The 57671-nt window shown below is 64.0% G+C and carries 47 protein-coding genes, 1 other RNA gene, 2 pseudogenes and 1 riboswitch (1 of these 51 running past the window's edge); of the genes and pseudogenes, 29 read left to right on the forward strand and 21 right to left on the reverse strand.

Features of this window, described 5'->3' with window-relative positions; genetic code table 11:
* Both C5N93_RS26535 and C5N93_RS26540 read left to right on the forward strand, forming a co-directional pair.
* The coding region (locus tag C5N93_RS26535; protein ID WP_206093596.1) for an FAD-binding protein at positions 1-207 on the forward strand (207 nt) is incomplete at its 5' end.
* Between the two features lie 214 nt (positions 208-421).
* A complete protein-coding gene (locus C5N93_RS26540) occupies positions 422-2203 on the forward strand; it encodes an acyl-CoA dehydrogenase (RefSeq protein ID WP_242561622.1) in 1782 nt (593 codons plus the stop codon).
* Between the two features lie 160 nt (positions 2204-2363).
* Here the strand turns inward: C5N93_RS26540 and ssrS are convergent.
* The 3 genes from ssrS to C5N93_RS26555 form a co-directional block, all read right to left on the reverse strand.
* Positions 2364-2545, reverse strand: a non-coding RNA gene (gene ssrS / locus C5N93_RS26545) — 6S RNA.
* A 34-nt stretch (positions 2546-2579) separates the two neighbouring features.
* The gene (locus C5N93_RS26550; protein ID WP_047907312.1) at positions 2580-2891 is read right to left on the reverse strand and encodes a cell division protein ZapA; all 312 of its coding nucleotides are present in this window, start codon (positions 2889-2891) and stop codon (positions 2580-2582) included.
* Complete coding sequence (locus C5N93_RS26555) at positions 2888-3199, reverse strand: hypothetical protein (protein ID WP_044454750.1); 312 nt, start codon at positions 3197-3199, stop codon at positions 2888-2890. Before C5N93_RS26555 ends, C5N93_RS26550 begins: the two co-directional genes overlap by 4 nt.
* An 89-nt stretch (positions 3200-3288) precedes the next feature.
* Positions 3289-3540: riboswitch (cobalamin riboswitch) on the forward strand.
* Positions 3541-3724: 184 nt separating this feature from the next.
* On the opposite strand from C5N93_RS26555, the gene C5N93_RS26560 reads away from it, so the two are divergent.
* The 6 genes from C5N93_RS26560 to cobC all read left to right on the forward strand — a co-directional run bounded on the left by C5N93_RS26560 (position 3725) and on the right by cobC (position 10274).
* Complete coding sequence (locus C5N93_RS26560; RefSeq protein WP_242561623.1) at positions 3725-5671, forward strand: TonB-dependent receptor; 1947 nt, start codon at positions 3725-3727, stop codon at positions 5669-5671.
* Positions 5672-5725: 54 nt separating this feature from the next.
* On the forward strand, positions 5726-6721 hold the full coding sequence (locus tag C5N93_RS26565) for an iron ABC transporter permease (protein ID WP_069344298.1): 996 nt from the start codon (positions 5726-5728) through the stop codon (positions 6719-6721).
* Between the two features lie 98 nt (positions 6722-6819).
* Complete coding sequence (locus C5N93_RS26570; protein ID WP_242561878.1) at positions 6820-7587, forward strand: ABC transporter ATP-binding protein; 768 nt, start codon at positions 6820-6822, stop codon at positions 7585-7587.
* A gap of 151 nt (positions 7588-7738) precedes the next feature.
* On the forward strand, positions 7739-8821 hold the full coding sequence (gene cobT, locus C5N93_RS26575) for a nicotinate-nucleotide--dimethylbenzimidazole phosphoribosyltransferase (protein ID WP_242561624.1): 1083 nt from the start codon (positions 7739-7741) through the stop codon (positions 8819-8821).
* Positions 8818-9684 carry an adenosylcobinamide-GDP ribazoletransferase gene (locus tag C5N93_RS26580; RefSeq protein ID WP_242561625.1) on the forward strand — a complete coding sequence of 289 codons (867 nt, stop codon included), beginning with the start codon at positions 8818-8820 and terminating at the stop codon, positions 9682-9684. The genes cobT and C5N93_RS26580 overlap by 4 nt, the downstream gene beginning before the upstream one ends.
* The gene (gene cobC / locus C5N93_RS26585; protein ID WP_242561626.1) at positions 9675-10274 is read left to right on the forward strand and encodes an alpha-ribazole phosphatase family protein; all 600 of its coding nucleotides are present in this window, start codon (positions 9675-9677) and stop codon (positions 10272-10274) included. Before C5N93_RS26580 ends, cobC begins: the two co-directional genes overlap by 10 nt.
* A 50-nt stretch (positions 10275-10324) precedes the next feature.
* On the opposite strand, the gene C5N93_RS26590 is transcribed toward cobC, so the two are convergent.
* Positions 10325-11287, reverse strand: coding sequence for a cobalamin-binding protein (locus C5N93_RS26590; RefSeq protein ID WP_242561627.1), 963 nt, complete (start codon positions 11285-11287; stop codon positions 10325-10327).
* A 298-nt stretch (positions 11288-11585) separates the two neighbouring features.
* Here C5N93_RS26590 and C5N93_RS26595 point away from each other — a divergent pair, with 298 nt between their 5' ends.
* The gene (locus tag C5N93_RS26595) at positions 11586-11753 is read left to right on the forward strand and encodes a hypothetical protein (protein WP_170836307.1); all 168 of its coding nucleotides are present in this window, start codon (positions 11586-11588) and stop codon (positions 11751-11753) included.
* Between the two features lie 203 nt (positions 11754-11956).
* Here the strand turns inward: C5N93_RS26595 and C5N93_RS26600 are convergent, their stop codons facing one another.
* From C5N93_RS26600 to cobU, 4 genes are all read right to left on the reverse strand, one after another.
* Positions 11957-12184: a hypothetical protein gene (locus C5N93_RS26600; RefSeq protein ID WP_069344301.1), complete on the reverse strand. Its 228-nt coding sequence runs from the start codon at positions 12182-12184 to the stop codon at positions 11957-11959.
* Between the two features lie 343 nt (positions 12185-12527).
* Entirely contained in the window at positions 12528-13625 is a 1098-nt protein-coding gene (gene cobD / locus C5N93_RS26605; protein ID WP_242561628.1) for a threonine-phosphate decarboxylase CobD, read from the reverse strand.
* 5 nt (positions 13626-13630) lie between these two features.
* Positions 13631-14611 (reverse strand): adenosylcobinamide-phosphate synthase CbiB, encoded by a 981-nt coding sequence (gene cbiB, locus C5N93_RS26610; RefSeq protein ID WP_242561629.1) that lies wholly within the window; start codon positions 14609-14611, stop codon positions 13631-13633.
* An 82-nt stretch (positions 14612-14693) separates the two neighbouring features.
* Positions 14694-15260: a bifunctional adenosylcobinamide kinase/adenosylcobinamide-phosphate guanylyltransferase gene (cobU, locus tag C5N93_RS26615; protein WP_242561630.1), complete on the reverse strand. Its 567-nt coding sequence runs from the start codon at positions 15258-15260 to the stop codon at positions 14694-14696.
* A 127-nt stretch (positions 15261-15387) separates the two neighbouring features.
* Here cobU and C5N93_RS26620 point away from each other — a divergent pair, with 127 nt between their 5' ends.
* Positions 15388-16830, forward strand: a complete 1443-nt coding sequence (locus C5N93_RS26620; RefSeq protein WP_242561879.1) for a cobyric acid synthase — start codon at positions 15388-15390, stop codon at positions 16828-16830.
* A gap of 113 nt (positions 16831-16943) precedes the next feature.
* Positions 16944-17567, forward strand: a complete 624-nt coding sequence (locus C5N93_RS26625) for a ParA family protein (protein WP_242561631.1) — start codon at positions 16944-16946, stop codon at positions 17565-17567.
* A gap of 174 nt (positions 17568-17741) precedes the next feature.
* On the opposite strand, the gene panD is transcribed toward C5N93_RS26625, so the two are convergent.
* From panD to C5N93_RS26645, 4 genes and pseudogenes are all read right to left on the reverse strand, one after another.
* Complete coding sequence (gene panD / locus C5N93_RS26630) at positions 17742-18164, reverse strand: aspartate 1-decarboxylase (protein WP_069344315.1); 423 nt, start codon at positions 18162-18164, stop codon at positions 17742-17744.
* A 140-nt stretch (positions 18165-18304) separates the two neighbouring features.
* The gene (panC, locus tag C5N93_RS26635) at positions 18305-19141 is read right to left on the reverse strand and encodes a pantoate--beta-alanine ligase (protein ID WP_242561632.1); all 837 of its coding nucleotides are present in this window, start codon (positions 19139-19141) and stop codon (positions 18305-18307) included.
* Positions 19142-19148: 7 nt separating this feature from the next.
* Positions 19149-19952, reverse strand: a pseudogene (locus C5N93_RS26640) (ScpA family protein); the annotation flags it as partial.
* Between the two features lie 432 nt (positions 19953-20384).
* Entirely contained in the window at positions 20385-20567 is a 183-nt protein-coding gene (locus tag C5N93_RS26645) for a DUF3460 family protein (protein ID WP_069344307.1), read from the reverse strand.
* Between the two features lie 433 nt (positions 20568-21000).
* Here C5N93_RS26645 and C5N93_RS26650 point away from each other — a divergent pair, with 433 nt between their 5' ends.
* The 3 genes from C5N93_RS26650 (at position 21001) to bamE (ending at position 27651) form a co-directional block, all read left to right on the forward strand.
* Positions 21001-22710 (forward strand): autotransporter assembly complex family protein, encoded by a 1710-nt coding sequence (locus C5N93_RS26650; protein ID WP_242561633.1) that lies wholly within the window; start codon positions 21001-21003, stop codon positions 22708-22710.
* Entirely contained in the window at positions 22710-26984 is a 4275-nt protein-coding gene (locus tag C5N93_RS26655; RefSeq protein ID WP_242561634.1) for a translocation/assembly module TamB domain-containing protein, read from the forward strand. The genes C5N93_RS26650 and C5N93_RS26655 overlap by 1 nt, the downstream gene beginning before the upstream one ends.
* Before the next feature lie 130 nt (positions 26985-27114).
* Positions 27115-27651 carry an outer membrane protein assembly factor BamE gene (bamE, locus tag C5N93_RS26660; protein WP_083254214.1) on the forward strand — a complete coding sequence of 179 codons (537 nt, stop codon included), beginning with the start codon at positions 27115-27117 and terminating at the stop codon, positions 27649-27651.
* A gap of 19 nt (positions 27652-27670) precedes the next feature.
* Here the strand turns inward: bamE and C5N93_RS26665 are convergent, their stop codons facing one another.
* On the reverse strand, positions 27671-27925 hold the full coding sequence (locus tag C5N93_RS26665) for a DUF6356 family protein (RefSeq protein WP_242561635.1): 255 nt from the start codon (positions 27923-27925) through the stop codon (positions 27671-27673).
* Between the two features lie 117 nt (positions 27926-28042).
* Between C5N93_RS26665 and C5N93_RS26670 the strand changes: the two genes are divergently transcribed.
* Positions 28043-28504: an Lrp/AsnC family transcriptional regulator gene (locus C5N93_RS26670; RefSeq protein WP_069344309.1), complete on the forward strand. Its 462-nt coding sequence runs from the start codon at positions 28043-28045 to the stop codon at positions 28502-28504.
* Between the two features lie 69 nt (positions 28505-28573).
* Here the strand turns inward: C5N93_RS26670 and metG are convergent, their stop codons facing one another.
* Positions 28574-30679, reverse strand: coding sequence for a methionine--tRNA ligase (gene metG / locus C5N93_RS26675; protein WP_150722301.1), 2106 nt, complete (start codon positions 30677-30679; stop codon positions 28574-28576).
* Between the two features lie 375 nt (positions 30680-31054).
* A complete protein-coding gene (locus C5N93_RS26680; protein WP_150722300.1) occupies positions 31055-31717 on the reverse strand; it encodes an OmpA family protein in 663 nt (220 codons plus the stop codon).
* Between the two features lie 268 nt (positions 31718-31985).
* On the opposite strand from C5N93_RS26680, the pseudogene apbC reads away from it, so the two are divergent.
* The 10 genes and pseudogenes from apbC to C5N93_RS26730 all read left to right on the forward strand — a co-directional run.
* Positions 31986-33074 (forward strand): annotated as a pseudogene (gene apbC / locus C5N93_RS26685) (iron-sulfur cluster carrier protein ApbC); the annotation flags it as partial.
* A gap of 122 nt (positions 33075-33196) precedes the next feature.
* Positions 33197-33766 carry a dCTP deaminase gene (gene dcd / locus C5N93_RS26690; protein ID WP_039373928.1) on the forward strand — a complete coding sequence of 190 codons (570 nt, stop codon included), beginning with the start codon at positions 33197-33199 and terminating at the stop codon, positions 33764-33766.
* A gap of 106 nt (positions 33767-33872) precedes the next feature.
* On the forward strand, positions 33873-36158 hold the full coding sequence (locus C5N93_RS26695) for an arginine/lysine/ornithine decarboxylase (RefSeq protein ID WP_069342613.1): 2286 nt from the start codon (positions 33873-33875) through the stop codon (positions 36156-36158).
* A 368-nt stretch (positions 36159-36526) separates the two neighbouring features.
* Positions 36527-37753 (forward strand): sodium/glutamate symporter, encoded by a 1227-nt coding sequence (gltS, locus tag C5N93_RS26700; RefSeq protein WP_242561637.1) that lies wholly within the window; start codon positions 36527-36529, stop codon positions 37751-37753.
* A gap of 473 nt (positions 37754-38226) precedes the next feature.
* A complete protein-coding gene (locus C5N93_RS26705; RefSeq protein WP_242561638.1) occupies positions 38227-39807 on the forward strand; it encodes an AAA family ATPase in 1581 nt (526 codons plus the stop codon).
* Positions 39808-39817: 10 nt separating this feature from the next.
* Positions 39818-40363 carry a hypothetical protein gene (locus tag C5N93_RS26710; RefSeq protein WP_242561639.1) on the forward strand — a complete coding sequence of 182 codons (546 nt, stop codon included), beginning with the start codon at positions 39818-39820 and terminating at the stop codon, positions 40361-40363.
* Positions 40356-40574 (forward strand): DUF2997 domain-containing protein, encoded by a 219-nt coding sequence (locus tag C5N93_RS26715; protein WP_242561640.1) that lies wholly within the window; start codon positions 40356-40358, stop codon positions 40572-40574. The genes C5N93_RS26710 and C5N93_RS26715 overlap by 8 nt, the downstream gene beginning before the upstream one ends.
* 127 nt (positions 40575-40701) lie before the next feature.
* Positions 40702-41553, forward strand: coding sequence for a helix-hairpin-helix domain-containing protein (locus C5N93_RS26720; protein ID WP_242561641.1), 852 nt, complete (start codon positions 40702-40704; stop codon positions 41551-41553).
* Positions 41554-41674: 121 nt separating this feature from the next.
* Positions 41675-42496, forward strand: coding sequence for a helix-hairpin-helix domain-containing protein (locus C5N93_RS26725; RefSeq protein ID WP_242561642.1), 822 nt, complete (start codon positions 41675-41677; stop codon positions 42494-42496).
* Between the two features lie 5 nt (positions 42497-42501).
* Positions 42502-43098, forward strand: coding sequence for a 4Fe-4S single cluster domain-containing protein (locus C5N93_RS26730; protein WP_242561643.1), 597 nt, complete (start codon positions 42502-42504; stop codon positions 43096-43098).
* 194 nt (positions 43099-43292) lie between these two features.
* On the opposite strand, the gene argH is transcribed toward C5N93_RS26730, so the two are convergent.
* The 3 genes from argH to ppc all read right to left on the reverse strand — a co-directional run bounded on the left by argH (position 43293) and on the right by ppc (position 48947).
* Positions 43293-44690: an argininosuccinate lyase gene (gene argH, locus C5N93_RS26735; protein WP_150722295.1), complete on the reverse strand. Its 1398-nt coding sequence runs from the start codon at positions 44688-44690 to the stop codon at positions 43293-43295.
* A gap of 164 nt (positions 44691-44854) precedes the next feature.
* On the reverse strand, positions 44855-45622 hold the full coding sequence (gene aroQ / locus C5N93_RS26740) for a gamma subclass chorismate mutase AroQ (protein WP_242561644.1): 768 nt from the start codon (positions 45620-45622) through the stop codon (positions 44855-44857).
* Positions 45623-45887: 265 nt separating this feature from the next.
* Positions 45888-48947 carry a phosphoenolpyruvate carboxylase gene (ppc, locus tag C5N93_RS26745; RefSeq protein ID WP_242561645.1) on the reverse strand — a complete coding sequence of 1020 codons (3060 nt, stop codon included), beginning with the start codon at positions 48945-48947 and terminating at the stop codon, positions 45888-45890.
* 79 nt (positions 48948-49026) lie between these two features.
* On the opposite strand from ppc, the gene hemC reads away from it, so the two are divergent.
* Genes hemC through C5N93_RS26765 form a run of 4 tightly spaced genes read left to right on the forward strand, consistent with a single transcriptional unit; the run spans position 49027 to position 53368 of the window.
* The gene (gene hemC / locus C5N93_RS26750) at positions 49027-49995 is read left to right on the forward strand and encodes a hydroxymethylbilane synthase (protein WP_242561646.1); all 969 of its coding nucleotides are present in this window, start codon (positions 49027-49029) and stop codon (positions 49993-49995) included.
* Positions 49992-51035, forward strand: coding sequence for a uroporphyrinogen-III synthase (locus tag C5N93_RS26755; protein WP_242561647.1), 1044 nt, complete (start codon positions 49992-49994; stop codon positions 51033-51035). Before hemC ends, C5N93_RS26755 begins: the two co-directional genes overlap by 4 nt.
* Complete coding sequence (locus tag C5N93_RS26760; protein WP_242561648.1) at positions 51022-52185, forward strand: uroporphyrinogen-III C-methyltransferase; 1164 nt, start codon at positions 51022-51024, stop codon at positions 52183-52185. The genes C5N93_RS26755 and C5N93_RS26760 overlap by 14 nt, the downstream gene beginning before the upstream one ends.
* A 10-nt stretch (positions 52186-52195) precedes the next feature.
* A complete protein-coding gene (locus C5N93_RS26765; protein WP_150722289.1) occupies positions 52196-53368 on the forward strand; it encodes a heme biosynthesis HemY N-terminal domain-containing protein in 1173 nt (390 codons plus the stop codon).
* 591 nt (positions 53369-53959) lie between these two features.
* Here the strand turns inward: C5N93_RS26765 and C5N93_RS26770 are convergent.
* The 3 genes from C5N93_RS26770 to C5N93_RS26780 all read right to left on the reverse strand — a co-directional run.
* Complete coding sequence (locus C5N93_RS26770) at positions 53960-55174, reverse strand: hypothetical protein (protein ID WP_242561649.1); 1215 nt, start codon at positions 55172-55174, stop codon at positions 53960-53962.
* A 298-nt stretch (positions 55175-55472) separates the two neighbouring features.
* The gene (locus tag C5N93_RS26775) at positions 55473-56333 is read right to left on the reverse strand and encodes a hypothetical protein (protein ID WP_242561650.1); all 861 of its coding nucleotides are present in this window, start codon (positions 56331-56333) and stop codon (positions 55473-55475) included.
* A gap of 541 nt (positions 56334-56874) precedes the next feature.
* Positions 56875-57671, reverse strand: the 3' portion of a protein-coding gene (locus C5N93_RS26780) for an MDR family MFS transporter (RefSeq protein WP_242561651.1). Its footprint extends 715 nt past the window's final position; only the last 797 of its 1512 coding nucleotides appear in the window; its start codon lies off the right edge, out of view; its stop codon occupies positions 56875-56877.

Consider the following 57671-nt stretch of genomic DNA (forward strand, 5'->3'; position numbering starts at 1 on the left):
GTGGGTCAGACGGGCAAGATCGTGGCCCCGCAACTGTACGTGGCGGTGGGCATCTCGGGGGCGATTCAGCACCTGGCCGGGATGAAGGATTCGAAGGTGATCGTGGCGATCAACAAGGATCCGGAAGCGCCGATCTTCTCGGTGGCCGACTACGGTCTGGTGGGCGATCTGTTCACCGTCGTGCCGGAACTCACGGGCGCGCTGTAAGCGCTGCGCCGGTTAGCACGACATCGTTGTAAGGCAGTACGGCTGCGGGCCTCGCGCCCGCAGCTTGTTTCCGTCGATTCGTATGGGGATGCGGCCAGACGTCGTGAGAGTCGCGAGCGTCTTCATCCGAATCGGTCGAACAGCAAAAATAAAACAATAAGCATCTGGCATTCGCCACCATCCGAAGGCAATCGAAATCCCCAGGAGGAACGACATGAGTTATCAGGCCCCGATCAAGGACATGCAGTTCGTCATGAACGAACTCGCGGACCTGACGCGCATCGCTGCGTTGCCGGGTTATGAGGATGCCTCGCCCGACGTCGCACAGGCCGTGCTCGAAGAAGCGGCCCGCTTCAATCAGGAAGTGCTCGCGCCGCTGAACGTCATCGGCGACCAGCAACCGAGTACGTGGAAGGACGGTGTGGTCACCACTACGCCGGGATTCAAGGAAGCGTTCCGTCAGTTTTCCGAAGCGGGATGGCAGGGCGTGCTGCATCCGCAGGAGTTCGGCGGGCAGGGCTTGCCCAAACTCGTCGCTACGCCCTGCACGGAAATGCTCAACGCGGCGAACCTGTCGTTCGCGCTGTGCCCGCTGCTCACCGACGGCGCCGTCGAAGCGCTGCTCACCGCAGGCACCGACGCCCAACGTGCACTCTACGTCCCCAAGCTGCTCTCGGGCGAGTGGACTGGCACCATGAACCTCACGGAGCCGCAGGCCGGGTCGGATCTCGCGATGGTGCGCACCCGTGCGGAGCGCGAGGCCGACGGCACCTATCGCATTTTCGGCACGAAGATTTTCATCACGTTCGGCGAACACGACATGGCGGAGAACATCGTTCACCTCGTGCTCGCCCGCACGCCCGATGCGCCCCCAGGCGTCAAGGGCATTTCACTGTTCATCGTGCCGAAGTTCAATGTCGACGCCGAGGGTAAGCTCGGTGCGCGCAACGATGTGCATTGCGTGTCCATCGAACACAAGCTCGGCATCAAGGCGAGCCCCACGGCGGTGCTGCAATTTGGTGACAACGGTGGCGCGACGGGGTACCTCGTCGGCGAAGAGAACCGTGGCCTCGAATACATGTTCATCATGATGAACGCGGCGCGTTTCGCCGTCGGCATGCAAGGCGTGGCCGTCGCCGAGCGTTCGTATCAGCATGCCGTGGCGTATGCGCGTGACCGGCTGCAAAGCCGTCCGGTGGATGGCTCGTCGCGCGACGCGGTGTCGATCATTCATCACCCCGACGTCAAGCGCATGCTCATGACGATGCGTGCCCTGACGGAAGGGGCGCGCGCACTCGCGTACGTGGCGGCGGGTCAGGCCGACATCGCACATCACGCGGCCGATGCCGAGGCAGGCAAGCGCGCGCAGGCCGTCTACGAATTCCTCGTGCCGATCGTGAAGGGCTGGAGCACGGAGATGTCGCTGGAGGTGACGAGCCTCGGCGTACAGGTGCATGGCGGTATGGGCTTCATCGAAGAGACGGGCGCGGCTCAGTACTATCGCGATGCGCGTATTCTGCCGATCTACGAAGGCACGACGGCGATTCAGGCGAACGATCTGATCGGTCGCAAGACGCTGCGCGATCGTGGCGCCGTGGCCCGCGCGCTGTGTGAGCAGGTCGAGGCGACGGAGAATGAACTGCGCGCGGCGGGTGGTGTGGCCGCGCCGGTGGCCGAGCGTCTTGCCAAGGGACGCGAAGCGCTGGCCATCGTGGTGGACTACGTGCTGGCGAATACGCAGGACAACGCCAATGCGGTGTTCGCTGGCAGCGTGCCGTATCTGAAGCTCGCGGGCATTGTGCTCGGCGGCTGGCAGATGGGGCGTGCGTTGTTGGCGGCGCAGAAACTGCGCGATACCGATCCGTCGTTCTACGACGCCAAGATCGGCACTGCGCGTTTCTTCGCGGATCACATCCTCACGCAGGCTCCGGGCCTTGCGCAGTCGATCACCGAGGGGGCCGACTCGGCGCTGTCGCTTAACGAAGCGCAGTTCTGATCGCCTGACGGCAAATGAAAGCGACCTGCGGGTCGCTTTTTTTGTGCGGTACGTCGGCGCCAATACCCACTATCGGTCCGAGGCAAGCATCAAACCGGAACAAAACCGCCGGACGAAAAAAAACGGCACTGCGTGAATGTCATCACGCAGTGCCGTGCATTGGGTCCCCGCCTCAGCCGCTAAGCCGGCATCCTGAACCGTGAGGTTCAAGGTGGTCGCGGTTAGTAGCGCTTTGGGTTCATCAGACAGAGTGACGCTCACGCCAGCACTACAAACTTCCGCAACCTGCAACAGATCATTGGTTCAAGGAATCTATGACTTTCGCGAACCAGGCAGGGAAAACTAACCTTTCGGACCAGACAGTTACCGATGTCTTTCAGCTTTGATACTGATCGATGACGGCACTCAGTCGTTCGTCCATGGCTTGCATTCTACGCTGAATTTCTTCGGCAGGGAATGCTTGTCCAGCAGCAATGCTTTTTTCCAACGCAAGCAATTCGGATGCCAGGCTCAACGCTGCCATGACGGCAATGCGGTCGGTGCCGCGCACGCTGCTTTGCGCGCGGACCTTGCTCATTTCGGCATCCACGCGCGAGACGGAGGCGAGCAGGTCGGCCTCGTGTTCGGGCGGGCAGGCGAGGCGGTACGACTGTTCAAGAATATGAACTTCGAGCTGCTTGATCGTCATGCGTTTTCTCCACCGGGGGTGCCGAGCAGATCCATCTGACCCTCAGCGGGGTTTTGCGTGGGAAGCTTTTCGAGGATCGCGTTCAGGCGAACCTGGGCCTCGTCGATCTTGGCGGCAAGCTGATCGCGTTGCAAACGCAAGGCGTCGCGTTCGGTGCGCAATTGCTCGATGGCGGCGCGGGTTTCGTCGCATTCGGCGCGCGCACGGTCGAGTTCCGCGAGCAGCGCTTGATTGTGTTGGTGAAAACGTTGGCTGATCACAACCAACTGTTCCATTTTATCGGTGAGATTGTCGAGATCGGTGAGCATCGGGCTGCGTCCTCTTGATTGCCCTACATTCTAACGGAATCGGCGGCCAATGCCCGACGAACGAGCATTGACGCTCGTTCGATTGGCCCCTACACTTGCGGCACTTCGGTGCTCGCGCACGCCCCCCGGCATGCGCAGTTAAACGGGAAACAGGGAGCCGCGTCCCTACACGGGCTGGCTAACCTGTGCTGCCCCCGCAACGGTAAGTCATTCTTTCGACCCGAAAGGTTTCCGAAAACGCGCTTCGCCTCTATCGCCACTGTGTGCCATCTGCATGCGGGAAGGCCGGTCAGGCGCGACGATGACCAGCCCGGATACCGGCCCAAGTGAGTGGGGATTCCATCATGCCGCCCGGCGCAAGCCGCTGGTGGCATGTTGTCGTTTTCAAGTGCCGATGCCACCCGTCGTATTCGCATGTGTTCGCATGCCGATGTGTCACCGGCGCTCCCGATACGCCCCTTTCGTCGGCGACCTGCGGGGGAACGGGTCAAGGCAACAAGAAAACTACGGAAGTCACACCACACCATGCGCTCCCACGTTCGCGCAATGGCGCTGCACGCGCCTGCCTTTGCTTCGCGCTTCATACCGCCCGCCAGCCCGCTCGCTCACACGCGTGCTGCCTCGATCTTCTCGCCTCATCGCGTAGCGCTGGCCGCCGCCTTGCTGGCCGTCAGTGCCGCCGCACAGGCGCAATTGACCGATGCCACGCTCAACACGACCGTGGTGACGGCCTCGCGCACGGAGCAGAAGCTCGCGGATACGCTGGCGTCCACATCGGTCATCACGCGCGCGCAGATCGAAGCCAGTCAGGCGCAGGACCTGCCATCGTTGCTTCGCGGTCAGGCCGGTGTCGAGATCGTGCAGAACGGCGGCTTCGGCACTTCCGCGAGCCTCTTCATGCGCGGCGCTGCGTCGAATTCGTCGCTCGTGCTCATCGACGGCGTGCCCGTCAACTCCGCTACGACCGGTACGACCAACATCGCGCAGATTCCGGTGTCGCAGATCGATCACATCGAAATCGTGCGCGGCAACGTCTCGGCGCTGTACGGCTCGCAAGCCGTGGGGGGCGTGATCCAGATATTCACGCGCAAGGGCGGCGGCGGACCGCCGAAGGCTCACGCCGAAATCGGCTACGGGACGAACAACACCACGCAGGCCAATGCCGGTATCGCCGGGTCGTTCGATGACGGCAAGACGCGCTTCTCGCTCGACGTCTCGCGCTTTCACACGAATGGCATCTCGGCACAGGACCCGCGTTTCGCGCCCAAGGCCAATCCGAACCGCAACGGCGACGACAACACGAGCGTGACGGCCACGCTCTCGCGCAAGTTCGGCGATACGTGGGAAGTCGGCGCCCGTCTGTTTCAGAGCGACGGCAGCAGCAGCTACGACAGCGCATTCGGCAAGCCGACGGATCTGAACGATGTCGACGCCCGCGTGCGTCAGGTCTCGGCCTACGCGAAGGGCAACGTCACCGACAAGTGGAGCACGCGCTTCACCGTCACCCAGGGCGACGATTACAGCTACAACTATCTGAACGGCAACGGGAACGGTAACTTCCACACGTCGAGCAATCAGATCGACTGGGCCAACGAATACGTCTTCCTGCCGGATCAGAAGCTCATCGCCGGCTACTCGCGGCTGGAGCAGACGGTCGACAGCAACACGAACTACGACCGTAACAACCGCCATCTCGATTCGTTCTACGTCGGTTACGAGGGCGTGATCGCGCAGAAGCACGAGGTGCAGGCGACCGTGCGGCGCGACATGTATTCGGACTTCGGTGGCGCGAACAGCTACTGGGTCGGCTACGGTTACCGGTTGACCGACCAGTGGAAGCTGATGGCCAACGCGTCCGACGGGTTCCGCGCGCCGACCTTCAACGAGCTGTTCTATCCCGGCTTCGGCAATCCGAACCTGCAACCGGAGCGCTCGATTTCGAAAGAGGTCGCGGTGCAGTTCTTCGACGAGCGCTTTGGTCTGGCCAAACTCGCGCTGTTCCGCACCAACTACACGAACCTGATTCAGTCGCTGACCGTATTCCCATACACGGCGGCGAATGTGGCGAAGGCGCGCGTGGAAGGGCTCGAATTGACCTATCAGGGCAAGATTCAGTGGACGGGCACGGACGTGCGAGCGTCGTTCACGCGTCAGAACCCGACCGATCTGGACGCCGACAAGGTCCTCGCACGTCGCGCGAAGCAGTATGGCTCGTTCGGCGTGACGCAGACGCTTTTCAGCAAATTCAGCGTCGGCGGCGATGTCTTCTACAGCGGCGAGCGTTACGATACGGGAGGCCAGCATCTTGGTGCCTACACGCTCGTGAATCTTCAGGCGCGCTACAACATCGACAAATCCTTGTACGTTTCGGCGCATCTGGACAACGTCTTCAACAAGAACTACCAGACGGTCTATGGCTACAACACCCTCGGGCGTGCGATTTACGTCTCGCTCGGCTGGAAACAGTTCTGACCTGCGCATGACCGGTCGCGCATCCGACGGCGTCCTGGTGGCGCGCGCTGACGCATGACGTTACGTCGCGCCCTCACGATCTGGGCGGGGCTGGCCGGCATTGCGCTGGCCGTGCTCGTCGCGTCGCTCATGCTCGGGAGCGTGCCGGTTTCGTTGCGCGAGATCGGTGCGCTGGTGCTGGGACATGACGTGGGCCTCGCGGGCGACGTGATCTGGCGTCTGCGTTTGCCGCGTTCGCTGGCCGCGTTCGCCTGCGGTGGCCTGCTCGCCGTCGCCGGTACCCTCATGCAAACGTTATTGCGCAATCCGCTGGCCGATCCGTACGTGCTGGGCATCTCCGGCGGCGCAGGCGTCGCAGCACTGGCCGCGCTGGCGCTCACGCTGCCGTTTTTCTGGGTGCAGACGAGCGCCTTCGCGGGAGCGCTGGCGGCCATCGTCATTGTGATGGGCCTGTCGCACCGTAGCTTCCTGCGTCCGGGCGATCGGGACAGCAGCACCAAACTGCTGCTCACCGGCGTGATGATGGCGGCCGGCTTTGGCGCCATCGCCACACTGATTCTCACGCTCGCGCCCGATGCCAGCCTGCGGGGCATGCTGTTCTGGCTGACGGGCGACCTGAACGGCGTCGATCGCGCTTCGCTGCCCCTGTCCACACTCGCCGTGACACTGCTCATCGTGTGCCCGGTCGCGCATCGTCTGAATGTGCTGCTGCGCGGCGAAGCCGTCGCGCAGGCCGTGGGCGTGGCCGTCGGCCCGCTGCGCGCGCGGATCTATCTGGCGGCGTCGCTCGCCACCGCCGTTGCCGTGACCACGGCGGGCAGCATCGGCTTCGTCGGTCTCGTCGTGCCGCATATCCTGCGCCTGCGTTTCGGCAACGATCAGCGCATGCTGCTGCCGGCGGCGGCCCTCGGCGGCGGTGCGTTGCTGATGCTCGCGGATCTGGTCGCACGCACCGTGATCGCGCCGACGCAATTGCCGGTCGGTGTCATCACGGCGATGATCGGCGTGCCCGTCTTCCTGTGGCTGCTGTCCCGGAGGGTGATCCGATGAGTTCGCCGCGGAATCTTTCGACGTCCTTGCCGAGCACGGCATCGACCCGCGAGCCGCTGCTGCAAACCCATGCGCTGACGTTGCGCGCGGGTGAGCGCATGCTCGTCGACTGGCTGGATCTCGCGGTGGCGCCGGGCGAATGCTGGTGTCTCGCCGGGCCGAACGGCGCGGGCAAGACGACATTGCTCGACACGCTCGCGGGTCTTCGTCCCATCGCGGAGACCTCGGCCCGCGATGCGGCGATTACCGCAAGCGGACGCGTCGCGATCGGCGGCAAGATGCTGGCAGAGTGGCGTCCCGAACCGCTGGCACGGGTGAGGGCACTGATGCCGCAACAGATACGCGACGCGTTCGCCGCGACCGCGCTCGAAGTCGTGCTGGCGGGTCGACACCCGTATCTCGCGCCGGGACGTTGGGGGGCATGGGAGTCCGACGACGATGTCGCCATCGCCAGCGCCGCCCTCGCGCAGGTCGGCCTTGAAGACTTTGCATCGCGCGACGTCACGACGCTCTCAGGCGGCGAGCGCCAGCGCGTGTCGCTCGCGGCGGTGATCGCGCAGGCCACGCCGTTGTTGTTGCTCGACGAACCGGTGTCGCACCTCGATCTGCATCATCAGATCGACGCGCTCGAATTGCTCGCGGCGCACGCCGAGCGCAAGGGCGCGGCCGTCATCTTCTCGTGCCACGATCTCAATCTGGCGCGACGCTTCGCCACGCACGGCCTGCTGCTCGACGGTCGTGGCGGCTGGCGCGCCGGGCCGGTGCGCGAGGTGCTGTCGGCCGAGTCGTGCAGCGACGCGTTCGGTTATCCGTTGCGTCTGATTCGCGACGGCGACGACGAAGCGCTCGTGCCGGTTCGACGCTGATGAGCGTGCTCGTGACGCCGCGCCGAAGGGGATTCGCGATGGGCACACAAGCCGGCGTACACTCACATCCGCGCGTGGGGCCGTACGCGGTGCCGCGCGCTATTGTCACTCTGGTAGTCACTCCCGTATTACCGTTTCAGGACGTCTGCGCATGACCGCTTTCAGCCCGCTGCTCGCCGAACTCTTCGACATCGCCTCGCCTTCCGCCGCGATGGACGCCTCGTTGCAACACGCCATCGACATCAAGACGAAGCCGCCCGGCAGCCTCGGCGTCCTTGAACGGGTGGCGCACCGCATCGGTCGCATTCAGCAGAGCGCGACGCCGGCGTTGACGCGTCCCGCCATGCTCGTGTTCGCGGGCGATCACGGGATTGTGGCGGCTGGCGTGAGCCCGTATCCGCAGGCCGTCACGGCGCAGATGGTGCTCAACTTCCTGCGTGGCGGTGCCGCGATCAACGTATTTTGCCGTGCCAATGGCATTGAAATGGAAGTGATCAACGCGGGCGTGGCGGCGGACTTCCCGTCGCACGCATCGCTCGTCGACATTCCCGTGGCGCCCGGCACCCGGAACTTCCTCGAAGCGCCCGCGATGACGCGCGAGCAACTGGAGGCCGCACTTACCGCCGGAGCGGCGCGCGTGGTGACGCATGCCTCGCGCGGCACCCGCATGATCGGCTTCGGTGAAATGGGGATCGGCAACACGTCGGCCGCAGCCTGTCTGATGCAGCGTCTGACGGGATTGCCGCTCACAGCGTGCGTCGGTCGTGGCACGGGTGTCGACGATGCGGGGCTCGCCCGCAAGACGTCCATTCTGGAGCGCGCGCTGGCGGCGCATCCGGTCGCGGGCGACAACCCGGACCCACTGGACACGCTCGCGACCTTCGGCGGCTTCGAGATCGCGATGATGACGGGCGCGTATCTCGCCGCGGCGAAACTCGGTCTTGTGATCGTGGTGGATGGCTTCATCAGCACGGCGGCGCTGCTGGTCGCGTCGCGCGTGTCGCCTGCCGTGCTCGACTACTGCGTGTTCGCGCACGCGTCCGACGAAACCGGCCATCGGGCGATGCTCGACACGCTCGGTGCCGAGCCGTTGCTGCAACTCGGCTTGCGCCTTGGCGAGGGCACGGGGGCGGCGCTCGCGATGCCACTGATTCAGGCGGCGGCCGCCTTCCTGCGCGAGATGGCGACGTTCGAAGGCGCGGGCGTGAGCGATCGCGAGGCGGCCAGCGCATGACGGCGTCCGTCCCCGATCCTTCGCAGCGCAACGATGACGCGGACAACGGCAACGGCTCGCGCGATCTCGTCGCGCCGCCTTGCCCGACGGCGTCGTTCGGAGGATTCCGGGGGCACTGGCGACTGTTCCTGACGGCGCTCGGATTCTTCACACGCGTGCCAATTCCGCAATGGGTCGGCTATTCCCCCGAACAGTTAAACGCGGCGACGCGATACTTCCCGCTCGTCGGGGTGTTCGTCGGCGCGTGCGTGGCCTTGCTGACGGTGGCGATGGGGCACCTGTGGTCGCCGCCTCTCGCCATCGCACTGGGACTCGGCGTGAGCGTGCTGCTCACCGGCGCTTTTCATGAAGACGGCCTTGCCGATTCGGTCGATGCGTTTGGCGGGGCATTTGAGCGTGAACGCGTGCTGGCGATCATGCACGACTCGCGGATCGGCACGTATGGGGCGGTCGCGCTGTGGCTGGCGCTGGCCGTCAAGTGGCAGGCGCTTGTCGACATTCAGGCGTCGGTGGGGTGGAGTGGTTTTGCCGTCGTGCTGATCGGGGCGCATGCCGCGAGTCGCAGCATGGCGATCAGTCTGCTGCGCGCGCTCGACTATGTGCGTCCGGAAGGCAAGGCCAAACCGGTGGCGCATCGGCTGAGCGTGGGCGGGTTGATGTTTGGCGTGGCGTGCAGCGCGCCGTGGTGGATGTGGCCGGATTGGCGCGCGGGGGGGACGGGCGCGTTGGTGCTCATCGCATTGCGTGCCGGATTCATTCGTTATCTGCGTCGGCGTCTCGGCGGTTATACCGGCGACACGCTTGGCTTCGCCCAGCAACTCGGCGAACTCGCGTTGTATCTCACGGTGTGCGCATGGATCTGATATTGATGCGGCACCCGCCGCCCGACATCGCGCCAGGAATTTGCTACGGTCGGGCAGACGTGCCGCCCGTCGACACCATCCTGCCGTCAGCGCTCAGCACGATGCTCACGCGCCTGGGCGATGCACTCGACGGCCGTCGCGTGACTTCGATTCACAGCAGTCCGCTGCGCCGCGCGCAACGTGTCGCGCAGGAGATGGCGGGGCACCTCGGCCTTCGGCTACAGGTCGATGCGCGGCTCGCCGAAATGGATTTCGGGGCGTGGGAGATGTGCCGTTGGGACAACATCGATCGCAAGGCACTCGACGCGTGGGCGGCGGATGTCTGCGGTTATGCGCCACCGGATGGCGAAAGCGCGCGCGATGTCGTGCGTCGCATGGACGCGTGGGCGCGAGCCTTGCGCTCACAAGCCACCGGCGAAGACGAAGTGCATGTCGTCGTCGCCCACGCGGGTCCGATTCGTCTGCATACGGCAACCGCGCTGCGCCTGCCAACCACCGCTTGTCTGTCGTGGACGCTGGATTTCGGCCATCTCTGTCACCTCGACATCGCCGACGACGGGCAGGCACGCCTGATTCGCTGGAACGCTTGACGGGCGACGCCCTCACTGTGATTGCGTCGTTGTCCCCCTTCGGCTGCCGCTCACTTCCCGGTTGACGGACGACGCGAGCGCGCCAGATCGAGGTCTTCGCACATCGTGGTGGCGCCGTCGAGAATGCGCGGGCTGGGGCGATTGATGAGATCGCCGTCGATGCCGAACAGATTGTCGCGCGCCACCGCAGGCAGTTGCGGCCACTTGCGCCAACTGTCGAGCGTCGCCAGCGGCTTGTCTGATTTCGTTGCCCCCTGCGTGGCCGTGAACATCGCTTCCGGCGCCTTCGCGAGTACCGCTTCGACGGAGACGCGCGGCACCAGCGGCGCTTCACCGGCGAAGACGTTCACCCCGCCGCACAGGCGAATCACGTCGCTCACCATATGCGTGCCGTTGAGCGTCATCAGCGGTTGCGTCCACACCTGATAGAACACCGGCACGGGCGAGCGCGACGCGTATTGCTTGCGCAGTGCTTCGTAACGGGCACGAAACGCGTCGGCAGACGCCTGCGCTTTCGCTGGCGTTCCCATCAGCGTGCCAAGTGTTTCGATGGCAGCAGGCAGGTCGCTCAGATGCTTCGGCTCCGAGTAGAACACCGGCAGCTTCAACTGACGTAACGCTTCGACCTGCCGTTGCGAATTGCCGTGCATCCACACGACGAGCAGATCGGGCTTGAGCGCAAGAATGCGTTCGAGATCGAGTGCGCTGTTGTCCCCGACACGTGGCAGGCGCTGCGCCGCTTCCGGATAATCGGAGTACTTCACCACGCCCACGACCTTGTCACCGGCCCCGGCGGCAAAGAGCAATTCCGTCGCGTGCGGTGCCAGACTCACCACGCGCCGTGCGGGTGCTGCGAGCGTGACCGTCGCGCCGGTATCGTCTTTCACGGAGACGGCGGCATACCCCGGCGACGTGCTCAGGGACGAGGCGACGACGAGGCATCCTGCGACCAGGGCATGGGCCAGACGATGACGTTGCACCAGAGGGATCAATGGGCGATAGCGTTGGAACATGGCCGGAGCGGTCACATCGAGATGAGAGGGAAGGATTGGCGAGATCCCGAAGATGACGTTGGATATTCGGGAGGATTCACAACGTGAGATCATTTTCGCCACGCGTCCGCCATTCTCGGTGGGTTGTGACGTCGGGGCAAGCGGCCGAAGGGACGGGGGGACCGGGTGAGCGGGGGAAACCGGCGAACCGATGTCACGCAAGGTAGGTCGAACGATGTGTGACGGAATGTCGTATGACGTGTTGGAAGGCGTCGATAGCCAACCCACGCAAGACGTGCTGGATTCAAGGAGTGACGTTGTGAAGCGAAATATCGGAATTGTGAGCGCGCTGGCGCTGTTCGTCGTGACGATGCTGGGGGCGTGTGCGGCACCTGACGGCGGGGCGGGATCGGCCTCGCGCGCGAGCGGCACCGGCAAGGTCGAGGCCTACGGCGTCATCGACGGCGGCGTGACGATTGTGAAGTGAGTCTGTCGTGGGCCTGAAGTGAGTCGCCATGCCCATATGACCGCGCCCCCTGACTCGTGAGAGTTCAGGGGGCGCGGTGTTACATGCGGCATCATGCAGTGTCGCAGTGTCGAACGTTACTGGAGCGTACGGCGACACGTGGCGGATTCGCACGCTGCCGGGAGGATCGGCGTCCTTGGCAGCGGCGTGTCCGTCATGCGGCGTTAGTTCGATGCCGGTGCCGGGGCAGCCGCACCTGCGTCCGATGCCGGCGCGCTCATTGCGGCGCCTGCATCGCTGGCCGGAGCCGAGTTATCTGCCGGCGCAGCGGCCGGGGCCGATGCGGTCGTGTCGGCAGCCGGAGCGGCCGATTGATCTTCCTTCTTCGAGCAACCCACCGTCACGATGGTGGCGGTCAGAAGCGTGGCGAGCAACAGCGGCAGTTTTTTCATTTGGTCGTCCTTTTAATTGGGGAAAGCCCTTGCGAAAGAACCTTCAGTCTAGCGGCGCCCTTCGGCGATGACTGTGTGCATTTGTTGCAGAAATGCTTCAATTTGTAACGAAAACGTCGGGAACGCCCGTCAAGGAATACCGCGTAAGCGGTGGCAGAGCGTCAGTGCCGAGTGACGTCGGGCAGCGTGCGCCCGTTCTGAAGCATAACGAGAAAATTGGATGGCACCGGCCCCCGGCAGTTCCCGTAAAGCGCATTTGGGACGGAATCCGGGACAAATCGGTGGCGGTGAACGAAAGTCGCTGCGGGTGTTGGCTGGCTGTTGGCCGCTTGTTGGCTTATCGTCAGGCAACGCTTGCCACGCGCAGTGCCGATTCCAAGCGCCGCCACGCCTCCTCGGTCGACGGCAAGCCCAGCCGCAGGCTCGGGAGCGGCTGCGTTGCTCCGTCGGTTCGGCTGATGAGACGGGGCTCGAACAACCGCGTCCAGACACCTTCCTGCGCGAGCCGTTCATGCCATTGCGGTGCCGAAAGGTGAGGTGTCCACGCAAACAGCGGAGTGCCGACGGAAGGCCAGCCCTGCGCGTGCAGCAGCGACAACAGTCGTTCACCGTCTTGCAACAAACGTTCGCGTGCGGCGTTTTGCCACGCCGTGTCGCGTAACGCCGTGCGCACGGCGAATCGTGCCGGTCCGCTGACGGTCCATGCACCGAGACGCGTCGTGAGTGACGCGCAGAGCGACGCCGGGCACAAGGCAAACCCGGCGCGAATACCTGCGAGTCCGAAGAACTTGCCGACGGAGCGCAGCACGACGAGGCCATCTGCGCCCACGTGTGGTGTCATCGATGCGTGAGGCGAGACATCCGCAAACGCTTCGTCCACGATCAACATGCCGCCGCGCGCTGCCAGCGCCGCGCGCCATTGCGCGAGCGTTTCGCGATCGACGTGCCGTGTCGTCGGATTGTCCGGATTCACCCACACGAGGTAGTCGACGTCGGGCAGGCCGGCCTCCGGGCCGAGCCACGGCACGAGCGTATGCCCGGCGCGTGCGAAGGCGGGGGCGTACTCGCTGTAGGTGAGCGTGGCGACGGCCACACGTCCCGGGCGAAGCAGCTCGGGCAATGCGCGAATGACGGCCTGCGAGCCGGCGCATGGCACAACGGTGTCGACGGGCACGCCGTAGTATTGCGCGGCGACATCGCGTAACTCGTCGAACGCATCGGGCAGGTCGCGCCACGCGCTCGCGGGCGGCATCGGTACGGGATAGCCGATGGGGTTGATGCCGGTCGACAGGTCGAGCCAGTCCTCGCGCGCACGGCCGTACTGACGGATCGCCTCACCGAGATTGCCGCCGTGGCGCGGCGCGCAGGACGTGGACGACGCTGACGAATCGACGGAAGTGGATGAAGCGGACGAGGCAGCCGAAGCCGATGAAGCAGACATGAGGGTCAAAGCAGCGTGGTGGGCATGGCGTCGGCCTGTGAGGCAGCGAACAGCGCGAGCGCACCGCTGACGATCAGCCACATCCACATGGAACGGGAGATGAGCCGCCAGGCGGCCTTGATGTGTTGCGCAGACGGCTCCATGCCGCAGCCCAGCGGGGGACGCGATTCCCACTCGCCGTGGTACCGCGCCGGCCCGCCCAACTGGACGTTGAGGCTGCCTGCGCCTGCGGCCATCACTGGGCCGGCGTTGGGGCTGGACCAGGCGCCGGCCTGCGTGCGCCAGCAGTCGATCGCACGGGCGACGTCGCCGAACATCGCATAACTCGCTGCCGTCAGCCGTGCCGGAATCCAGTTGAGGACATCGTCGATTCGCGCGGCAGGGCGGCCGAAATACAGAAACTTGTCGGTGCGATAGCCCCACATCGCGTCGAGCGTATTGGCCAGACGGAAGAGGACCACGCCCGGTGCGCCAGCGATGGCGAACCAGAAGAGTGCACCGAAGATGGCGTCGTTGCCGTTCTCCAGCGTCGACTCCACGGTGGCGCGAGCGAGGTCGGACGCACTCGCGTCCTCTGTATCGCGCGAGACGATGCGTGCCGTCAGTGCACGCGCTCGAGAGACGTCACCGTCGCGCAGGGCGCGTGCGATGGGCATGACATGCTCGCGCAGGCTGCGCGCGCCGAGTGCGGCGTACAACGCGAGCGCCTGCCAGAGAATGCCGCCCCAGCCGGGCAGGAACGTCAGCGCCCAGGCGATCAGCACCGGAATTACCAGCATGATCGACCAGGCCCACGCGCCGCGCGTCATGGCACTGAACGGCTTGTCGCGCACGGCCGGATCGTTGAGCCATGCCTCGACACCGTTGGCGACATATCCGAAGCCGACGAGCGGATGCCAGCGGCGTGGCTCGCCAAGCCAGGCGTCGAGCAGCACACCGATCAATGCGGCGAGCCAGAGCGATTCGGGAGCGAGTCCGGTGAGCATCGGCGCTTATCCTTTATCTATCTTTGTGTGCTGTGCTTGTGTTCTGCCCCGACGGGCGAATCCTGCTGCGATGCTTGCCGACTCAGCCCTTCACCGCCATCGGCAGGCCCGCGACCACGAAACGCACTTGTGGTGCCAGCGTGGCCACACGCTGGTTGAGGCGTCCGAGTTCGTCGACGTAGCGGCGCGTGACCGAGCCCATCGGAATCACGCCCAATCCGATTTCATTGCTGACGACGACGATCTTGCCCGGCAGCGACACGAGTGTCGCCGCCAGCGTATCGACCACGCCCTGCCACTGCGCATCGTCGGCCGCGCCGTCGGGATGATCGTCCGGCGGGCATAGCCATCCGGCAAGCCACAACGGCAGGCAATCCACGAGTACGCAATGCCCCTCGCGCGCAGTATCGCGTAGCGCCCCGGCGAGATCGCGGTCGACTTCCACCGTCTCCCAATGCGCGGGGCGGCTCGCCCGGTGATGCGCGATGCGGGCACGCATTTCGGGCTCGTCGCTCACGGCGGCGGTGGCGAGATAGGTGACGGGAAGGCCGCTCTGTGAGGCGAGCCTCTCGGCGAAGGCACTCTTTCCGGAGCGCGCGCCGCCCAATACGAAGGTCAGGTCAGGGGAGGTCGGAACGAGATCGGTCATGGGCGATATTGTACGAGCGCCCGGTGCGATAATCCGCGTCATGAGTGAAATCCCTGTCAATTTCGAAGCGTCCGCCAGCGTGGATCACGCCGATCATGCGGATCATCCCCGCTATCGCGGCACCCTGATGATTCAGGGGACGACGTCCGACGCGGGCAAGAGCACGGTCGTCGCCGGTCTGTGCCGTCTGCTGCATCGCGAAGCCGTGCGCGTGGCCCCCTTCAAGCCGCAGAACATGGCGCTCAACAGCGCCGTGACGGCCGACGGCGGCGAGATCGGCCGCGCGCAGGCGCTCCAGGCGCAGGCCGCGGGCATCGCGCCACATACCGACTTCAATCCCGTGCTGCTCAAGCCGAGCAGCGACCGTGGCGCGCAGGTCATCATCGGGGGCAAGGTCATGGCCGACCTCGATGCGCGGGCGTATCACGAGTACAAGCCGCGTGCGATGGCGGCGGTGCTGGCGGCTTACGAGCGTCTGCGCACGGGGTATGACGCAGTCATCGTCGAAGGCGCGGGCAGCCCCGCCGAAGTGAACCTGCGCTCGCGCGACATTGCCAACATGGGCTTTGCCGAGGCGGTCGACGCCCCGGTGCTGCTCGTCGCAGACATCGACCGTGGCGGGGTCTTCGCGCAGATGATCGGCACGCTCGCGTGTCTGTCGGATAGCGAACGCGCGCGCATCAAGGGCTTCATCATCAACCGGTTTCGCGGCGATCCGTCGTTACTCACGAGCGGTCTGGAATGGCTGGAGGAGAAGACCGGCATTCCGGTGCTGGGCGTGCTGCCGTATCTGCACGGCCTGCATCTCGACGGCGAGGATATGCTGCCGCGCGAGCGTCACGCGACGGCGGGCGCCGAGACGCGCCTGCGCGTGGCCGTGCCGGTCCTGCCCCGTATCAGCAATCACACGGACTTCGACGCGCTGCGGGCCCATCCGCAGGTCGATTTCCGGTACGTGGGGCCGGGCGAAGCATGGCCGGCGAGCGATCTGGTGATCCTGCCCGGCAGCAAGCACGTACGGGCTGATCTGGCGTGGCTGCGGGCGCAGGGTTGGGAGCCGGCCATTGCACGGCATCTGCGCTATGGCGGCAAGGTGCTGGGGATCTGTGGCGGTCTTCAGATGCTGGGCGCGGCGATTCACGATCCGATGGGCCTGGAGGGCGACGCCGGCACGACGGCCGGGCTCGGGTGGCTGGAGGTCGAAACCACGATGCAGACGCACAAGCAGTTGCGTGTCGTGTCAGGACGCCTGACCGCCGGTGACGCGCCGGTGAAGGGCTATGAGATTCACATGGGCGTGACACGCGGGGCGGCGCTTGCGCGTCCGGCCGTCTGGCTGGATGGCGACGTCGCCGACGGGGCGCGCTCGGCGGACGATCAGGTCATGGGGACCTATCTGCACGGCCTGTTCGATACGCCTGAAGCGTTGCATGCCTTGCTGACATGGGCGGGGGCGCGTGATCTCGAACGGCAGGATTACAACGCGCTGCGCGAAGCCTCGCTCGATCGGTTGGCCGATTCGTTCGCTGAGCATCTGGACTTGCCGCGTGTGTGGGCGTGCCTGCGCTGACTTCGATGAGCATTGGCCGGTGTCCGCCGGATCATCCCCACGGACCCGTGGGCATCCGGACCGTCATCCAGCCGTTGTAAGATGTGCGGAAAATCGACCTCGGGGAGTCTGCAATGCCGGTGATTGTGGTGGCGAATCCAAAGGGCGGCGTGGGTAAGAGCACGCTGGCGACGAATCTGGCGGGCTATCTGGCGGCTCAGGGCCATGCCGTCATGCTGGGCGATACGGACCGTCAGCAGTCATCGCGCGCCTGGCTGGGATTGCGTCCGCCGGCGCTGCGTCCGATCGCGACCTGGGACGTCGATCACAACGAGGTCGCCCGGCCGCCCAGAGGCACGACGCACGCCGTGCTCGATACCCCGGCGGGTCTGCATGGCAAGCGTCTGGACTCGATTCTGAAGCTTGCCGACCACATTCTGGTGCCGTTGCAGCCGTCGATCTTCGATATTCTCGCGACGCGCGATTTCCTCCAGAAGCTCGGCGAGGAAAAGGCGGTGCGTCAGGGCGACGTGCGCATCGGTGTCGTCGGAATGCGCGTGGACGCGCGTACTCGCGCCGCGGACCAGCTCTCGCGCTACTGCGAGGAAGCGGGGCTGCCCGTGCTCGGCATGCTGCGCAACACGCAGAACTACGTGCAACTCGCAGCGCACGGCCTCACGCTGTGGGATGTGGCGCCGGGACGCGTCGAGCGCGATCTGCCGCAGTGGGATGGGATCACGGCGTTCATAGCGAAGTGAGGCGGTGGACGTACGGACGACGTCGACATCACGCATGAAGGCACACGAAGACGAACAAATCGCGTCGATCCAATGGCAAAGGGACCCGAAGGGGTCCCTTTTGCATTGCGCCGCTAGTCAGCGACGCGCGCATTCGCGTAGCGCGCCGCCCCGAGACGGCGGACTACGGCTGTATTACTTCGCTGCGCTTGCCGCTTCGAAGGCGCGCGTTTCTTCCCATGCCTGAAGCGGCACGTGGTCGCGCTCGCCCTTCTGCACGTTCTTCTCGTCGACGAACACCAGCTTGGGCTTGAAGCCGGCCAGCACGGCCGCTTCCTCGACCTGTGCATACGACACGATGATGACCACGTCACCCAGTTGCGCGCGACGCGCGGCGGCGCCGTTGAGCGAGATCATGCCGCTGCCACGCTCTCCGCGAATGGCGTAGGTCGTGAAACGCTCGCCGTTGTTGACGTTGAAGATGTCGATCTGCTCATTTTCGACAAGGCCCGAGGCTTCGAGCAGGTTTTCGTCGATCGCGCACGAGCCTTCGTAATGCAATTCGCAATGCGTTACGGTGGCGCGGTGGATCTTCGACTTGAGCATGGTGCGGTACATGGCGTGCCTCTTGTGTTGCGGTGTCGCGCGCAGCGCGAAGAAAGAATGCGTGCGCAATCGGCAGACGGCCGACACGCGCGCAGCGTGGCGCTTCAGGCGTGCCGCACCGGTGAATCGACCGCGTGCGGCGCACCCGGCGCTCAGATTTCGAGATTGTCGATCAGACGCGTGGCCCCGAGTTTGGCGGCGGCGAGCACCACCAGACTCTCGGCCGGCGCTGCACCGGTGGCGGGCACGCGCAGATTCGCCCGTTGGCGAATCGACACGTAGTCCGGCTTCCAGCCGCGCTCCGTGAGCGTCTTCATGGCGGCGGCTTCGAGGGCTGCGTAATCGGTGTTGCCGCTGTTCACGGCGTCGCGGATCTCGCCCAGCAGACGGTACAACTGCGGGGCTTCGGCGCGCTCGGCATCCGACAGATAACGATTGCGCGAGGACAGTGCGAGACCGTCTTCGGCGCGCACCGTCTCGGCCGCGATGATCTCGATGGGCAGCGCGAACTGACGGCACATGCTGCGCACGATCATCAGTTGCTGGTAATCCTTCTTGCCGAACACGGCCACACGCGGCTGCACGCAGGAGAACAACTTGGTGACGACCGTACACACGCCTTTGAAGAAGCCCGGGCGGAACTCGCCTTCGAGAATGTCGCCCAGATCGTGCGGCGGCTCGACGCGGTATTCCTGCGGCTCCGGATACATCTCCTTCTCGTCCGGCGCGAACAGCACGTAGACGTTTTCGCCAGTGAGCTTTTCGATGTCATCGAGCATCGTGCGCGGGTACTTGTCGAAGTCCTCGTTCGGCCCGAATTGCAGACGATTCACGAAAATGCTGGCGACGACCGGGTCGCCGTGCTGACGCGCGAGGCGCATCAGCGACAGGTGACCTTCGTGCAGATTGCCCATCGTGGGCACGAAGGCGACGCGATTCTGGCCGCGCAACTGGTCGCGCAGTTCGTGAATCGAGGGGATGACTTTCATGGGGCGCTCAGTTTGGGGTGTAAGTCAGGCGAACGTAAATCGGCGCAAACGGTTCGGCCTGCGTGATTTCCAGCAGCGACTCGCGCGTGAGTTCGAGCATGGCGATGAAGTTGACCACGACGACCGGCACGCCACGCGTGACGTCGAAGAGCTCGGTGAACTCCATGAATCGCGCGCCTTGCAGGCGTCGCAGAATCTGGCTCATGTGCTCGCGCACGGACAGTTCTTCGCGGGAGATCTTGTGGTGTTGTACGAGCTTGGCCCGACGCAGCACTTCGGCCCACGCGGCGCGCAGATCTTCGGCGTCGACGTCGGGAAAGCGCGGCTGAAGGCTTTGCTCGATGTAGACCTGCGAGCGCAGGAAGTCACGGCCCAGTACCGGCAGCGTGTCGAGCTTCTGCGCGGCGAGCTTCATCTGCTCGTACTCGAGCAGACGGCGCACCAGTTCGGCGCGCGGATCTTCGGCTTCCTCGCCGGTGTCGGCCTTCTTGACCGGCAGCAGCATGCGCGACTTGATCTCGATGAGCATCGCGGCCATGAGCAGATACTCGGACGCGAGTTCCAGATTGGTCCGGCGGATCTGTTCGACGTACAGCAGATACTGCTTCGTGACTTGCGCCATCGGAATGTCGAGCACGTTGAAGTTCTGCTTGCGAATCAGATACAACAACAAGTCGAGCGGACCTTCGAAAGCTTCGAGGAAGATTTCGAGGGCATCCGGCGGAATGTAGAGGTCGTTCGGCAGCGCAAACAGCGGCTCGCCATACAGTCGGGCTCGCGCGACGCCATCGACGGTGTCGGGTGTCGAATCCTGCCCTTCGTTCGGCGCCGGGAGTTCCGTGGCATTGCCGCCCGCACCGGCGGGGCGTGACGATGCCCCCGAAGCGGCCGATCCCGTAGACTCGGCCGCCGCTTCGGCGTCGCCGGACGAAGGCTCCGGTGGCGCCGATGGCGTTGCGCCGTCGGGAGCGCCGGGCGTGTCCGCGGCGTTCGCCGTCACTTCCGGCGCTTCCTTCGCTTCCTTCGCTTCCGGTACTTCGGCCGAATCGTCACGAATTTCGTCGTTCCGGCCATCGTCCGCCGCGTGCCCTGCGCTTGCTGCGACTTCAGTCATCCCCGCAATGACGTGCTCAGGCACCGGCGCGATCTCGGGGATCGGGTCGGGCGAGGCGGGGGAGACCGACGGATCGTCGGGAGAACTCGGGTTCAATGCAGAACTCGGTGGGCGACGCGAATGACGCGCTTACTCGCTTTGGTAGACGTACGGCTGCTGGGCCACACGCGATTGCTGGGCGCGGCTACGCTCGTCCAGATCGATCGGTTGCTTGTCCCACAGCAGGGAACGGCCCTTGCGTTGCTCCGCTTCCAGCGTCGGCTTCTCGGACTTGAGTTGCTTGATGAATTGGGTGATGTCGGACTCGTACATGGTCGATTGCTTGAAAAATAGGCAAAAGCGGCGCCATCCAGACAGCGCCAATCGACGCAGATTCTACCGCAAACCCGTCCCCATTCGACGTTTTGCCGGTTTTTGGCGTTTTGGGCGATTTGCCCGATTTGGGGCCACACGGGTGAACCCGTCGAACGGATATGTTCAAATACGATTCACATACGCAATACGCGGTGTCCAGTTGTGCCATGCTGACGGGCATCGCGTGCTTGAGCACGAACTACGGCACGCCGGACCACCGGCGGCGATCATTTCAAGGAAGGTTTTGACCGTCTCGCAGATCAAATCCGGACACGACGCTGGCCGTCGCTTCGGTGTGCGCCTTTTGCGCCGCCCCTCATGGTGTCCGCGGTGGCGCCCGTCATGGCACCCATCATGTCGTGCGCCGATCCGGCTGTTCGTCCTGAGCGCATTGGCCTGTGGCCTGTGGCTGCCCGGTTTCGCCCAGGCGGACTACCGGGTTCGCGTCGACGCGCCCGGCGACATCGCCAAACTCCTGAAAGACAACCTCGATGTCGTGCGCTTTGCCGAGCGCGACGACATCGGTGACGCGCAATTCGAGCACATCATCGCGACGGTCGGCGAGCAGGTCCAGGAACTCACGTCCACACAGGGCTACTTTTCGCCCGTCACCTATGTGGATGTCGCGACCATCAACGGCAAGCGCGACGTCGATATCAAGGTGGACGCCGGCACGCGCACGCATATCAAGGACGTCGACCTGAAATTCACGGGGCCGGTCGTAGAACAGAACCCTGAGCGGGTGGCGCAATTGCGCAACGCCTGGGAGTTGCCGGTGGATGCGCCGTTTCGCCAGTCGGATTGGGACAAGGCCAAGAACGACACGCTGTTTCAACTGGGGCAGAAGCGCTATCACGCGGCAAAGATGACGTTCTCGCGCGCCGTGATCGACGCCGACGCCAACGCCGCCTCGCTCGCTGCGACCTATGAGAGCGGTCCGCCGTTCACGTTGGGTCCGCTCATCATCTCGGGCACGCGGCGCTATCCCGAGCAGATCATCCGCAACGTCAATCCGCTGTCCGAGGGCGAGCCGTTCGACGCCGACCGCCTGCAAGAGCTGCAACGTCAGATTCAGGCCACGCCCTATTTCTCGAACGTCATCATTTCCGTGACGGAAGATCCGGCGAAGGCGGATAACGCCCCGATCGAAGTGAAGGTGCGTGAATTCCCCGAACAGCGCGTGCAGAGCGGCGTGGGTTACACGACGGATACGGGCGCCAGCGTCAACGGACGCTACTCGTACTACAACCTGTTCGGCAAGGCGTGGACGTTTGATACGCAGGCGCGCCTCGAACAGTATCGTCAGGGCGGTTACGCCGAAATCGGCATGCCACCGGATACGAGCGGGTATACCAATAGCCTGCGCGGCTCGTTCGACCGCACGTATCTGAACGGTCTCGACCAGCGCTCCGCGCAGATCGGCATCAAACGCGCCCGTTCACGCGAGCGCTATGACTGGGCCTATACGCTGGACTTCTACCGCACGGACGAGCGGCCCGATGGCGGTGAGCGCTTTCAGAACAAGGCACTCGTGCCCGCCTTCTCGTGGAACCGTCGCGACGTGGACGATCTCATCTTCCCGCGCAAGGGCAACATCATCAACACGCAGGTTGGTTTCGCGGCCAAGCCGGTGCTCACCGATCAGAGCTTCGTGCGTCTGTACGGTCGTATTCGTCAGTATTTCCCGGTCGGCGAGCGCGATCTCATTCTGGCGCGTCTGGAGCTCGGGGCGGTGCTGACCAACGGCAACAGCAACCGGATTCCGTCGTCGCTGCTGTTCTTCGCGGGGGGCACCTCGTCGATTCGCGGCTATACGTATCAGAGCATCGGGCGTCAGCAAAACGGCACGACATTCCCGACGAAATACCTCACCACCGCCAGCCTCGAATATCAGCGCTGGTTCACGCGCGACTGGGGCGGTGCCGCGTTCTGGGACGTGGGCACGGCCACCGACGACTATCGGCATCCCACGCCGCTGTACCACGGCGTGGGTCTGGGCGTGCGCTGGCGCAGTCCGGTGGGCCCCGTCAACCTCGACCTCGGCTACGGCGTGCATGATCGCCGCTTCCGTCCGTCGATCTCGCTGGGGGTGGCGTTCTGATGACGACGGCATCTCTCGATACGACCGATACGACCGCCATGAGTGCTGGCACCCCCAGTGATGCGCGAGAACCGACCTTGACGTCGACGTCACCGTCGCACACCGGTGCTGTGAGTTCGACCAGTCGTGGGGGTAGCGGCGGCAATCCGCCACCGTCGGACAACACGACGCCTCCGCCGCCACGCCCTCGCCGGTGGGGCCGCACGCTGGTCGGCGTGGTGCTGGCGCTCCTGCTCATCGTCGTGCTGGCCATTGGCGCGCTGGTCTGGGCGATGTCCAGCGAGCGCGGCAGCCGCTGGCTCTGGCAGACGGCCGTCTCCACGCTCGGCGGCAAGCTCTCGGGTGAGTGGCGCAGCGGCAGTGTGCTGCACGGCTTCACGGTGAACGACGTGAAATACGTCGACGGTGCGACGCGCATTACCGTCAGCAGGCTCGAAAGCCGTTGGGACCTTTCCTGGCGTCCGCTGCATTTCACGGTGGACAAGTTGCACGCGGGCGAAGTGGATCTGGCCTTCGCGCCGTCGCCACCGTCGAATACGCCAACGACGATGCCCGCCAGCCTGCGTCTGCCGCTTGGCCTGACACTCAACGATGTGCGCGTCGCGAAGCTCACCATGCACGCGCCGGCGCTGGTGCTCGAAGACATTCAGGTGACGGCACGCAGCGATGGCACGCAGCATACGGTGCAACTGGCGCATCTCGGTACGCCTTACGGCGAGGCGCAGGCGAATCTCCAGTTGAACGGCCAACGTCCGTTTGCACTGGGGGGCAACGTCGGCTTGCAGGCGAAGGCGGGCGATATTCCCGTCTCACTGAAAGCGGATCTGTCCGGATCGCTGGATGCGCTCATCGTCGATCTGACGGCCAGCGGTGAGAAGCTCAACGGGACGGCGCATATTGCGGCGTCACCGTTCGGTGCGGTGCCTCTGTCTCGGGCGCAGATTGCGCTCGATCACCTCAATCCGCGCGATTTCGCAGCGGGGGCGCCGCAAGCCGATCTCGCCGTCCAGGCCGATCTGCGCCCGGAGCCCGGCGCGAAGACATTCCGCGTACTGGGGCCGGTGTCGGTGACCAACGCGAAACCGGGGGCGATCGATGCGGGCGGGCTGCCGGTCGAGAGCCTGCGCACGCAGGTGCTGCTCGACGCGACGCGTCAGGCGTTGACCGGTATCGAACTGAAACTGGCAGGGCGCGCGGTGCTGACCGGCAGCGGCGAACTGCGTCGTGAGAAGGTCGCGCCACTGGCGGATGTGGCGAAGGCCAGCGCACCCGTGGCGGTGCCTGCGAGCGGGGCGAGCTCACCGAGCGCACCGACCACGCCAACGGCCACCGCAGCGGATACCGAAGCCACTGTCGGCGGCTTCGCGCTGACCCTGCGCGACCTCGATCTGCGCGCGTTGTACGGCAAGCTGCCGGCCACGAAGCTCGGCGGCCCGCTCGACGTCAAACTCGACGCGAAGGGGCAGCGCATCGTGCTCGACTGGCGCGATGCGGCCCGGCGCGTGCTCGCCGACGTCGGTCTCGACGCCAAGGGCACGACGATTCACGCACTGTCGCTGGAGGCAGGCAACAGCCGCGTCGCCGCGACCGGCGTGCTGGAGAACGGCGACACCGGCGCGTATCAGGCGCAGATCAGGCTCACGCGCTTCGATCCCGCCGCCTGGTATGACCTTTATGGTTCGCAAAAGCAGGGTCCGCAAAAACGTGGCACGAAGCCACCCACGGCCAGCGTGACCGGGCAGTTCGATGCGCAGGGCGCGTTGCGTCCGGCATTCGGACTGGCGTTGAAATTCGCCTTGCAGGACAGCGTCTACGCTGATTTGCCGATGAGCGGTGCTGGCACGGTGAGGCTGGCGGGCACGCGATTGCTGCCCAGCGATGCGAACCTGCTCGTCGCGGGCAACAAGGTGCTGCTGCGCGGCAACTTCGGCGCGCCGGGCGACCGGATGGCGGTCAACGTCGATGCCCCGTCGCTGGACAAACTCGGCTTCGGTCTCGCCGGCCGTCTGCAACTGGACGGTCAGGTGTCGGGGACGATGGAGCGTCCGGTCGTGGTGGCGACACTCGCGGCAGACAAGCTCGTGTTCGGCGCGCAGAAGCTTGAACATCTGGCCGGTAAGGTGGACGTGAGCGGTGGCTTGCCCGGCGCGGCGAGCGACCGTCTGAACGTGACGCTCGACGCTCAGGGTTTCGTCAGCGATGTTGCGCGGCTCGACAAACTCTCGGTGGCATTGGCCGGCACGCGTGGCGCGCATACGTTGCATCTCAAGACGAGCGGCAAGTTGCGCGAAGCGCCGCTCGACATGAATCTCGACGCCGCAGGCGCCATCACGGACACGCGCGGCAAGCCGGGCTGGAAGGGCACGATTCAGGCGCTGGAAAACCGGGGCGTGCCGAAGCTCAGTCTGGCGTCGCCGTGGCAGGTCGAGGCGAGCGCGGCGCGCGTGCATCTGGGCGCTGCCCGGCTGGTCGCAGCGGCGGGTACGTTGTCGCTCACGAACTTCGATTATGGCGATGGCCAGTTGAAGACGGCAGGCACGATCGACACGCTCGATATCGCGCAGGTGCTGCGCGTGGTGCAGTCGTTCACGGGCGAGCCGTTGTCGGTGGCGAGCGACATGGTGCTCGACGGCAAATGGAATGTGAGCGCCGGACAGCGTGCCGATGGTTTCGTCGACGTCGTACGCCGCAGTGGCGACGTCACGTTGCGGCGCGGCGGGGTGAACGAGAGCGTCAGGGTGACGATCACGGGCATTCCCGGCCTGAGCGCCGAAAATGGCGGGAAGGGCGGGGTGGGCGCGCGCGTGCCGCTCGGTATCTCGGAGATGCATGCACGCATCGATCTGTCGGGACAGACCGCACGCACCACGGTGAAGGCGGTTTCGTCGCTGGTCGGCACGCTCGATGCCGACGTCCAGACCGGTCTGCGTGTGCAGGACGGTATCCCGACGGTGCCCGACGACGCTCCGCTTACCGGTCGCATGGCCGTCGCGATTCCGAACCTCTCGCGGTTCGAAGACCTCGCGGGCGCCCAGTTCTCGTTCCGGGGCCGTGCGAATCTACAGATGACGCTGGCGGGCACCGTGGCGAAGCCGCGTCCCACAGGGGAACTGACGGCAGACGATCTCTCTGTTCAGATGTTCGACACGGGCGTGAGCGTGAAGGACGGCCGCGTGCGCATTGCCCTGACGCCGACCGAGATCGTGTTGCGCGACGTCGTCATGACCGGCGGCGGTGGCGGCACGGCGCGTGCGACCGGCAACATCCGTCTCGACACGCCCGAGCCAACGCTCGGCATCACGCTCGCGGCCGACAAACTGCAATTGTTTGCGGCCCCGGACCGGCAGTTGTCGCTCACGGGCGAGGCCAAGGCCACCGGCAGTGGCGACGCCATGGCGCTGAACGGCAAGTTCACCGTCGATCGCGCCCGGTTCGCCTTACCGCCGACCAGCGCGCCCAGACTGGGCGACGATGTCGTGGTCGTGCGTGGCGGCGCCCAGGCGCGGGCCAAGCCACTCGATCCGAAGGAGGAAGCGGCACGAATCGGCGCGCAACCGACGAGCCGCTTCTCGCCGCACATCAACGTGGAGGTCAATCTGGGACGCGACTTCCGCTTCGTTGGTGCGGGCGCGGATCTGCTGTTGCGCGGCAGCATGCGCGTGCAAAGCGATCCCCTCACGCCGATGCGCGCGACCGGCACGATCACCGTTGCCGAGGGCACCTACGAGGCGTTCGATCGCAAGCTTTCCATTGATCGCGGCCAGATCAACTTCGTCGGTCCGCTGGACAACCCCGATCTCTACATTCAGGCGATGCGTCGCAATCAGGAAGTCGCCGCCGGTGTGCTGGTGACGGGCACGGTGCGTCAGCCACGCGTCACGCTCGTCTCCGAGCCGAACGTGTCGGATGAAGAGAAGCTCTCGTGGCTGATGTTCGGCCACGGCCCCGACGGCGCAGGGCTGGGTCAGCGTCAGGCGATGGCAGGTGCGGCCACCGCGCTGTTAGGGGCGACGGGCGGCCGGCGCATCATCAAGGATCTGGGGATCGACGAGTTCAGCATCGGCACCAGCGATTCGGGGCTCTCCGACGACGAACAGGTCGTCAAGGTCGGCAAGGCGATCTCCGACAACTTCTCGTTGGGATACGAGCAAAGTCTGACCAGTGCAGCGAGTATCGTGAAAATCACGTGGCAGGTGTCGCGTCGCTGGCAACTCGCCTTGCGCACCGGATCGCTGTCGGGGTTCGATGTGCTGTTCAACCGTCGCTTCGATTAATGGCGTCGCGTCGGGCGTGCACGACAGTCGCGCCCGACTAACGTGAAGAGGAGAAGTCACGATGAAAACGTCGATCGATTTCGATCATGGCGCACCGGGTATGCGCCGGGGCCTTCGTTGGGGAGTCGCTATGGGATTGCTCGCGAGTCTGTTGGGACTGTTCGGTTGCGACCAGCAGCAGATCGACAAAGTGCGTGAAAAGGCGCGCGACACATTCAACGCCGTCAAGCCGGACGACATGCTGCTGCGCGACCTCAAACCGGGGGAGACGACCGAAGCGCAGGTGCGCGATCAGATGGGCAAGCCGGAGATCGTCTGGGAGAACAACGACGGTTCGCGTCGCCTGGAATATCCGCGTGCACCGGGCGGGCTCAAGACGTACATGGTCGACATCGATGCGAATGGCAAGCTCACGCGCGTGACGCAAGCGCTCTCGGCCGAGAACTTCGGGCAGGTACAGCCGGGAATGTCACAGGACGACGTGCGGCGTCTGCTTGGCAAACCCACGACGGTTGCCGAGTATCGTTTGAAGAAGGAGACGGTGTGGAGCTGGCGCTGGCTCGAAGACGGCGTGAATTCGCCCGGCATGTTCAACGCCCACTTCGGGGCGGACGGCCGGGTCACGGTGACGTCGCGCTCGCCGGATCCGGCGTCCGAGCGACCGTGATCGCCGCCCACCGATCCGTTTATTGCGGGGTTACCTGACCGGTCGGTTCGGTGGATGCCTGCTGCGTCGCGTGCCGATGCCGGTTCGTCACCATGCGCTCGTGCAGCCGCACGATGATCCTGCTCCCGGTTTTCTCGAATGCGAACGGCAAGATGGCGTGGACGAGGCACGCGAAGAAGGCCCCCAGCAACGGCAGCGCAAACGAGAGTGCCGACCCCATGTGCTGGAGATAGTTTTCGCCGACGGATGCCGGATGTTGAGTGAAGATTTTCATGGCGATCGCGCTTCTAAGAATGTTTCTGAAGTCTAATGGCGCGTCTGAGGTAAAGGCTTTCAAATATCCTGCCGAATCGGGTAGGATTTGGAAAAATTTTCCTCCCGGGTGGCTGCCATGGACAAAACCGATCTCGCGATTCTTGAAAATCTGCAAAGCGATGCCTCGCGCTCGCTAGGCGAACTGGCCGAAGCCGTGCATCTTTCGCCAACCCCCTGCTGGCGCCGGGTGCAGCGTCTGCGGGAAAACGGCGTGATTACCGGGCAGGTGACGCTGTGCGATCCGCAGCAACTGGATCTGCGCGTCACGGCGTTCGTGTTCATCAAGGCGGCGACGCACAGCGAGGACTGGATGGTCCGCTTCGTATCCGGCGCACGGGAATTGCCCGAAATTGTCGAGATCCACCGCATGGCCGGCGACATCGACTATCTGCTCAAGGTCTATCTGCCGGACATCGCGGCGTACGACCGTTTCTACAAGAAGCTCATTCGCGTGGCCGATCTTCAGGACATCAGCGCAAGCTTCTCGATGGAAACCGTGAAGTTCACCACGGCGTTGCCGGTGGATCACCTGCGCTGAGCCAGAAAACAAAACACCCCGAGGCCGGCGAACCGGCACTCGGGGTGTCTTGCAGGACGAACGTGAGACTTACTTCACGCGCATGCCGGGCTTTGCGCCATCGTGCGGCTCAAGGATGTAGATACCCGGTTCCGCCTTCTCGTCGGCAGCCGACGCAGCCAGCACCATGCCTTCCGACATCCCGAACTTCATCTTGCGCGGGGCCAGGTTGGCGACCATCACCGTTAGCTTGCCGACCAGCACTTCCGGCTGCGGGTAAGCGGACTTGATGCCGGAGAAGACGTTGCGCGTTTGCGCTTCGCCCACGTCCAGCGTGAGTTGCAGCAGCTTGTCGGAACCGTCGACCGCCTTGCAATCGACGATGCGCGCAATGCGCAAATCGATCTTGGCGAAGTCGTCGATGGTGATGATGCCGTCGTCTGCCTTCTCGGTCGCCGGTGCCGACTTGTCTGCCTTGGCCGACTTGTCCTTACCCTTCGCGGCAGCCGCTTCGGTCGTGGGGGCGGTCGCTTGCAGCGAGTCGCGGTTGGCCGCGAGCAGCGCTTCGACCTGCTTGCCTTCGACGCGCGTCATCAGGTGCTTGTAAGCCGTGATGGCGGCATCGCCGGTGAGCGGACGATCGACGTCCTGCCACGTTTGCGGCGCGATGTTCAGGAATTGCTCGACGGCTTGCGACGTGGTCGGCAGCACCGGCTTGAGATACAGCGTGAGCAGACGGAACGCCTCCAGACACACCGAGCATGCTTCGTGCAGTGCGGCAGCCTGCGCCGGATCCTTCGCCAGATCCCACGGCTTGACGGTGTCGACGTAGCCGTTGATGGCGTCGGCCTGCTCCATCACCAGACGCAGCGCCTTGCCGAACTCGCGCCCTTCGTAATAGGCGGCGATTTGCGGCGCAGCGGCGCGGACCTGTTCGAGCAGCGGGGCCTTCATGGCGTCTGCCGACACGCGGCCGTCGAAACGCTTGATGAGGAAGCCCGCAGCGCGGCTGGCGATGTTGACGTATTTGCCGACCAGATCGCTGTTCACGCGCGCGATGAAGTCATCGAGGTTCAGGTCGAGGTCTTCCATCGTGTTGCCCAGCTTGGCGCCGATGTAATAGCGCAGCCATTCCGGATTCAGCCCGGTGTCGATGAAGCTCTGGGCCGTAATGAACGTGCCGCGCGACTTCGACATCTTCTGGCCGTCCACGGTAAGGAAGCCGTGGGCGAACACGTTGGTCGGCGTGCGATGGCCCGAGAATTCGAGCATCGCCGGCCAGAACAGCGTGTGGAAGTACATGATGTCCTTCCCGATGAAGTGGTACTGCTCGGTGGTCGAGCCGGGCTTCACCCATTCGTCGAAGTTCAGGCCGCGCTTGTCGCACAGGTTCTTGAAGCTGGCGTAGTAACCGACCGGTGCGTCGAGCCACACATAGAAGTACTTGCCCGGCGCGCCCGGAATTTCGAAGCCGAAGTAGGGGGCATCGCGCGAGATGTCCCAGTCGGCCAGCGTCGATTCGCCGTCTTCACCGAGCCATTCCTTCATCTTGTTGGCGGCTTCCGGCTGGGCGAGACCCGACACCCACTTGCGCAGGAACTGCTCGCAACGCTTGTCCGAGAGCTTGAAGAAGTAATGCGTGGACGTCTTGCGCACCGGCGTGGCGCCCGAGACGACCGAGTACGGATTGAGCAGGTCCGTCGGCGCGTAGGTCGAGCCGCAGACTTCGCACGAATCGCCGTACTGATCCTTCGCGCCGCACTTCGGGCATTCGCCCTTGATGAAACGATCCGGCAGGAACATTTCCTTGACCGGGTCGTACGCCTGCTCGATGTCGCGCGCTTCGATCAGGCCCTGCTCCTTGAGGGCGAGATAGACGCTTTCGGACAATACGCGGTTCTCTTCGGAATCCGTCGAGTAATAGTTATCGAACGAGATGTTGAAGCTGTCGAAGTCGCGCTTGTGTTCCGTCCAGACGCGATCGATCAGTTGCTTCGGCGTGAGGCCTTCCTTCTCGGCACGCAGCATGACGGGCGTGCCGTGCGTGTCGTCTGCCCCGACGTAGTACACCTCATGGCCCTGCATTCGCATGAACCGTACCCAGATGTCGGTCTGGATGTATTCCACCAGGTGACCGATGTGGATCTGGCCATTGGCGTACGGCAGTGCGGATGTAACGAGAATGCGGCGGGACATGTGGATTGACTGTGGTGGGTTGAGGGATGCAGGAAAGGACGATTCTAGCAGGCGGGGCGAGTTGACGCCCAAACGGGCGCGCCGGATGACGAATTCGTCCGCGCGCGGCGCACGGGACAAAGCGAGCGGCCAAAAAAAAGCCGGAACCAGGTTCCGGCATAACTAGGCACACGTAACGTCAATAACAAAGAGGAGATGAAAGCGCCCACGGTAGGCACTTCCGAAGGGTCTGAGCGGTAGGGCAGGGGATTAGTTCAACCAGCGTGCCGACTTTCGATGCTGCGTCGCAGCATGCGTGTGGCGGAGGAGCCGTCAAACGCCCGCCCGGCGCGGCGGGCAGGCGTTTGAACGGGTGACTCGGGAAGGTCGGCGGGATTAGCCGCGCGGCGCTTGCTGTTGTTGCGGAGCTTGCAGCAGGATTTCGACGCGACGGTTCTGGGCACGGCCTTCGGCTGTCGCATCGGAGGCGACCGGCTGGCTCGACCCGACGCCAACGCCTTGCAGGCGGTTTGCGGCCACACCACGGGAAGTCAGGAACTGAATGACGCTGTTGGCGCGGTTTTGCGACAGCGGAATGTTGATCCGGTCGCCGCCCGTGCTGTCCGTATGCCCGATCACGCGTGCGGTGATGCCCGGGTTCTGGTTCATCGAGTTGGCCAGGTCGGTGAGCACTGCCGCGAAGTTCGGCTTGATGGCGTACTGGTTGGTGTCGAACGTCACGTCGCTCGGCACGTTGACCTGGAGCTGCCCGTCCGGACGCTCGGAGATCTGCGTGCCGGTGCCGGCCGTATGGCCGCCCAGCGTGTTCTTGATCGATTGCCAGTTGTAGCCCGTGGCGCCGCCGGCGGCCGCGCCGACCGCAGCACCGATCAGGGTGCCCGTGGTATTGCCACCGATGAGGTTGCCAAGACCCGCCCCGACGGCCGCACCGACACCGGTACCGACTGCCGTGTTCGTGCCCTGCTGCGTCTGGCACCCGGCGAGCATGGCGGCTGCGACCAGTACGAGCGCGGAAGCGCGCAGAGTGTTCTTGTTCATTTGAGGCTCCTTATCGATTAGCTAGCTGTGATGAAACACGCGTAAGCACTTCGTCGAAGCACGCGCGCGCCGCAGGGGTTTTAAACCTGTCGGCGCGACGTCTTTTACAATAGCGCTGAGCTTCAACCGCAGGCAAGGACAAATTGCCGCGACGGCTGGTTCCCCATAACACGCGCGCCTCGAATGCTAGTCGAGAGCGTGCGCCACGGTTGTTACAAGTTGTTAGCGCCATGCCGGGCACGCCCGGGGCGCCTCAACAGAGCGAGAGACCCATATGGAAGTCGCCCAAATCAATGAAGTGCTGCGTGGCATCGTCGACCCGGATACGGGCCTGGACCTGATCGCCGGAAAGTATGTGAAACAGGTCGATGCCGGGCACGGTCACGTCGGTATCGATATCGAGTTCGGCTATCCCGCCAAAAGCCAGTTCGAAGCGATGCGCGCCCGCATTACCGACGCCGTCGGCAAGCTGCCCGGGGTGGAGCGCGTTGCCGTGCACATTGACCAGAAGATCGTATCGCACGCCGTTCAACGCGGGGTGAAGCTCCTTCCCAATGTCAAGAACATCGTCGCCGTGGCCTCCGGCAAGGGCGGCGTGGGCAAGAGCACCACGGCGGTGAACCTCGCCCTGGCGCTCGCCGCCGAAGGCGCCACGGTCGGCGTTCTCGACGCCGATATCTACGGCCCGTCGTTGCCGACGCTGCTGGGCATTCACGGCAAGCCGGCGTCGACGGACGGCAAGACGCTCGAACCGATGGTCGGCCACGGCCTGCAAGCCAGCTCCATCGGCTTTCTCATCGAGCCGGACAATCCCATGGTCTGGCGCGGCCCGATGGTCACGCAGGCGCTTGAGCAACTGCTCAACCAGACGAACTGGAAAAACCTCGACTACCTGATCGTCGACATGCCGCCGGGCACGGGCGACATCCAGCTCACGCTCGCGCAGAAGGTGCCCGTCACGGGCGCGGTCATCGTCACGACGCCGCAGGATCTGGCGCTGCTCGACGCGCGCAAGGGTCTCAAGATGTTCGAAAAGGTCGGCGTGCCGATTCTGGGGCTGATCGAGAACATGAGCCTGCACATCTGCTCGAACTGCGGTCACGAAGAGCCGATCTTCGGCGTGGGCGGCGGCGAGCGCATGAGCCACGATTTCGACGTCGACCTGCTGGGCAAACTGCCGCTGGAGATGAGCATTCGCGTGCATGCCGACGCCGGCATGCCGAGCGTGGTGGCGGATCCGGACGGTCGCGTGGCCGAGCTGTACAAGGCCATCGCCCGCAAGGTCGCAGTCAAGATCGCGGCCAAGCAGAAGGACATGACCAGCAAGTTCCCGTCCATCGTGGTGCAGAACACGTAAGGACGGCGCTGCCGGGGCCGGGCGGCCCCGCGCGGGGCGGTGCGCGTGAAAACCTCACCGCACCGCAACAATCGCGTAAAATACGCCCACTTTTTACGTACCACCCCAATTCAGGCCCAGACATGAGCATCAAGTCCGACAAATGGATCCGGCGTATGGCCGAAGAGCACGGCATGATCGAGCCCTTCGAACCGTCCCAGATCCGGTATTCCCAGGACGGGCAAAAGATCGTCAGCTACGGCACGTCGAGCTACGGCTACGACATCCGCTGTGCGCCTGAATTCAAGGTCTTCACGAACATCAACTCGACGATCGTCGACCCGAAGAACTTCGACGAGAAGTCCTTTGTCGATGTCGAGAGCGATGTCTGCATCATTCCGCCGAACTCGTTCGCGCTCGCCCGCACCGTCGAATACTTCCGTATTCCGCGCAGCGTGCTGACCGTGTGCCTCGGCAAGTCGACGTATGCGCGCTGCGGCATCATCGTGAACGTGACGCCGTTCGAACCCGAATGGGAGGGCTACGTGACCCTGGAGTTCTCGAACACGACGCCGCTGCCGGCCAAGATCTACGCCAACGAAGGCGTGGCTCAGGTGCTGTTCTTCGAATCCGACGAAGTCTGCGAGACCTCGTATAAGGATCGCGGCGGCAAGTATCAGGGACAGCGTGGTGTCACGCTGCCGAAAACCTAGCCTGATACGCTAGACACTCGCCGCCGGTGAGCATCCTCAATATCGCAATGCCCCAGAGCCACGGCCATGTCGGACCGTGGCTCGTTCTTTTGTCGAAGGAACGCCAATGAAATTCCGTTTTCCGATCGTCATCATTGACGAGGACTTCCGCTCCGAGAACATTTCCGGATCCGGGATTCGCTCCTTGGCGGAGGCCATCGAGGCCGAGGGCATGGAAGTCAACGGTCTCACCAGCTACGGTGACCTGACCTCGTTCGCGCAGCAGGCCAGCCGCGCGTCGAGCTTCATCCTGTCCATCGACGACGACGAGTTCGGCACGTTCTCGAGCGAAGCGGGCGGCGAAGGCGAGGGCGAACTGGCGCTGGCCATCATCAACCTGCGTGCGTTCGTGCAGGAAGTGCGCCGTCGCAATCCGGATATTCCGATTTTCCTGTACGGCGAGACGCGCACCTCGCGCCACATCCCGAACGACATCCTGCGCGAGCTGCACGGCTTCATTCACATGTTCGAAGACACGCCGGAGTTCGTGGCGCGTCACATCATCCGTGAAGCCAAGTCGTATCTCGATTCGCTGCCGCCGCCGTTCTTCCGCTCGCTCACGCACTACGCGGCCGACGGTTCCTACTCATGGCACTGCCCGGGGCACTCGGGCGGCGTGGCGTTCCTCAAGAGCCCGGTGGGGCAGATGTTCCACCAGTTCTTCGGCGAGAACATGCTGCGTGCAGACGTCTGCAACGCCGTGGAAGAACTCGGCCAACTGCTTGATCACAACGGCCCGGTGGGGGCGTCGGAGCGTAATGCGGCACGCATCTTCAATGCCGACCACCTCTTCTTCGTGACGAACGGCACGTCGACGTCGAACAAGATCGTCTGGCACGCCACCGTGGCGCCGGGCGACATCGTGGTCGTCGACCGTAACTGCCACAAGTCGATCCTGCACGCGATCACCATGACGGGCGCCGTGCCGGTGTTCCTCACGCCCACGCGCAACCACCTCGGCATCATCGGCCCGATTCCGAAGTCGGAATTCGAGCCGGAAGTCATTCGCGCCAAGATCGAAGCGAACCCGTTCGCCCGCGAAGTGCTGGAGCGTGACCCGAACGCCAAGCCGCGTATCCTGACGATCACGCAAAGCACGTACGACGGCGTGATCTACAACGTCGAAATGATCAAAGACGTGCTGGGCAACAACATCGACACGCTGCACTTCGACGAAGCCTGGCTGCCGCACGCCGCGTTCCACGAGTTCTATCGCGACATGCACGCCATCGGCGAAGGCCGTCCGCGTTCGTCGGAAGCGACGATTTACGCCACCCACTCCACGCACAAGCTGCTCGCCGGCATTTCGCAGGCGTCGCAGATCGTGGTGCAGGATTCGGATGCGCGCACGTTCGATACGTACCGCTTCAACGAGGCGTACCTGATGCACACGTCGACCTCGCCGCAGTACGCGATCATCGCGTCGTGCGACGTGGCGGCGGCCATGATGGAGCCGCCGGGCGGCACGGCGCTGGTCGAAGAATCGATCGTCGAGGCGCTCGACTTCCGTCGCGCCATGCGCAAGGTGGATCAGGAGTACGGCGATTCGTGGTGGTTCTCGGTGTGGGGCCCGGAGAATCTGGGCGACGAGGGCACGATTCAGCGCGACGACTGGGTGCTGCGCGCGAACGACCGCTGGCACGGCTTCGGCGATCTGGCCGATGGCTTTAACATGCTCGACCCGATCAAGGCGACGATCATCACGCCGGGGCTGGACGTGGACGGCGAGTTCGGCGAAAGCGGCATTCCGGCGGCCATCGTCACCAAGTATCTGGCCGAGCACGGCATCATCGTCGAGAAGACCGGTCTGTATTCGTTCTTCATCATGTTCACGATCGGTATCACGAAGGGTCGCTGGAACTCGATGGTGACCGAGTTGCAGCAGTTCAAGGACGACTACGATCACAACCGTCCGCTGTGGCGCGTGCTACCGGAGTTCGTGGCGCAGTTCCCGCGCTATGAACGTATCGGTCTGCGCGATCTGTGCGATCAGATCCACAGCGTGTACAAGGCGAACGACGTTGCGCGCGTGACCACCGAAATGTATCTCTCGGACATGCAGCCGGCCATGAAGCCGACGGACGCCTTCTCGAAGCTGGCTCACCGCCAGATCGACCGGGTGCCTATCGACGAACTGGAAGGTCGCGTCACGAGCGTGCTGCTCACGCCGTATCCGCCGGGTATTCCGCTGCTGATTCCGGGCGAGCGTTTCAACGCGGCCATCATCGAGTACCTGCGTTTCGCGCGCGACTTCAACGAGCGCTTCCCGGGCTTCCATACCGATATCCACGGTCTGGTGGTCGAGGACGTGGACGGACGTCCCGAGTACTTCGTGGACTGCGTGCGTCAATAAGCGACGTCCGGTGACAGTGCTCACCGCGCAGACAACGGCAATGCGGCCCCACGCGAAAAGCGCGGGGCCGTTTTGTTTGGGGCGCCGTGTCCGGCACGAGGCGTGTCGTTGGTGCTGTGCGCCATACGCCGTTTTCAATGTGACAGCTTGCGTCCAGTGCTCGTGCGTCAATAGCGCGGTCGAACGTACGCGCCGAAAATCGGGACAAGCGGCAGTGAAATCACGCTAAATTTCCGCAAGTCGATGTGATGCGGCACAAAACCCGAGTTTTGTGGCCCGACTCGACCTCGTTGTTTTTGGGATGTTTCCCATCAATTCGCGCGGTGTCGATTGCTAAACTCGTCGCACTTTTTGTCGCGGGGAAATGCATGGAAATCACCAGGGAATTGGCGTTCGGCACATATGGCACGCTGGTTTGCGCCACGTTGGTCCTGTTACTCGGACGCAAGCTCGTCGGGTGGATCGGACCGTTGCGGACTTACAGCATTCCCGAGCCAGTGGCCGCAGGGTTACTCGTCGCGCTCGGCACGCTGACGCTGCGCGAGGTCGGTGACGTCGAACTGAAGTTCGATACGGCCTTGCAAGGGCCGCTGATGCTGGCGTTCTTCGCGACCATCGGGTTGTCGGCGAATCTGGCCAGCCTTCGTGCGGGCGGCAAGCGTCTGGTGCTGTTTCTGGGGATCGTGGCGGCGATGCTCGTCATGCAGAACGCCATTGGCGTGGGGCTGGCGATGTCGATGGGCTTGCCGCCGGGTGTCGGGCTGCTGGGTGGTTCGATCACGCTTGCGGGCGGACATGGGACGGGCGCGGCATGGGGCGAGACGCTCACCACGGGCTATGGCGTGCAGTCGGCGCTGGAAATCGCGATGGCCTGCGCGACCTTCGGGTTGGTGCTGGGCGGCCTGCTGGGCGGTCCGGTGGCGCGCTACCTGGTCGGGCGGCTCGGCCGTGCGGGCGTGAGCGTGCCCGGGGTCGATGCCGCGAAGGACGCCGCCCCGGAGGGCTTCGAGCAACCGCATACGGTGCGACTGATTACGGCGCAGGCGCTGATCGAGACGGTGGCGATGATCGCCATCTGCCTGTTGGGCGGGGAGGTCGTCGCACGTTGGCTGTCGGGGTCTGCCTTCGAGTTGCCGACCTTCGTGTGCGTGCTGTTCACCGGTGTGGTGGTGCGCAACGTGTTGTCGCTCGTGGGATATGAGGTCTTCGAGCGTTCGCTGTCGGTGCTGGGCAACGTCAGCCTGTCGTTGTTTCTGGCGATGGCGCTGATGTCGCTGCGCCTGTGGGACCTTTCGACGCTGGCGCTGCCGATGATCGTGATTCTGGTCGTGCAGGCCGTGGCGATGGCGGCGTTTGCGATCTTCGTCACGTTCCGCGCCATGGGGCGAAATTACGATGCAGCGGTGCTGGCTGCGGGCCACTGTGGCTTCGGTCTTGGCGCGACGCCGACGGCCATTGCCAACATGCAGGCGGTGACGGAGCGCTTCGGTCCGTCGCACATCGCCTTCCTGATCGTGCCGATGGTCGGCGCGTTCTTCATCGACATTCTCAACGCCCTCGTCATCAAGGGATTCCTGTCGTTGCCAGTGTTCTAAATCAACGTCCCGCGGCCGGATTCGTCGCACTTCGCGCATTCAGCCCATAACCATCAGCGCGAAGGTACGAAACGGCCGCTGCGCCTGTCAGGGATACCGATACTTATCGGGCCTCCATTCCAGCGGCGCCAACCGGCGCCGCAAGTGCGGTGAGATCCGATCACGGATACTTTTCCGCTCCTCAACTCGGCGCTTGAGCGCCGATGTCAATGAGTAATTTTCGCGGCCTTTCACGCTGAACACCGTTGTCTGCGTCATAATGCGGCTGCGGAAATATCAATATTTATTTCGCGTTACGAAAAGATTGGATAACGAAGACTTAACGTTATTCGGGGAGAGGCGCGAGCGGCGCCTGCAATCGTTTAGAGCGAAAATCGAAATTGAGCGAAAATCAGTTCCAGATCGACTTATCGAATTACTTTAAGGCAAGGTTTCCGTTCATTTATCTGACGACCTGGGAAGAAGATCGGGCGTTGGAGTCGATTCAGCAGGTCGCGTCGAACCGGGACTGGATCAGAACCGAGCGGGCCGTGCTGCATTGGAGTCTCGCGTCAGGCTTGATGGGCATCGATGGCGAGAAGATCGACAAGGGCGCCAGCGGACAACTGACGCCGACACAGGCTGCGCTGCGCGTGCTCGACGAGATCGCTGCCTTCCCTGAGCCGGCCGTCTTCGTACTCAAGGACTTCCACATTTTCTTCGGCAGCAGCGGTGGCAACGGCGTCGCGCGCCTTGTCGACGCAACCGTTTGCCGTAAGCTCAGGGATCTGATTTCGCTACTCAAGCTGAGTCCGAAGCCCAAGAACGTCGTGCTTCTGTCGCCCGTGATGGAGCTGCCGGTCGAGTTGCAGAAAGACATCATCGTCCTGGATTTTCCTTTGCCGACATCTGCCGAACTGCGCGCGTTGCTCGGCTCGATGATGGAGGCCAATCGAGCAAGCGGGCGCATCACCATCGATTTGTCGCCGGACGGCGAAGAGGCGCTGGCGAACGCCGCGCTGGGCCTGACCATGCAAGAGGCGGAGAACGCATTCGCGCTGGCGATGGTAAAGGACGGTCGGTTGTGTCGCGATGACGTCGAAGTGATTATCGACGAAAAGAAACAGGTCATTCGCAAGGGCGGCATTCTGGAATTCATCCCGCGCGACAAAGGGATGAGCGATGTCGCGGGGCTCGAGAACCTCAAGCGTTGGCTGAAGAAGCGGGACCGATCGTGGAGCGCTGAAGCGAAGCGTTATGGTCTTCCGCCGCCCAATGGCGTGTTGCTCACGGGCGTGCCCGGTTGCGGCAAGAGTCTGATCGCCAAGGCTATCAGCAGCGGCTGGCAGTTGCCGTTGTTGCGTCTTGACGTGGGGCGGGTCTTTAGCGGTATCGTCGGCAGCAGCGAAGAGAACTTGCGCCGCGCGATTGCCACGGCGGAAGCGATCGCGCCCTCGGTCATGTGGATCGACGAGATCGAGAAAGGGTTCGGGAATGTCGGCGGTGCAGGTGACTCGGGCACGAGCAGTCGCGTTTTCGCGTCGTTCCTTACCTGGATGCAGGAAAAGAAGAAGCCGGTGTTCGTTGTGGCAACGGCCAATAACATCCAGCAATTGCCGGCGGAAATGCTGCGTAAAGGACGCTTCGACGAGATTTTCTTCGTCGACATTCCGACGCACAAGGAGCGGGCCGCAATTTTCAAGCTGCACCTTGCGCGACGTCTTACGGATGCTGTCGCCGTGGGGGATTTTCAGATCACGGAGTCCTTGCTCGATACGCTCGCCAAGCTGACGGAAGGCTATGTCGGGGCCGAAATCGAGCAGGTGGTCATTGCGGCACTTTTCGACGCCTATTCCTCAGAGCGGGCGTTGACGGAGGCCGATCTGGTCACGTCGATCACGAACACGGTGCCGCTGTCGAAGACACAGGCCGAGCAGATCATCGCGCTTCGGGCATGGGCCAACGAGCGAGCGGTGGCGGCTACTGCCCAAGAGGATCGCGAAGCCTATTCAGGCGCGGCTGGACAGTCCGCTCCCTTGCTCGCCACGCGCGGCGGCCGGACCATCGACTTCTGAGTTTGCGATCATGAGTGTCTTTCTGATTATGGTGCCGGCGGCGATTACGCTGCTGGGGGCTTCGGGAACGACTGCGGCCGTGGGTGTCGGTGCGGTAGCCGGCGCTTCGGCGTTTACAGGTGTCGCTGTGGTCGGTTCGACCATTGCGGGCATGACCGTCGGCCTGATGGTGAAACACGGCAAGCGTGCGAACACGCTCGTCTATCAGACTCACCTCAATCGTCGCGATTTGCTGGAGCAAACCCTGTCGAATCTCGGCTATCGCACGGACAATCTGAACGAAGGGCTTTCGGCGAAGCATGGCGAGATGTTCCTGTTGTTCGAAGGTAACGAAGCTGGGACGTTCGACGGCGTGGTAGACAAAAACGTACCGGAAACCGTGACGAAACGCGCTTTCGAAGCGATTTATGCGGAGTACACACGTCTCGTGCAGGTCGAAACGTACGTGTCCCTATTGAAAGAAGCGAAGAAGCACGGGTTGACACTCGAATCCGAAACGGTCGAGGAAGATAACTCGATCAGCCTGACTTTCCTGGTGACACAAAAAAATGGCTGAACGGATTTCCATCAAGATCGCCCCTGACGGAAAAATTACGTCTGAGACGCATGGCGTCAAAGGGGAAAGCTGTCTGGCGTTGATCGCGACGCTCGAAACGTTGCTTAACGCTAATGTTATCGAGTCACAAAGAACTGCCGAGTATTTCGAGCAGCAGATCGTCGCCGACGATGTGCAACTTGATTCGGTCAGCGTCAAGAATGCGTTTTGAACGCAATCAGTCGGAACACGCTGCCTTTGCGAAACCTTCGCAGAAGAGCGGGCGCGCAGTGTGGGCTCATTCCCGATGAGTGGCGGTACGAGGCAGCAACGAAAAATAATGTGGTTGAGGTGATGTGATGGCGATAACGCAAAAGGGGCGGTTGTGGGAGTGGAGTCGATCGCTTTATTTGGTTTTCGTGTGCGTACCGTTCCTGAATTTCTTCGCGTTTGCGATCGCGGCACAGGTCGCCCGGAAGCGGCGATGGGCCGGTTACGCCATCCTTTATCTTGTGCCGCATGTCTTGCTGTTTTCTATCGCGGTAGTCGTTGGCGGGAAGAAGGATCTTTATCCGGTCCTGAACAAAGCAGGGATTTTCGTCTTCGTTATTGACATGCTCGCGCTATGGCCAATTTCGCTTGCGCACGCGATCAGAATTCGTAGAGACGTTCTGATTCGAGCTGAAGAGGCCAGCGATGCGATAGCACGCACGGAAGCGTACGAAGCGATGGCGCAGCGCCGCCGAGTACGCGAGATGCAGGCGAGCGCCAACCGTAGCGAAACGCGCGACGGCGGGCCGAATGCCAAGCCGGGGAAACGTCGCGGTAAAAATGCAGCCGATCCCATGGCAGAGTTTGGGCGAAGCGCGCACACCGGGCAGGAAGCACCGTCAAAACCCAATGCGGATCGGCAACCCAGGGCGAAGCGACAGGTGGACGCCACGCAGAAGCCTGTTGTCGACAATGTCGAAAAACTCGACATCAACTCGGTGACAGAGGAAGCGTTAGGTCGGCATCCGCTGGTGGGTCCGATTCTCGCCAAAAAGATGACGGTCTACCGTGAATCGGGCGGCACGTTCCGTAGCGTTGAACATTTCTGTGAAGTCCTCAATATCCAGCCGCATCTCGTGGCAAGGCTGAGAGACAGTGTCGAGTTCAAAGCGCCGCGCGCGCCTGCATTTGCGAACAAGCAGCGGGTCGTCGACTACTGATTGTTGGGATGCCATTCCGGCAACGATCTTACGAATCATGCGTGGCGTTTCAGCGCGGGGCGTGCGGTCCGTTGTCTTGAAGACAAAACATTGGAATTACCTTCAGCGCTAGGGAGTGAATATGGCGATTACACATAGGGGCCGACTGTGGGAGTGGCGGAAGTCGCTTTATTTGTTCTGGCTATTGATGCCGTTCGGGAATTGGGTGCCGTTTGCGCTCGCGGCGAGAATTTGCCGTAATCGACGCTGGGCGACATACGCGACGCTCTATTTCATGGCGAACCTCGTAGTATTTGCTGCTGTGTTTTTCTACGGAGGAAAATCCAAAACGGAGGCGCCCGTTCTATACCTCGTCTACGGATGGCTTGTCATGTTGTGGTCGTTTGTTCTGTGGCCATTTTCCGTGGTGCATGCATTCCGTCAGCGTAGCCAGGTGCTCATGCACCGAGCGGAAGCGGAATACGAGGGCCGGGAGAACGATACCTACGCCGACGCGTTGGTGCGACAACAGGCGCGTGAGGAGTTCGCCGGGTTGAAGCGTAATGGAATGCAGGCCAACAGCTTGAAGACGAAGTCGATGCCGGAATACGCGGTATCAACGAGGTCACCGAAGCAGAAGCATCAGGTTACGGATGAGGTGCAGCGTGTGTTCTCGCCGGCTGCGCAGGCCATGCCCGTCACGGCGCCTGTACGCGGTGGCAAGCGTCTGGATGTCAACGCCGCGATCCAGGCTGAGTTCGAAGCGCATTCGCTGATCGGGCCGATTCTTACGCGGAAGATTTTGTCCTATCGCGAATCTGGCGGCACATTCCGCAGCGTCGAGCACTTCTGCGAAGTCCTCAACATACCGCCGCATCTCGTCGCAAAGCTGCAGGAGAGTCTTTACGTCAGGCCTGCGCAAGGCCCTGCAATTACCACCAGACAGCGAGTGGTCGACTACTGATCGTCATGCGGCTTCATCATTTCATCGGGGAGACGCTGGCGGAAGGTCCGGGAGCGCGTGCGTGTCTGTGGGTGCAAGGATGCTCGATTCAGTGCGCCGGCTGCTCGCAGCCCCATACTTGGGACGCTTCACTCGGCCGTGAGGTGTCGGTCGAGGCGTTGGCATCCACTATCTCCGGGATCACGTCTATCGAAGGCGTGACTTTTCTCGGAGGGGAGCCGTTCGAGCAAGCCGTGGAACTGGCCGAACTAGGGCGCCGACTGCGCGAGCGCGGCCTGTCGATCATGACGTTCTCGGGCTATACGCTCGACAAGCTTGAAAAGATGGGGCTTCCGGGGACTGAGGAGTTGCTTGCGGTCACGGATCTGCTGATCGACGGCCCTTATGTCGCCACGAAACCCGATACAGCGCGGCCGTGGGTCGGATCGACGAATCAACGTTTCCATTTTCTGACCGACCGGTACCGTCACCTCAAGGACGATCTCGAGCGCATTCCGAACCGGATTGAAATCCGCATAGCTGCCGACGGTTTGATGACGGCAAACGGAATGCTCGCGCTGGATACCCTTCGGCAGCTACTTGCCGCCCGGAAGTCAGCATAAAAAACGCCACCCGAGGGTGTAATGCCGTTCAGTTAAGCGCGATTCGTACGCGGCGGTCGCCAGAAGCGCTCACGAAACGCCATTAAAAATGCCACTTCGATTCGCGTCGAAGTGGCATTTTCGTCTTAACTGAACAGCATGTCACCCGAGGGTGGCATTTTTCGTTGGCGCCGAGGACGCGTGGACCAAGGCCTTTACTTCGCCAGTTTCGCGCGGGCGGCCGCGATGGCGCGCTGCACCTGCGCCGGCGCCGTGCCGCCGATGTGGTTACGGCTGGCGACCGAGCCTTCGAGCGTGAGGTATTCGAAGACGTCTTCACCGACGAGCGGCGAGAACTTCTGCAACTCGGCGAGCGACAGGTCCGCCAGATCGATATCGCGGTCCGAGCAGATCTTCACGGCATGGGCGACGATTTCATGCGCGTCGCGGAACGGCAGACCCTTCTTCACGAGGTAATCGGCCAGATCGGTCGCCGTCGAGAAGCCTTGCAGCGCAGCGTTGCGCATGTTGGCTTCGCGCACCTTGATGCCCGGCACCATGTCGGCAAAGATTCGCAGCGTGTCGATCACGGTATCGACCGTGTCGAACAGCGGTTCCTTGTCTTCCTGATTGTCTTTGTTGTACGCCAGCGGCTGGCCCTTCATCAGCGTCAGCAACGCCATCAGGTGGCCATTCACGCGACCGGTCTTGCCGCGGGCAAGTTCGGGCACGTCCGGGTTCTTCTTCTGCGGCATGATCGAGCTGCCCGTGCAGAAACGGTCGGCCAGATCGATGAAGCCCACGCGCGGGCTCATCCACAGCACCAGTTCTTCCGAGAAGCGCGAGACGTGCGTCATTACCAGCGCTGCGGCGGCGGTGAATTCGATGGCGAAGTCACGATCCGATACCGCGTCGAGGGAATTCGTGCACACTTCTTCGAAGCCGAGCGTCGCGGCAACGCGCTCGCGATCGATCGGGTAGCTCGTGCCGGCCAGCGCCGCGGCGCCCAGCGGCAGACGGTTCACGCGGCGGCGCACGTCGACCATGCGCTCGGCATCGCGGCTGAACATCTCGAAGTAAGCCATCAGGTGGTGACCGAACGTCACCGGCTGTGCCACCTGCAGGTGCGTAAAGCCCGGCAGGATCGTGGCGCTGTGCTGCTCGGCCAGATCCAGCAGCGCACGGCGCAGGTCGCCGAGGTGCTTGCCGATGCTGTCGATCTCGCTGCGCAGCCACAGGCGGATGTCGGTGGCGACCTGATCGTTACGCGAACGGCCGGTGTGCAGGCGCTTGCCGGCGTCGCCGATCAGCGCGGTGAGACGGGCTTCGATGTTGAGGTGGACGTCTTCGAGATCCAGTTGCCACTCGAACTGACCGCCTTCGATCTCGCTGCGAATCTGCGTCATGCCTCGCTGGATGTCGGCCAGATCCTGCGCGCTGATGATGCCTTGCGCAGCCAGCATGTCGGCGTGAGCGAGCGAACCTTCGATGTCGAACAGCGCGAGTCGCTTGTCGAAGAACACCGACGCGGTATAGCGCTTGACGAGATCGGAAACGGGTTCGGAAAAGCGTGCCGACCAGGCTTCGCCTTTCTTGTGGAGTTGGGAGGTCATTGTCGTAGCGTGGCTAATCGTGGGCCCGTTCAGGCCCGTGGGCGCAAACCGTGGCAAAGCACGGCAAACCGCGATTATACAGCCCTGGGGCCCTTGCTACGACAGCCCAGCGCCGGGAAGGCGGCCAGCGGCGACCCCGGGACGGGGGCCGGCCGCGTTACGGCTCAGTTCGCCATCGATAACGTCCAGACGCGCGGCGGCGCCGACAGGCACAGGCCGGAGGTCGCTTCGTCGAACGCCGCCCGTTGCAGGGCTTCGAGTTTCGCCGCTTTGGCGATGCGCTCGCGGGCCTGATGGATGCGGGCCATTCGCGTCGGATCGTCGGGCAGGGCGCAAAGGCGTCCCAGGTCGTGCATCAAAGCGGTGCCGAGCTTGTCGAGCGCCGGCCGCAGCCGGGTGCTCAGGTCGACCGGCTCGCCCGGTGCACTGCCGTCGCGGGCCCAGCGGGCCAGCAAGGCCGTCTGCACGAGCTTGCCCGCTTCGATTTGCAGGCGGAAGAAGGTGCGCGCCTGCGCAGGCGTCAGCCCGAACTGGCTGGCGCGCTCGCCTACGCTGTCGAGCAGCGCCTGCTCGCGCGGCGTGTCCTGCACCGGCTTGCCCGAGGCGTATTTGTTTCTGGCGACCGCTTCGCTGATCGCAAGGCGCGCGAGAATGCCGTTCATCAACGGATCCAGCACCGGGTCGACGACGGGCCGGGGCTTCGACGGCTCCGACGGGGATGCGGCGAGCGTTTGCGAGACGACACGCGCCGCGAATCCGCGCACGCCGTGCGGTGCGGTCGCAATGGCATAAGACGAGAGGGCAGACGCCCGGACGCTCTGCTCTGGCGCGGCGCTGGTGGCGGGTGCGGCATACGCGCTGGTGCAGACGGCAAATGCGGCGGACGCTGCGGTCGCGACGCACGCCGCGAGCCAGGCTGCCCGCCGTGTCAAGGTTGCGTGCGCAGGTCGCGTCGGCGCCGGATGCACCGGATGCGCCCGGTGTGCATTAAGGAAATGATCGGAATGCATGATGGATTGGCCCCCCGGCAGCCATCGAGTCGAATGCGTCGAAATATACCGCGCTATCCATGGGCTGTCGTTGAGGAGATTCCCAAGGGCGCATGAGCCACCTTTAGGTATCCCGTCGCCATCCATCCGGTGTGCCTGCTCCGCGCCAGCGTCGGCACGGAGCAGAACCGGACAGCTTTTTCGGACGTCAGCCGGTATTGCGCAGCCCGGCGGCAATCCCGTTGATGGACAGGTGAATGCCGCGACGCGCCCGCTCGTCCGATTCCCCTGCGCGATGCCGGCGCAGCAACTCGACCTGCAAGTGATTGAGCGGATCGAGATACGGGAAGCGGTTCTTGATCGAGCGCGCGAGCATCGGGTTGTCCGCCAGACGCTCCTCGTGCCCGGTAATGAGCGCGAGCGCCTGCGACGTGCTCTGCCACTCGGCGACGATGCGGTTGAACACGCGCTTGCGCAGCTTCTCATCCGGCACCAGCTCGGCGTAACGCGATGCCACGGCCAGATCCGTTTTGGAGAGCACCATGTCCATGTTCGAGAGCAGGTTCGCAAAGAACGGCCAGCGCTTGACCATCTGACGCAGCGTGTCGAGACGCTTGTCGCGCCCCGCCTTGTCTTCCTGGCTGGCCTTCGCGGGCTTGCCGGACTTGCCGCCATCGCCGTCGAGATAGGCGCTCACCGCGCTGCCGAAGCCGTACCAGCCGGTAAGCAGCAGACGGCATTGGCCCCACGAGAATCCCCACGGAATGGCGCGCAGGTCTTCGATGCGGCGATGCTTCGGATCGGAGAACTTGCGCGACGCGGGACGCGAGCCGATGTTCAGTTCGGCGATCTCCGCAATCGGCGTGGCCGAGAAGAAGTAGTCGGTAAAGCCGGGCGTCTCGTACACCAGATCGCGATACGCGGCGAACGCCGTATCGGAGAGCGTCTGCATGACCGCCTCGAACGCGGCCAGACGCGGCGGCTGATTGCGGCTCGGCAGCAGGGTGGCTTCGAGCGTCGCGGCGACGATGGTCTCCAGATTGCGGCGTCCGATCTCCGGGTTCGCGAACTTGCTGGCGATGATCTCGCCTTGCTCCGTCAGACGGATCTGCCCGTTCACCGTGCCCGGCGGCTGCGACAGGATGGCCTGATAGGTCGGGCCGCCGCCGCGACCGACCGTACCGCCCCGGCCGTGGAACAGCCGCAGGCGGATGCCTTTCTCCTCGAACAGCCGCACCAGCGCCAGTTCGGCCTTATAGAGTTCCCAGTTGGACGTGAGGAAGCCGCCGTCCTTGTTGCTGTCGGAGTAGCCGAGCATGACTTCCTGCTCGCCGCCTTGTTGCGTGACGACCGCCGGCATGCCCGGAATGTCGAAGAACTCGCGCATGATGACCGGCGCGTTGCGCAAGTCGGCGATCGTCTCGAACAGCGGGATGACCATCGCGCCGACCTTCGGCTCGACCGGCTTCGCGCCGTCGCTGCCGAGTGCGCCCTGAAAGAGGCCCGTCTCCTTTTGCAGCAACATGACTTCCACCAGATCGCTCACGGTTTCCGTGTGCGAAATGATGTAGTTGCGTACGGCGCGCGCGCCGAACCGGGCACGGATGTCGCGCGCGGCGGAGAACACGGCCAGTTCGTCGCGGGTGCGTTGCGAATATTCGAGGTACGGCGAAAAGAGCGGGCGCGCTTCGCGTAGTTCACGCAGCAGCAGGGCGAGTTTCTCGTTCTCGTCGAGCTTCGCGTAGTTCGCTTCGACGCCGGCCTTTGCGAACAACTCCGCAATGACCGCTTCGTGAACGTCCGAACTTTGACGCAGGTCGATGCTCGCGAGATGGAAGCCGAACACTTCGGCAGCACGCACCAGCGGTCCGAGGCGCTGAGAGATCAGCGCGCTGCCGTGATGCGCCATGAGCGATGCGACGACCGTGTTCAGATCGGAGATGAATTCGCTGGCGTCGAGGTACGGGCTGGCATTGCCGACGGCACCGCGATGCGGCACGTGACCGACCCACTCGCGGGCGGTCGCGGCCAGTCGCGCGTACACGCCGATCAGCGCGCGCCGGTAGGGTTCGTCGGTGCGGTGCGGGGAGTCGTCCGGCGAGCGGCGGGCGAGCGTGAGCAGGGCGTCGCTGGCGCCGGCGAGCAGGTGCGAGACGGAAAGCTCCGCGCCGAGCAAGTGCACCTGTTCGAGGTAGTGCGCGAAGATTTCCGTGGCCTGACGCGTGATCGCCAGTTGCAACGTCTGTGCGGTGACGTTCGGGTTGCCGTCGCGATCGCCGCCGATCCAGCTGCCCATTTGCAGGAAACGCCCGAGACCTTCGGAGCGCACGCTCGGCACGGCGTCGTGCAGCTCGGCGGCTACGTCGTCATACAGCGCGGGAATTTCCGTCAGGAACGTGCTGCGGTAATACGACAGCGCGTTTTCGATTTCATCGGCCACCGTCAGTCTCGAACTACGCAGCATGCGCGTCTGCCACAGCGTGGTGACGTAGGCGCGCATCGATTCCGTGTTGCGCGCCGACTCGCGTTCGGTGAGAGCGTCGTCACGATGTTCGAGCAAGCGTGCGATTTCGCGCTCGGCGTCGAGAATGCTCTTGCGCTGAACTTCGGTCGGGTGGGCGGTGAGCACCGGCACGATGAGCGCGCTGGCAAAGAAGGCTTGCAGCGTGGCGGGGTCGTCGCGCCCGGCGTCCTTCAGGCTTTGCAGCGCGGCGCTCAGGCTGCCCGGCTGGGGACGGCTGCCGGCGAGCGCATGCACGCGGCGGCGGCGGTTGTGGTGACGATCCTCGGCAATATTGGCCAGATGCGAGAAGTAGCTGAACGCGCGCACGACCTGAATGGCCTTCTCGTTGGTCAGGCCGTTGAGCAGCGTGTCGAGCGCCCTGGCCGCGCTGCGGTCGCCTTCGCGGTGAAAGCGCACGGCGTTCTGACGGATGGTCTCGACCAGATCGAAGGCGTCGCTCCCCTGTTGCTCGCGCAGCACGTCGCCGAGCAGACGGCCGAGGAAGCGGATGTCCTCACGCAGCGGGGCGTCCTTGTCCTCGCGCGAGCGACGGGCCTTGGGCGTTGCCGTGGATGGGGTGACCTTGACCGCTGTGGCGGATGTCGCACCCGTGCGCGCCGTTCTGGCAGGACTTGATTGACCTGATGGACGTGGCGAGCGGGATGGGGGGGATGAAACCGCGGGTGCTGCCTTCGCGGGGGACGTCTTGCCGACCGACTTGGCCAGGCCCTCTTTCGGGGCTTTTGCCTTTGCGCTGCTCTTCATGTCGCTCCTCTCGAGACCAGCCGTTCGGGCCGGTCAAGCGTGTTACCATTTTTTCTTTTGGTCTTCACGCGGTTGCTGAATGAACTTCGCTTCTCCTGAAACCCTGGTGATCGCTTCACGCGAGAGCCGCCTCGCCATGTGGCAAGCCGAACACGTTCGTGACGCGCTGCACAAATTATATCCGCAGTGTCACGTCAGTATTCTCGGAATGACCACTCGCGGTGACCAAATTCTCGATCGCTCGCTTGCGAAGGTCGGTGGCAAGGGGTTGTTCGTCAAGGAACTCGAGCTGGCGCTGGCCGACGGCCGTGCCGATCTCGCCGTTCACTCGCTCAAGGACGTGCCGATGCAATTGCCGGACGGCTTTACGCTGGCGGCCGTGCTCGAGCGCGAAGACCCGTGCGACGCCTTCGTGAGCAACGACTACGACAGCCTCGACGCCTTGCCCGCCGGGGCCGTCGTGGGCACATCGAGCCTGCGCCGGGAAGTCAGCCTGCGCACCCGTTATCCCCATCTCAAGGTCGCGCCGTTGCGCGGCAATCTCGACACCCGTCTGGGCAAGCTCGACCGGGGCGACTTCTCGGCCATCATCCTGGCCGCAGCAGGGCTCAAGCGCCTCGGGCTCGCCAGCCGCATCCGCGCGATCATTCCGACCGATGCGAGCCTGCCGGCGGCCGGTCAGGGCGCATTGGGCATCGAAGTGCGGGCCGGACGTCCCGAAATCCTGCAATGGCTCGCACCGTTGCACGATGGCAACACTACGCTGGCCGTGAGTGCCGAGCGCGCCGTGTCGCGCGCCCTTGGCGGCTCGTGTCAGGTGCCTTTGGGGGCGTACGCCGAATTCTCGCCGCAGGGGGAACTGGCGTTGCGTGCGTTCATCGCCTCGACCGACGGCGCGACGGTGCTGCGCGCGGCGGGTTCCGCCCGGGTGGCGCAGGGCGATGTGTCCGGCGCCGAAGCGCTGGGGCAGCGCGTGGCGCAGGAACTGATCGACGCGGGCGGGTTGGCGCTGGTGCCGCCGTCCGAGCCGAAGGACACCGCCGTTTGACGCCGCGCGCACCGCTGCCACCGGCGTCGCCGAACTCGGCCAATACGGCCGCTACGGCCGCTACGGCGGGTACGCCTGCCACGTCCGTGCGCACCGTGGCCGTGAGCGCCGCACCGTGCGCGATCCTCACCCGGCCGGACGGGCAGGCCCAAACACTGGCCCGTGCGCTGAACGCCGAAGGGATCGATACGCTCGAATTCCCGCTGTTGCACATTGCCGCGCAAGCCGATCCCGCAGCGCTAGCGGCGCTCGACGCGGCGCTATCGTCGCTGTCGTCCTACGCGCTGGCCGTATTCGTCTCACCCAACGCTGTCATGCATGCGCTCGCGCGACTGACGTATCTGCAACCGGCGAACGGCGACGGTACGACAAACGCGGGCGAAGAGAGGGGAGCGGGTGAAGCGGGGGCGCGCTGGCCGCAAACGTTACCCGTGGCCGTGGTCGGCCCCGGCAGCGCGCAGGCGCTGGCCGACGCCGGCATTGCGTCGCCCGGACATCGTGTCATCGTGCCGCCGGGCGGTCCCGACGCGCGCTTCGACTCCGAGGCGTTGCTTGAGGCGCTCGATCTGCCGGCGCTCGCGGGGCGACGTGTGCTGCTGGTTCGGGGCGACGGCGGTCGCGAATTGCTGGCCGATACGCTGCGGGCGAATGGCGCGCAGCTCGATATCGTGAGTGCGTACACGCGTCGTGCGCCCGCGCCCGATGCGGCGGCCTGGGCCGCGCTCGAAGCCCGGCTCGCATCGCACGATGGCGCCGAGCGGTGTGCCTGGGTGCTGACCAGCTCGGAAGCGGTCCGGCACCTCGCTACGCTACTCGCGGCGCGCTACGGTACCCGGGACGGCGTGCATACCCCGGGCACCCCGCAAGTGCTGGCCCAAATCCTTGCCGCACCGTGCTTTACTTCGCATACCCGCATCGCAGATGCCGCGCGCTCGGCGGGGTTTGATAGGATTACGCAGTGCGCGCCCGGCGACGACAACTTGCTGGCCGCACTCAAAACATGGGCGGATCCCATTCAAGTCAAGCATGACGACAGATAATCGCGTTCCAGAGTCTTCCCAGAACCCGTCGGTGTCGACCGGCACGACGGCGAATTCACCCGCTACCGGCGGCACGGCCGCAGGGGCGACCTATAGTGCCGCAGGCAGTCCTCCGGCATGGCAACCGCCCGAGCCACCGCAGAAGCGTCGCGGTTCGGGGGCGGCGCTGCCGTGGCTGCTGTTCGTGCTGGTGTCCGCCGGCGCGGGCATCGGCGGCTGGTCGCTCAACCAGAAGCTCGACCGCGTGCAGCAGGAAATGGCGCGCCGTCAGCAGGCGGGCGACTCGCAGGTGATGCAGGCGCAGGTGCGCACCGCGCAGGCGCTCGATAACCAGCGCGACCTCCAGAACCGGCTCACCGCGCTGGAAGGCCGTGTGTCCGACTCGCGCAGTCAGCAGGCTGCGCTCGAACAGCTCTATCAGGAACTGGCGCACAACCGCGACGAGTGGGTGCTCGCCGAGACCGAGCAGATCGTCACGAGTGCGAATCAACAGTTGCAACTGACGGGCAACGTGCGCGGGGCATTGATCGCGCTGGAAGGCGCCGATGCGCGTCTGGCCCGCACCGGCGCGCCGCAACTCGCAGGCGTGCGCGATGCCCTGAAGAAGGACATCGACCGCCTCAAGGCCGTGCCCGCCGCCGATCTTCCGCAACTGACCGGCAAGCTCGATCAGGCCATCGCCATGATCGACACGTTGCCGTTGCAGGCCGAAGAACAGCGCGTTGCACCGAAGACGGACGCCAGCGGCCCGAGCGGTGCCGGCGAGACCGGCTGGACGGCCACGTGGCACCGTCTGTCCGGCGAGATGCTCGGCAGCCTCAAGCAACTGGTGCAGGTGCGGCGTCTTGACGATCCGGACGTGATGCTCGTCGCGCCCGAGCAGGGCGCCTTCCTGCGTGCGAACCTCAAGCTGCGCCTGCTTAACGCCCGACTGGCGCTGCTCGCGCGCAACGCCTCGGCGGTGCATAGTGACGTGCTGGTCGCGCAGGCCGCGCTCGACAAGTATTTCGACGCCAAGTCGCGCCGCATCGCCGCCGTCAAAACGTTGCTCGACCAGGTCGATTCAGGCTCGCGCACCATCGAACTGCCGACCCTTGACGCCAGCCTGACCGCCATCGGTCAGGTCAAGGACGTCAAGGAAAAGCCGTAAGGAGCCGGGCATGCGAGGACTGATCTGGTTGACGCTCCTGTTCGCGGTGGCGGCCGGCTTTGCCGTACTGGCCACGTTCAATCACGGGCAGGTGGTGATGCTGGTGCCGCCGTACCGGGTGGACGTATCGCTGAACCTGTTCGTGCTGGCGCTGCTGGCCCTGTTCGTTGCGCTGTACGTCATCATTCGGATCTTGCGCAACATCTACAAGATGCCGGAACGTGTCGCCGCGTACCGCAATCGCCAACGCAGCCGTCGCGCGAACATTGCGCTGCGCGACGCGGTGGCGAACCTCTTCGCCGGACGTTACACGCGTGCGGAAAAGGCGGCGCGCGAAGCGGCGGAGCAGGACGACAATCGTGGTGTGGCCGCGATCATCGGTGCGCGTGCGGCGCATCGCATGCGCGAGTTCGCGCGTCGCGATACGTGGCTGGCCGAAGCGCAGGGCGCGAACCTGGAAGAGGCGCGCTTGTTGCAGACGGCCGAGTTGCGTGTCGACAATCGTGATGCACAAGGCGCGCTCGATGCGCTGACCGAGATGCGTGCGCAGGGCGCGCGACGCATGCAGGCGCAGCTCGTGGCATTGCGTGCGCATCAGCATCTCAAGCACTGGCCCGAGGTGCTGAACCTGCTCAAGATGCTCGAAAAGCGTGAAGCGTTGCATCCGGCGCTGGCAGCCAAGCTCAAGCAGACGGCCAGCGAAGGCATTCTGCGCGACCATCGTCACGATGCGGATGCGCTGCTCAAGTGCTGGCACGAGTTGCCGGCGGATGCCCGCACGTCGGCGCGTATCGCGGATGTCGCCGCTGAACTGCTGATTTCGCTGGACCGTCCGCGTGAAGCGCGCGATATCGTCGAAGCGGCGTTGGCCGAGCATTGGGACGCGCGCTTGCTGCGTCGCTATGCCGAGTGCGCGGGCGGCGACGCCCTGCCGCTCATCCAGAAGGCCGAAGCCTGGCAGCAGCGGCATCCGAACGATCCCGATCTGCTCTACGCGCTGGGCAAGCTGTGCCAGCACCAGCGGTTGTGGGGCAAGGCGCAGACGTTCCTCGAAGGCGCATTGCGTCACACCGACGACCGGCATTTGCAGCAGCGTCTGCATCTGTCGCTGGCGCAGCTCTTCGAAGGGTTGGGGCAGATGGATCAGGCCAATCGTCACTACCGGGCCTGCGCCACGGCTTGAAATATCGAGTTTGCATGTTTGACCGACAACACCCGCCGCGAGCGGGTGTTGTCGTTTACGGCGAATGCACCGATGGCGTGTCAGTCGTCAACGATCCGCCGTTGATAGGACGCATGCCGTTCACGCGCTGGGACATATCGTTAGGTGTCGCTTTCGGCGGTGTGCCGATCGTGGTCGCATTGCCGCTCATTGGCATCGTCCCGTGCTTATGGGAGTTTCTGCTGGGAACGCTGCGCCAAGGCCCTCAATTCGGCTGCCGATGCCGCTGCGCCCGGGGATGGCCCCAATGCAAAGGCACTATGGCGGGCATTGCTGAAATCGCTTGGGAACGTGGGGCGGGTGTTTGCCGACGGGCGACTGTCGGTTGGCGCCTGGCGCGTCTCGATGACGTTGGGCGCTGTCCGGCGAGCGTCTGAAGGACCGGTTAGGGGCGGCACGATAAGTCTCTCCTTGATGGGGGCGAACTGTGTACTGTGCGATACACCTCGCAGGCGCGTCTTTCACAATCCGTTCGGGTGAACGGCGTGAGGGGAAATCACAATCGACACCCGCGTCGATGCGGGTGTCGCGATGAACGATACGGTAGCGCGGTCAGTCCATCATCGTGCGCTTGTACTCGTCGCAGACCGCTTCGAGGGTTGTGTCGAGTTGACTCGTCAGATCGTCGAAGCCCCGGCGGCGGCATGTCGTGCGCAGGTCGTCGAGCATCTGGGCGCACTCGTCCGGCCCGAAGACCAGATAGTCGAAATCACCGCGCATCATGACGATCGGTTCGAGATGTTCGATGAGCGCTCGCGTGTCGTCGTCGGACAGGCGGTCGATGCGTTCCGAGATGGCTTCGACGACGGCTCTCACGTCGTCGGCAAACATACGCCGGCCGCTGCTCGTGAGGGTGCGTGCAATCGCCGCCATTTCGCCGGACGGCACCGCCCCGAGCAGTTCGGACGCCAGTTCGCGCCAGCCGCCGTGCCCTGCGAACGTGCATGCCGCCTCGACGAGAGCCATGGCCGCAGGCGTCTGCTCTGCCTCGTTCAGCAAGCCGATGAAGCGTGCGAGGGGCACGAGACGTTGCGCCGTCGTGCAGGCGCCCGAGCGCCGCATGCCGTCGAGCAAGTCGCGCCATTCGCTCGCACGCTTGTCGGCCGGCCCATCGGCGATCGCATGGAGCCGGTGTGCCACCAGATGTTCGATGCTGGCATGGGTCGACGCTCGCGCGAGCGCTTGGGCACCGTCACCTGACGTCTTGCTGCACGTGAGCAGCATCGCGCGTGCGGCATGCTCCGTACGCATCTCGAAGCGCAACGTGAGTGCAACAACGCGCTCGAACGCCGTGGTCCAGTGTGCAAGCGCCTGATCGGTCTCCAGACGTCGCAACAGCCCTTCGAGCAGATGATGAGCATCGGCGTAGTGCCCCTTGTCGAGCACGGCATCGACGGCACTCGACTCCAGCGTGGCAACCCAGTCGGGTGCCTGCGCTGCGGGGTCGCCGAGCACGAGTAGGGCCTTCCGTAGCACGTGCTCGGGGACCGACGGACGGGGGCGATCGCCCATTCCCGAGGTCGATGGCCTGGGTTCGAGCGCAGGGATCTCGCGCAGGGCGGACAGACGCTTCCAGTGCGCTGCGTGGGTGGCGTCGTCGCCACCGAGGGCCGTGGCGAAGTCGCGCTTGCCGATGGCAGGGCGCGTCACGCTCGTGGCGTCGTCGGTCGACAACGGGAGTTCGAACAGGCCAGTGAAGTCGACGCGCCAATCGCTGGCCGCAAGGCTCAACGACGGTAGCGACGCCAGCGGCGGAGGCGAGGGCACTGCGGGCAGTGTATCGTCAGTGGGGCTCGCCGCAGGTGGGCTGAGGGGCGCCTGAATCGCTTGCCAGAAATCGTGAGGGAAAAGGGCGCGCGAGGGCGTCGTAGATGTTGGGGGGCTTGAGGGTGCCACTGTCGTCACGCAAGCGGCCGACGTCGAGGTCGTGTTGCATGCTGCGGTGGCATCGACCGGCAATGCGGTGTGAATCAGACGTGAAGAAGGAAACAATGCGGACTCCTGACAGATCGTGAAGGAGCCCGCACTGTGCCGGGTTGTCCGGCGTGAGACTTTGCCGCTCGTGTCAGGGCTTTTCTGATTGGGCCGACGGGTTCAGGCGTTTGAGCACGCTTCGCAGATGGAATCCGGCGCCGGGATCGAACAAGTCGAATCTGTCGGAGATGGCGCGATGGACGTATTCCTGAGCCGCCGAGCGGTCTGCTCGTGCGTGCTCGATGAGTCCTTCGGCAACGACTGCCCGGACCGCGTTGTCGTCGATCATCGCCAGTCCCTCATGAACGAACGCAATTCTGGCAGCGGGCGTTGCGCGTGGCGTCGCCGATTCGATCAGGCGCTTGGCCAACTGACTGGCCGCCAGGTGGCGGTTTTCGCCTTCGGGGATCAGCGTGATCGCGTTGGCGTGAAGGGCGATGTCGGCGGTAGTCGACGCTATGGATTGGCGGTCCAGCCGGTCAAAGGCTTTCGTCCACCCGTCGTAACGCTGCTCGGCGCGCATGTATTCAAGCTTCCAGATGGCGGTAGCGCGCCAAAGCTTGTCAGCGTCGGCCGTGCTAAAGCCCGTGAGATTTCGCTGTATTCCCCACGCGACCAGATGCTGCTTGTTGCCGAATACGGTCGCCGTTTGCCGGAAAAAGGCCTCGATCAATGGCGTAGCGCTCGCCCGTTGTTTCATGCCGCTGAAAATCTGGCCGACATACGTCGCCAACTCGCCTGGCTTGCCTATGGCGACGTAGAAGTTGTGCAGATACGAGATCACGAATTCCGCTGCGGGCGGTCGATGATCCTCCTGCAAGAGGTCGATGGCGTTCGCGAATGCCGCCAGTTTGGGGGGCGCCATGGTATCGCCTGGACCGGCTTCCCGGTCGATCAGATAAAACCATGCTTCATAGCGGTTAGCCTCAGCGACGGTGAGCAAGTCGCCCATTGCGGCGGGCCGGGATGCCGGGGACGCCGATGCTGGCACCGTGGCGGGTACTTGATAGACGGGGGGAAGCCTGGCAAATGCGGCCGCACCGCGCGCACGCGCTGCGGCTTTCTCCGCCGCTGACGAGTCCGGCGTGCAGAGGGAGGACGCTTTCGTGCCGAAAACACGTTGCGTGATGCTGGAGAGGAAGTTGCCCGACGCGGTCGAACCGTGAGAAGCGGAACGCACGGCGTTGAGATCCCGCTGAATCGCCTGAGACGTCCCGGCCGCTGCCGATGGTTGTCCGGTCGATTGCGGTTCGAATGTCGAATACTGCACGTGATTCGTAGGCTTTGCCCCCGATAGTGGTTCAGTGCCGCCCATGACGAACTCCTTGATGCGTGGAAAGGAGTGCTCACAGTGAGGCCACTATCGATGGACCACTTTGGGGAATGTCGGCGAATTGCGGAGAACGGCACGGGGATGAGCGATACCTGCAAATCCCCGCGTGGGAAGGGCTTGGAAGGACTTGTCGGATCGCCTCGGCGCGATCCGACGTGCTTTACTCGATCGCCGTCGCTTCGTTCCCGGAGCTTTGACGCAGCGGAATTTCCGGCAGACGGCCCAGCGCGACGATCGCCAGCGCGGCGATCAGCGCACTGCCGCCGAAGAACGCGCCGAAGGCGATCCGCAGGTGTTCCGTCATCCCGGCCGGGGCGCCGCCGGGGCGCAGGAAGTCGGTGAGTTCGCGCGGAGCGCTACCGTCGTCGCCGGAGACCAGCAGGCCGACGATCAGCGCGCCGAACATCGCCACCCCGATCATGCCGCCCAGCGCGCGGAAGAACGCATGCGCTGCCGTGGCAATGCCGATGTCGCGCGGCGCCACGGCGTTCTGTGTGGCCACCGTCATGACCGGCATCGCAGAGCCGAACCCGATCCCCACCAACCCGAGACAGATGCCGATCACCGTGAGCGGCAACGACTGCACCCCTGCGGCGATGACCGCGAGTCCGACAAATGCCACGGGCAGGCCGATCTGCGGGGGCCGCTTGTAGTGTCCCGTCTTGCGCATGTAATGCCCGGCGCTGAGCGCGCCGACCACGATACCGAGCAGCGGCAAGATCAGCATCAGCCCGGAACTGCTGGCCGATTCGCCACGTTGCAGTTGCAGATAGAGCGGCACATAGATGCCGATGCTGATGTTGACCATCATCACCAGCACGGCCATCGTCGAGGTCATGCGAAACACTGGGTTGGCGAGGAGCGCGACGGGCAACAACGGTTCGCGCACCGTACGTTGGTGCCGCAGGAACACGGCGCCGATCACCACGGCGGCCACGACCAATCCGCCGATTTCCG

Source organism: Pandoraea sp. LA3 (assembly GCF_022696215.1).
In the GTDB taxonomy this organism is placed as follows: Bacteria; Pseudomonadota; Gammaproteobacteria; order Burkholderiales; family Burkholderiaceae; genus Pandoraea; species Pandoraea capi.

Excerpts from the sequence above, each read along its gene's own strand:
- C5N93_RS26540 (WP_242561622.1), top strand. The coding sequence starts at position 422 with ATGAGTTATCAGGCCCCGATCAAGGACATGCAGTTCGTCATGAACGAA.
- C5N93_RS26550 (WP_047907312.1), bottom strand. The coding sequence starts at position 2,891 with ATGACGATCAAGCAGCTCGAAGTTCATATTCTTGAACAGTCGTACCGC.
- C5N93_RS26555 (WP_044454750.1), bottom strand. The coding sequence starts at position 3,199 with ATGCTCACCGATCTCGACAATCTCACCGATAAAATGGAACAGTTGGTT.
- C5N93_RS26560 (WP_242561623.1), top strand. The coding sequence starts at position 3,725 with ATGCGCTCCCACGTTCGCGCAATGGCGCTGCACGCGCCTGCCTTTGCT.
- C5N93_RS26565 (WP_069344298.1), top strand. The coding sequence starts at position 5,726 with ATGACGTTACGTCGCGCCCTCACGATCTGGGCGGGGCTGGCCGGCATT.
- C5N93_RS26570 (WP_242561878.1), top strand. The coding sequence starts at position 6,820 with ATGCTCGTCGACTGGCTGGATCTCGCGGTGGCGCCGGGCGAATGCTGG.
- cobT (WP_242561624.1), top strand. The coding sequence starts at position 7,739 with ATGACCGCTTTCAGCCCGCTGCTCGCCGAACTCTTCGACATCGCCTCG.
- C5N93_RS26580 (WP_242561625.1), top strand. The coding sequence starts at position 8,818 with ATGACGGCGTCCGTCCCCGATCCTTCGCAGCGCAACGATGACGCGGAC.
- cobC (WP_242561626.1), top strand. The coding sequence starts at position 9,675 with ATGGATCTGATATTGATGCGGCACCCGCCGCCCGACATCGCGCCAGGA.
- C5N93_RS26590 (WP_242561627.1), bottom strand. The coding sequence starts at position 11,287 with ATGTTCCAACGCTATCGCCCATTGATCCCTCTGGTGCAACGTCATCGT.
- C5N93_RS26600 (WP_069344301.1), bottom strand. The coding sequence starts at position 12,184 with ATGAAAAAACTGCCGCTGTTGCTCGCCACGCTTCTGACCGCCACCATC.
- cobD (WP_242561628.1), bottom strand. The coding sequence starts at position 13,625 with ATGTCTGCTTCATCGGCTTCGGCTGCCTCGTCCGCTTCATCCACTTCC.
- cbiB (WP_242561629.1), bottom strand. The coding sequence starts at position 14,611 with ATGCTCACCGGACTCGCTCCCGAATCGCTCTGGCTCGCCGCATTGATC.
- cobU (WP_242561630.1), bottom strand. The coding sequence starts at position 15,260 with ATGACCGATCTCGTTCCGACCTCCCCTGACCTGACCTTCGTATTGGGC.
- C5N93_RS26620 (WP_242561879.1), top strand. The coding sequence starts at position 15,388 with ATGATTCAGGGGACGACGTCCGACGCGGGCAAGAGCACGGTCGTCGCC.
- C5N93_RS26625 (WP_242561631.1), top strand. The coding sequence starts at position 16,944 with ATGCCGGTGATTGTGGTGGCGAATCCAAAGGGCGGCGTGGGTAAGAGC.
- panD (WP_069344315.1), bottom strand. The coding sequence starts at position 18,164 with ATGTACCGCACCATGCTCAAGTCGAAGATCCACCGCGCCACCGTAACG.
- panC (WP_242561632.1), bottom strand. The coding sequence starts at position 19,141 with ATGAAAGTCATCCCCTCGATTCACGAACTGCGCGACCAGTTGCGCGGC.
- C5N93_RS26645 (WP_069344307.1), bottom strand. The coding sequence starts at position 20,567 with ATGTACGAGTCCGACATCACCCAATTCATCAAGCAACTCAAGTCCGAG.
- C5N93_RS26655 (WP_242561634.1), top strand. The coding sequence starts at position 22,710 with ATGACGACGGCATCTCTCGATACGACCGATACGACCGCCATGAGTGCT.
- bamE (WP_083254214.1), top strand. The coding sequence starts at position 27,115 with ATGGGATTGCTCGCGAGTCTGTTGGGACTGTTCGGTTGCGACCAGCAG.
- C5N93_RS26665 (WP_242561635.1), bottom strand. The coding sequence starts at position 27,925 with ATGAAAATCTTCACTCAACATCCGGCATCCGTCGGCGAAAACTATCTC.
- C5N93_RS26670 (WP_069344309.1), top strand. The coding sequence starts at position 28,043 with ATGGACAAAACCGATCTCGCGATTCTTGAAAATCTGCAAAGCGATGCC.
- metG (WP_150722301.1), bottom strand. The coding sequence starts at position 30,679 with ATGTCCCGCCGCATTCTCGTTACATCCGCACTGCCGTACGCCAATGGC.
- C5N93_RS26680 (WP_150722300.1), bottom strand. The coding sequence starts at position 31,717 with ATGAACAAGAACACTCTGCGCGCTTCCGCGCTCGTACTGGTCGCAGCC.
- dcd (WP_039373928.1), top strand. The coding sequence starts at position 33,197 with ATGAGCATCAAGTCCGACAAATGGATCCGGCGTATGGCCGAAGAGCAC.
- C5N93_RS26695 (WP_069342613.1), top strand. The coding sequence starts at position 33,873 with ATGAAATTCCGTTTTCCGATCGTCATCATTGACGAGGACTTCCGCTCC.
- gltS (WP_242561637.1), top strand. The coding sequence starts at position 36,527 with ATGGAAATCACCAGGGAATTGGCGTTCGGCACATATGGCACGCTGGTT.
- C5N93_RS26710 (WP_242561639.1), top strand. The coding sequence starts at position 39,818 with ATGAGTGTCTTTCTGATTATGGTGCCGGCGGCGATTACGCTGCTGGGG.
- C5N93_RS26715 (WP_242561640.1), top strand. The coding sequence starts at position 40,356 with ATGGCTGAACGGATTTCCATCAAGATCGCCCCTGACGGAAAAATTACG.
- C5N93_RS26720 (WP_242561641.1), top strand. The coding sequence starts at position 40,702 with ATGGCGATAACGCAAAAGGGGCGGTTGTGGGAGTGGAGTCGATCGCTT.
- C5N93_RS26725 (WP_242561642.1), top strand. The coding sequence starts at position 41,675 with ATGGCGATTACACATAGGGGCCGACTGTGGGAGTGGCGGAAGTCGCTT.
- C5N93_RS26730 (WP_242561643.1), top strand. The coding sequence starts at position 42,502 with ATGCGGCTTCATCATTTCATCGGGGAGACGCTGGCGGAAGGTCCGGGA.
- argH (WP_150722295.1), bottom strand. The coding sequence starts at position 44,690 with ATGACCTCCCAACTCCACAAGAAAGGCGAAGCCTGGTCGGCACGCTTT.
- ppc (WP_242561645.1), bottom strand. The coding sequence starts at position 48,947 with ATGAAGAGCAGCGCAAAGGCAAAAGCCCCGAAAGAGGGCCTGGCCAAG.
- hemC (WP_242561646.1), top strand. The coding sequence starts at position 49,027 with ATGAACTTCGCTTCTCCTGAAACCCTGGTGATCGCTTCACGCGAGAGC.
- C5N93_RS26760 (WP_242561648.1), top strand. The coding sequence starts at position 51,022 with ATGACGACAGATAATCGCGTTCCAGAGTCTTCCCAGAACCCGTCGGTG.
- C5N93_RS26765 (WP_150722289.1), top strand. The coding sequence starts at position 52,196 with ATGCGAGGACTGATCTGGTTGACGCTCCTGTTCGCGGTGGCGGCCGGC.
- C5N93_RS26775 (WP_242561650.1), bottom strand. The coding sequence starts at position 56,333 with ATGGGCGACTTGCTCACCGTCGCTGAGGCTAACCGCTATGAAGCATGG.